Origin of the sequence: Pseudomonas sp. PDM03, from assembly GCF_014852385.1 — a bacterium.
GTDB classification, from domain to species: Bacteria; Pseudomonadota; Gammaproteobacteria; order Pseudomonadales; family Pseudomonadaceae; genus Aquipseudomonas; species Aquipseudomonas migulae.
Map to the genome: position 1 here is coordinate 1 of NZ_JACVBM010000029.1, position 57,671 is coordinate 57,671.

Annotated in this window: 52 protein-coding genes and 1 pseudogene (1 of these 53 running past the window's edge); 32 read left to right on the forward strand and 21 right to left on the reverse strand. The window is 59.0% G+C overall.

The features are described 5' to 3' along the window. Positions 1–463: 463 nt before the first annotated feature. From IB254_RS27220 to IB254_RS27240, 5 genes are read right to left on the reverse strand one after another with little or no spacing between them, the layout of a single operon-like run. Complete coding sequence (locus tag IB254_RS27220) at positions 464–2,800, reverse strand: lipase family protein (RefSeq protein WP_192420506.1); 2,337 nt, start codon at positions 2,798–2,800, stop codon at positions 464–466. Next, entirely contained in the window at positions 2,797–3,588 is a 792-nt protein-coding gene (locus IB254_RS27225; RefSeq protein WP_192420554.1) for a hypothetical protein, read from the reverse strand. The genes IB254_RS27220 and IB254_RS27225 overlap by 4 nt, the downstream gene beginning before the upstream one ends. Positions 3,589–3,629: 41 nt before the next feature. Continuing rightward, entirely contained in the window at positions 3,630–4,421 is a 792-nt protein-coding gene (locus IB254_RS27230; RefSeq protein WP_192420508.1) for a hypothetical protein, read from the reverse strand. Then, entirely contained in the window at positions 4,418–5,266 is an 849-nt protein-coding gene (locus IB254_RS27235; protein ID WP_192420509.1) for a DUF4123 domain-containing protein, read from the reverse strand. Before IB254_RS27235 ends, IB254_RS27230 begins: the two co-directional genes overlap by 4 nt. Beyond that, positions 5,263–7,290, reverse strand: coding sequence for a type VI secretion system tip protein VgrG (locus IB254_RS27240; RefSeq protein ID WP_192420510.1), 2,028 nt, complete (start codon positions 7,288–7,290; stop codon positions 5,263–5,265). The genes IB254_RS27235 and IB254_RS27240 overlap by 4 nt, the downstream gene beginning before the upstream one ends. A 674-nt stretch (positions 7,291–7,964) precedes the next feature. On the opposite strand from IB254_RS27240, the gene tssA reads away from it, so the two are divergent. The 27 genes from tssA (at position 7,965) to IB254_RS27375 (ending at position 38,239) form a co-directional block, all read left to right on the forward strand. Then, complete coding sequence (gene tssA / locus IB254_RS27245; RefSeq protein WP_008038109.1) at positions 7,965–9,521, forward strand: type VI secretion system protein TssA; 1,557 nt, start codon at positions 7,965–7,967, stop codon at positions 9,519–9,521. A gap of 32 nt (positions 9,522–9,553) precedes the next feature. Beyond that, a complete protein-coding gene (tssB, locus tag IB254_RS27250; protein WP_008030679.1) occupies positions 9,554–10,057 on the forward strand; it encodes a type VI secretion system contractile sheath small subunit in 504 nt (167 codons plus the stop codon). A 25-nt stretch (positions 10,058–10,082) separates the two neighbouring features. After that, positions 10,083–11,558 (forward strand): type VI secretion system contractile sheath large subunit, encoded by a 1,476-nt coding sequence (gene tssC / locus IB254_RS27255; RefSeq protein WP_008030678.1) that lies wholly within the window; start codon positions 10,083–10,085, stop codon positions 11,556–11,558. A gap of 13 nt (positions 11,559–11,571) precedes the next feature. Continuing rightward, a complete protein-coding gene (gene tssE, locus IB254_RS27260; RefSeq protein ID WP_008038101.1) occupies positions 11,572–11,979 on the forward strand; it encodes a type VI secretion system baseplate subunit TssE in 408 nt (135 codons plus the stop codon). 10 nt (positions 11,980–11,989) lie between these two features. After that, positions 11,990–12,502 (forward strand): PAAR domain-containing protein, encoded by a 513-nt coding sequence (locus IB254_RS27265; protein ID WP_008030675.1) that lies wholly within the window; start codon positions 11,990–11,992, stop codon positions 12,500–12,502. Then, positions 12,499–13,302 (forward strand): hypothetical protein, encoded by an 804-nt coding sequence (locus IB254_RS27270; RefSeq protein WP_192420511.1) that lies wholly within the window; start codon positions 12,499–12,501, stop codon positions 13,300–13,302. Before IB254_RS27265 ends, IB254_RS27270 begins: the two co-directional genes overlap by 4 nt. Further along, the gene (locus tag IB254_RS27275; protein ID WP_192420512.1) at positions 13,299–13,505 is read left to right on the forward strand and encodes a hypothetical protein; all 207 of its coding nucleotides are present in this window, start codon (positions 13,299–13,301) and stop codon (positions 13,503–13,505) included. Before IB254_RS27270 ends, IB254_RS27275 begins: the two co-directional genes overlap by 4 nt. An 86-nt stretch (positions 13,506–13,591) precedes the next feature. Then, on the forward strand, positions 13,592–13,957 hold the full coding sequence (locus IB254_RS27280; protein ID WP_225602523.1) for a hypothetical protein: 366 nt from the start codon (positions 13,592–13,594) through the stop codon (positions 13,955–13,957). 1 nt (position 13,958) lies between these two features. Next, positions 13,959–14,387 carry a hypothetical protein gene (locus tag IB254_RS27285; RefSeq protein ID WP_225602524.1) on the forward strand — a complete coding sequence of 143 codons (429 nt, stop codon included), beginning with the start codon at positions 13,959–13,961 and terminating at the stop codon, positions 14,385–14,387. Between the two features lie 276 nt (positions 14,388–14,663). Continuing rightward, positions 14,664–15,131: a hypothetical protein gene (locus IB254_RS27290; protein WP_192420513.1), complete on the forward strand. Its 468-nt coding sequence runs from the start codon at positions 14,664–14,666 to the stop codon at positions 15,129–15,131. 24 nt (positions 15,132–15,155) lie between these two features. Further along, complete coding sequence (gene tssF / locus IB254_RS27295; RefSeq protein ID WP_008030663.1) at positions 15,156–16,943, forward strand: type VI secretion system baseplate subunit TssF; 1,788 nt, start codon at positions 15,156–15,158, stop codon at positions 16,941–16,943. Further along, the gene (tssG, locus tag IB254_RS27300; RefSeq protein ID WP_008030662.1) at positions 16,907–17,914 is read left to right on the forward strand and encodes a type VI secretion system baseplate subunit TssG; all 1,008 of its coding nucleotides are present in this window, start codon (positions 16,907–16,909) and stop codon (positions 17,912–17,914) included. Before tssF ends, tssG begins: the two co-directional genes overlap by 37 nt. A 13-nt stretch (positions 17,915–17,927) precedes the next feature. Next, a complete protein-coding gene (gene tssH, locus IB254_RS27305; RefSeq protein ID WP_192420514.1) occupies positions 17,928–20,570 on the forward strand; it encodes a type VI secretion system ATPase TssH in 2,643 nt (880 codons plus the stop codon). 10 nt (positions 20,571–20,580) lie between these two features. Then, positions 20,581–22,098, forward strand: coding sequence for a sigma-54 interaction domain-containing protein (locus IB254_RS27310; protein ID WP_192420516.1), 1,518 nt, complete (start codon positions 20,581–20,583; stop codon positions 22,096–22,098). Positions 22,099–22,191: 93 nt separating this feature from the next. After that, positions 22,192–22,332 carry a type VI secretion protein gene (locus tag IB254_RS27315; RefSeq protein WP_192420518.1) on the forward strand — a complete coding sequence of 47 codons (141 nt, stop codon included), beginning with the start codon at positions 22,192–22,194 and terminating at the stop codon, positions 22,330–22,332. Positions 22,333–22,349: 17 nt separating this feature from the next. Continuing rightward, the gene (gene tagH / locus IB254_RS27320; protein WP_192420520.1) at positions 22,350–23,546 is read left to right on the forward strand and encodes a type VI secretion system-associated FHA domain protein TagH; all 1,197 of its coding nucleotides are present in this window, start codon (positions 22,350–22,352) and stop codon (positions 23,544–23,546) included. 5 nt (positions 23,547–23,551) lie between these two features. Next, positions 23,552–24,052 (forward strand): type VI secretion system lipoprotein TssJ, encoded by a 501-nt coding sequence (tssJ, locus tag IB254_RS27325; protein WP_008030657.1) that lies wholly within the window; start codon positions 23,552–23,554, stop codon positions 24,050–24,052. A 2-nt stretch (positions 24,053–24,054) separates the two neighbouring features. Further along, positions 24,055–25,386, forward strand: a complete 1,332-nt coding sequence (tssK, locus tag IB254_RS27330; protein ID WP_008030656.1) for a type VI secretion system baseplate subunit TssK — start codon at positions 24,055–24,057, stop codon at positions 25,384–25,386. Positions 25,387–25,391: 5 nt separating this feature from the next. Continuing rightward, entirely contained in the window at positions 25,392–26,267 is an 876-nt protein-coding gene (icmH, locus tag IB254_RS27335; RefSeq protein WP_008030654.1) for a type IVB secretion system protein IcmH/DotU, read from the forward strand. Between the two features lie 13 nt (positions 26,268–26,280). Then, a complete protein-coding gene (tssM, locus tag IB254_RS27340; protein WP_192420522.1) occupies positions 26,281–29,820 on the forward strand; it encodes a type VI secretion system membrane subunit TssM in 3,540 nt (1,179 codons plus the stop codon). Then, positions 29,820–30,548, forward strand: coding sequence for a PP2C family protein-serine/threonine phosphatase (locus IB254_RS27345; RefSeq protein WP_192420524.1), 729 nt, complete (start codon positions 29,820–29,822; stop codon positions 30,546–30,548). Before tssM ends, IB254_RS27345 begins: the two co-directional genes overlap by 1 nt. After that, the gene (locus tag IB254_RS27350) at positions 30,545–31,546 is read left to right on the forward strand and encodes a serine/threonine-protein kinase (RefSeq protein ID WP_192420526.1); all 1,002 of its coding nucleotides are present in this window, start codon (positions 30,545–30,547) and stop codon (positions 31,544–31,546) included. Before IB254_RS27345 ends, IB254_RS27350 begins: the two co-directional genes overlap by 4 nt. Before the next feature lie 28 nt (positions 31,547–31,574). Further along, the gene (gene tssI, locus IB254_RS27355) at positions 31,575–33,641 is read left to right on the forward strand and encodes a type VI secretion system tip protein TssI/VgrG (RefSeq protein WP_192420528.1); all 2,067 of its coding nucleotides are present in this window, start codon (positions 31,575–31,577) and stop codon (positions 33,639–33,641) included. Positions 33,642–33,652: 11 nt separating this feature from the next. After that, on the forward strand, positions 33,653–34,459 hold the full coding sequence (locus IB254_RS27360) for a DUF4123 domain-containing protein (RefSeq protein WP_192420530.1): 807 nt from the start codon (positions 33,653–33,655) through the stop codon (positions 34,457–34,459). Positions 34,460–34,488: 29 nt separating this feature from the next. Further along, a complete protein-coding gene (locus tag IB254_RS27365; protein WP_192420560.1) occupies positions 34,489–35,010 on the forward strand; it encodes a DUF3304 domain-containing protein in 522 nt (173 codons plus the stop codon). 98 nt (positions 35,011–35,108) lie between these two features. Then, positions 35,109–35,624, forward strand: coding sequence for a DUF3304 domain-containing protein (locus IB254_RS27370; RefSeq protein WP_411737509.1), 516 nt, complete (start codon positions 35,109–35,111; stop codon positions 35,622–35,624). Beyond that, positions 35,609–38,239, forward strand: coding sequence for a T6SS phospholipase effector Tle1-like catalytic domain-containing protein (locus IB254_RS27375; protein WP_225602527.1), 2,631 nt, complete (start codon positions 35,609–35,611; stop codon positions 38,237–38,239). The genes IB254_RS27370 and IB254_RS27375 overlap by 16 nt, the downstream gene beginning before the upstream one ends. A 190-nt stretch (positions 38,240–38,429) precedes the next feature. Here the strand turns inward: IB254_RS27375 and IB254_RS27380 are convergent, their stop codons facing one another. Then, positions 38,430–38,813: a DUF6124 family protein gene (locus IB254_RS27380; RefSeq protein WP_192420532.1), complete on the reverse strand. Its 384-nt coding sequence runs from the start codon at positions 38,811–38,813 to the stop codon at positions 38,430–38,432. Positions 38,814–39,300: 487 nt separating this feature from the next. On the opposite strand from IB254_RS27380, the gene IB254_RS27385 reads away from it, so the two are divergent. Further along, the gene (locus IB254_RS27385) at positions 39,301–39,690 is read left to right on the forward strand and encodes a hypothetical protein (protein WP_008038063.1); all 390 of its coding nucleotides are present in this window, start codon (positions 39,301–39,303) and stop codon (positions 39,688–39,690) included. Between the two features lie 96 nt (positions 39,691–39,786). Here the strand turns inward: IB254_RS27385 and IB254_RS27390 are convergent, their stop codons facing one another. The 6 genes from IB254_RS27390 to exbB form a co-directional block, all read right to left on the reverse strand. Further along, positions 39,787–41,187: an aminoacyl-tRNA deacylase and HDOD domain-containing protein gene (locus IB254_RS27390; RefSeq protein WP_008030618.1), complete on the reverse strand. Its 1,401-nt coding sequence runs from the start codon at positions 41,185–41,187 to the stop codon at positions 39,787–39,789. A 78-nt stretch (positions 41,188–41,265) separates the two neighbouring features. Beyond that, positions 41,266–43,341: an ATP-dependent DNA helicase RecG gene (gene recG / locus IB254_RS27395; RefSeq protein ID WP_192420534.1), complete on the reverse strand. Its 2,076-nt coding sequence runs from the start codon at positions 43,339–43,341 to the stop codon at positions 41,266–41,268. 9 nt (positions 43,342–43,350) lie between these two features. Continuing rightward, positions 43,351–44,280, reverse strand: a complete 930-nt coding sequence (locus IB254_RS27400) for a hydrogen peroxide-inducible genes activator (protein WP_008030615.1) — start codon at positions 44,278–44,280, stop codon at positions 43,351–43,353. Between the two features lie 269 nt (positions 44,281–44,549). Further along, positions 44,550–45,296: an energy transducer TonB gene (locus tag IB254_RS27405; RefSeq protein WP_008038061.1), complete on the reverse strand. Its 747-nt coding sequence runs from the start codon at positions 45,294–45,296 to the stop codon at positions 44,550–44,552. After that, positions 45,293–45,721, reverse strand: a complete 429-nt coding sequence (gene exbD, locus IB254_RS27410; protein WP_008030611.1) for a TonB system transport protein ExbD — start codon at positions 45,719–45,721, stop codon at positions 45,293–45,295. The genes IB254_RS27405 and exbD overlap by 4 nt, the downstream gene beginning before the upstream one ends. A gap of 6 nt (positions 45,722–45,727) precedes the next feature. Further along, on the reverse strand, positions 45,728–46,696 hold the full coding sequence (exbB, locus tag IB254_RS27415) for a tonB-system energizer ExbB (RefSeq protein ID WP_192420536.1): 969 nt from the start codon (positions 46,694–46,696) through the stop codon (positions 45,728–45,730). 188 nt (positions 46,697–46,884) lie between these two features. Here exbB and IB254_RS27420 point away from each other — a divergent pair, with 188 nt between their 5' ends. Further along, positions 46,885–47,742: an SDR family oxidoreductase gene (locus tag IB254_RS27420; RefSeq protein WP_192420538.1), complete on the forward strand. Its 858-nt coding sequence runs from the start codon at positions 46,885–46,887 to the stop codon at positions 47,740–47,742. 136 nt (positions 47,743–47,878) lie between these two features. Here the strand turns inward: IB254_RS27420 and IB254_RS27425 are convergent, their stop codons facing one another. The 6 genes from IB254_RS27425 to IB254_RS27450 form a co-directional block, all read right to left on the reverse strand. Continuing rightward, positions 47,879–48,619 (reverse strand): hypothetical protein, encoded by a 741-nt coding sequence (locus tag IB254_RS27425; protein WP_192420540.1) that lies wholly within the window; start codon positions 48,617–48,619, stop codon positions 47,879–47,881. A 70-nt stretch (positions 48,620–48,689) separates the two neighbouring features. Continuing rightward, entirely contained in the window at positions 48,690–49,070 is a 381-nt protein-coding gene (locus tag IB254_RS27430; protein WP_003229509.1) for a RidA family protein, read from the reverse strand. Between the two features lie 25 nt (positions 49,071–49,095). Beyond that, the gene (spoT, locus tag IB254_RS27435) at positions 49,096–51,201 is read right to left on the reverse strand and encodes a bifunctional GTP diphosphokinase/guanosine-3',5'-bis pyrophosphate 3'-pyrophosphohydrolase (protein ID WP_008038056.1); all 2,106 of its coding nucleotides are present in this window, start codon (positions 51,199–51,201) and stop codon (positions 49,096–49,098) included. 57 nt (positions 51,202–51,258) lie between these two features. Next, a complete protein-coding gene (gene rpoZ, locus IB254_RS27440) occupies positions 51,259–51,522 on the reverse strand; it encodes a DNA-directed RNA polymerase subunit omega (protein ID WP_008030604.1) in 264 nt (87 codons plus the stop codon). A 167-nt stretch (positions 51,523–51,689) separates the two neighbouring features. After that, a complete protein-coding gene (gmk, locus tag IB254_RS27445) occupies positions 51,690–52,310 on the reverse strand; it encodes a guanylate kinase (protein ID WP_192420542.1) in 621 nt (206 codons plus the stop codon). A gap of 12 nt (positions 52,311–52,322) precedes the next feature. After that, positions 52,323–53,186: a YicC/YloC family endoribonuclease gene (locus tag IB254_RS27450; RefSeq protein ID WP_192420544.1), complete on the reverse strand. Its 864-nt coding sequence runs from the start codon at positions 53,184–53,186 to the stop codon at positions 52,323–52,325. A gap of 281 nt (positions 53,187–53,467) precedes the next feature. Here IB254_RS27450 and rph point away from each other — a divergent pair, with 281 nt between their 5' ends. After that, positions 53,468–54,190 (forward strand): ribonuclease PH, encoded by a 723-nt coding sequence (gene rph, locus IB254_RS27455; protein WP_008030600.1) that lies wholly within the window; start codon positions 53,468–53,470, stop codon positions 54,188–54,190. Positions 54,191–54,219: 29 nt separating this feature from the next. Then, entirely contained in the window at positions 54,220–54,588 is a 369-nt protein-coding gene (locus IB254_RS27460; RefSeq protein WP_008038052.1) for a DUF4870 domain-containing protein, read from the forward strand. 171 nt (positions 54,589–54,759) lie between these two features. Here IB254_RS27460 and IB254_RS27465 read toward each other — a convergent pair whose 3' ends face one another. Then, positions 54,760–55,539, reverse strand: a complete 780-nt coding sequence (locus IB254_RS27465; RefSeq protein WP_008030595.1) for an exodeoxyribonuclease III — start codon at positions 55,537–55,539, stop codon at positions 54,760–54,762. An 82-nt stretch (positions 55,540–55,621) separates the two neighbouring features. On the opposite strand from IB254_RS27465, the gene pyrE reads away from it, so the two are divergent. Beyond that, positions 55,622–56,266 (forward strand): orotate phosphoribosyltransferase, encoded by a 645-nt coding sequence (pyrE, locus tag IB254_RS27470; RefSeq protein WP_008038033.1) that lies wholly within the window; start codon positions 55,622–55,624, stop codon positions 56,264–56,266. A gap of 212 nt (positions 56,267–56,478) precedes the next feature. Here pyrE and argB read toward each other — a convergent pair whose 3' ends face one another. Beyond that, the gene (gene argB, locus IB254_RS27475) at positions 56,479–57,384 is read right to left on the reverse strand and encodes an acetylglutamate kinase (protein WP_192420546.1); all 906 of its coding nucleotides are present in this window, start codon (positions 57,382–57,384) and stop codon (positions 56,479–56,481) included. Positions 57,385–57,401: 17 nt separating this feature from the next. Beyond that, positions 57,402–57,671 (reverse strand): annotated as a pseudogene (locus tag IB254_RS27480) (phosphomannomutase/phosphoglucomutase); its annotated part runs 1,134 nt beyond the window's last position; the annotation flags it as partial.

Below are 57,671 nucleotides of genomic sequence, written 5' to 3' on the forward strand. Positions count from 1 at the left end.
ATCCAGGCCGAGCAAGTCCAGGATGTCCATGAGAGGTCTCCTCAAGTAAGTGAGAACCCCGGTAAGTTTAGATTTAGCGGGGTTCCCGTACTGGGCTGACCATCTCATTAGGGTGGCAGCTGTACGCAGGTTAGTCGGACCGGGGAATTGAAGAAGCCGGCGCACCCGAAGGTGCCCTACGCACAGCCACCATCAAATACAGGTTGGAAAAACCTGCCTGACGGACGCTTGTGCATCTTCAATTACCAGCGAGCGACTAAACCCGATCACTGATGAGCAGTGACACGAATCAAGTTACCGACCAGCTCCAAGGCGCACAAGCCGGCGGATTCTGGCGTAGCCGTAGGCAACGACGCAAGGTGTTGTAGCTCTCAGGAAGTAACTTACAAGGCTTTTAAACAAGCTCGGTCAAGTGGTGTTTAAGTGGCAGCGACACTGCCACTTTTTTTCATTCGGGCAAGCGCTACACAATCGAATCAATATCCAAATGGAAGGGTTTGCCCACCGCATGCCCGCCCGTAATTGCCGCAATAGCCGCGCCATTGTCTTCCGGGGGTGACGGAATCATCGCCAGTGGATCGTGGGCAGTATTTTTCGGATGGGCTCTCCAACGTAGCAGGATTTCTTGCACCCACTCGGGCTGGTCGGCATGGCTGCCATAAACATCGGCCACGGTAACTGTGTGCTTGTGCGGCGCTTCCAGGCGAGCTTGGGTCATCCGGAGATTTTCGACTTCTTTTTCAAGATCCCTGATGTCTTGGGCATCTCGCTGAGGATTGGCATAAGCGCGAGACTGCCTTTCGATTTTCGTGCTCAATGCTTTCAGTTGCCCTCTGACGTTTTCCAGATTGGCGTTGACCCGTTCGAATTCCGTCAACGTCACCCGCGAACGTCTTTTTTCCTGCGCTTCCTGCCAGCGGCGCAGGGTGGCCCAGCAGCCGGGAATGTAGCTGCCAACCATCGAGTGAAGGCCGCCGTCTATTATCTGCCGCAGAAATGAACCACGCTTGGGCAAGCCATTGGTCTGTCGCAGCGCCTCGGCGTAGCCATGGTCGTTGATCGTACTGCAACCCGGTTCCCAGAGAATGGAGGATTTACGTCCATCGTCGAAGTCCACCGGCATGAAGTGACGCAAATTGCCGTGATGCGCATAGGGGTCACCCGTGAAGTTGATGATCCCGCCGATGAAGAAAGCCAAACCACCCACCGGGTGGAGAGCAAGTACCGCTCCATGGGTGGCATATACCGGAACGCGGTTGGACGGCGTGTTCATCCAGGTGGAAGGAACGCTCGGTACGGGGTCGTTGTGGAAGACGACGCGGTGGTGGTGCAGCGATTGTGCAGCTTCGATAAAGGTTGAGTCGGCGGCACGGGGGGCGCCGTAGGTGTAAAGCACGATTTCCGGTTGATACCGTTTATTGCGTCGCAGCATCTCAGCAAGTAACAGCGCTACCGCACCGCCAAGGCTGTGCCCGCAAATCACCAGCTTTTGCCCGTTGTAGAATTTTCCCATGTAGTCCACGACAAATGTGTAGGCCACTTTGGCAGCTCTATAAAACCCGTTGTGTACCTTTCCATCCCCTTGTTCGAAAGGCACCTGGTTAGCATCCGCATCAAGCCAGGCGTCGGCTAAAATCTCACTTGTTCCCCTCACACTTACCAATATCAACTCGTCGTGATGGCTGATAAAGACCTGCGTGTCCGAGCTTTCTGCTTGTTTGCGATCATCGAGGAAGTTCACGTTCGCCGGGTGTTCCTGCTCATTGCCCAACTCCGGATCGTTGACTTCTGGGTACAGCAGCGGGTCGAACGGCACTACTTCCAGACGTTTGGAGTAAGGCACCTCTTCAAACAAGGGGTAAAACTTCGCAGTCTGTGAGCCATCGACTTGCCATAGCTCATCAAATTGCGGCAAGGCATGGCCGAACCAGTTGCCACTGCTGGGCCGAAGTGGAAATCTCACGCTATCCGTTTCGACGGGCTGGGTATTCGGGTCTTGACCAAAGTCGGTGTAACTCAACGTCGACATCAGTGCCAGTTGATAGAGATTGAGTGCGCAAAACTCGTTGCCAGTCGACAGCATCGGCCGCAGCGCCCTCATCGGGCGCACTTCCAGCACATGATGTTTGTTCGGCAGTAAGGCGATCCCTTTTGGTTTGGGCGGTGGCGGGGTGAACCCCAATTCAAACAGACCCATGTCCGCAGGGGTCATGACAGCGCCCATCCCGCTATCCGGGCCATCTTTATTCTGAGGTGTGAATGCTCTGGTTGTTGCGGGCTGACGAAACAGCGTGTGCAACACCGTGTTTGGTGGGGTGCCGCGCGAGGTCAACGGCGGCAAATGAGCTACGTGCTTGACCAGTTCGCTCACTTCAACTTGATAATAGGCATCAGGATCAGCAAGTTCTTTTGCTGGATTTGCCAGAGTGCGTACGCCCGATTTGTCGAAAAAGCGGGTTTTCTCGGCGCGTACTTGTAGTTCGGTGATGGGAAGCGGGTAATGCTTCCTGCGAACTAATTCGCTGTAACCGTCATTAAGTCCTCGATACTCCTCGCTCAGTTTGAGCAGTACCGGGCCACAGAAGTGGTTCTCCACTTTGGCGGAGCCGTTGGTATCTAGTTTTCCGGTGTAAACGGTGTCTTCGTAATCGGTAACTTCGTAAGTCAAACCGGCGTAGGGCTTGCCATCACCAAATTCGTCTACTAGCTGAAAACTTGTCGAGTGGCCACGCAACGGGCAAGCGTGGATGTTGCCTTTCATAAATGGAATATCGCTCGTAGCCAAAGATTCGACACTCATGGGTTTTCCTCCTTGTTTTCCGTGCAGCCTGGGTAAATGGTGCAGATCCGTTCATCCACCATCCTGAAGGTGCTGAAATCCTTGTGATTGCCGTAACAAAACGCATGCTGGTCTTCGAAACCTTTCCCCATACAGCGCTTCCAGCCGTCAGGCACCTTCACCCATGTGTCGCCCTTATAGGGCTCCTCTTCATGGTTTAAGGAAATCTTCAGCTTTACGGTTTTCCCAGGCAACTGATCTAGCGTGTAAGTCGTAAGTGGACGAATTCTCGTGACGTTTCCTTGTGCATCAGTGTTTTTGCAGTAAAGGATTTTTATGAGGTAGCGTTCGGGGCCGACTGTGCGGAAAAACCATTGGCATTCGCCGGAGAACTCACCTACGCCGGCAGCATTGAACGTGCCTTTGTATCGACCCAACTGCTCTGAACGCACGTCAATTGCGGCGTAGTCAGAGCTTCTGTCACTGAGTACCGGGCCAAAGATGCCCGTAATCTTTATCTTCATATGACTAAACGCCAACGGGCACCCGCTCACGGTTCGGTAAAGCGGGATCTCGGAAGTCGCTTCGTATTCCATGTAGACCTTGTTAAATCCAAGCTGAGTACCTTTCCCACCCGGCACGGTGCACGTCTGCCCTTTGGCGGGCTTATAGGTGGCGGTCAGCTCGTACTTGAAGTCAGGCGGAAAATCGGGGACGAAGGTAAAGCTGTCCGACTTGCCGAGCGCAGAACAACCCAATGTCAGGGATAGGCAACTGCTGAGGATCAGACTTTGGATAATCCGTTTCAAGCATGAGGGAGCCCTCCGCAAATATTGCGTTTTTGGGTGCGTCATGGGGTTTCATCCTTGTTTTCCGTGCAGCCTGGGTAAATGGTGCAAATCCGTTCATCCACCATCCTGAAGGTGCTGAAATCCTTGTGATTGCCGTAGCAAAACGCATGCTGGTCTTCGAAACCCTTCCCCATACAGCGCTTCCAGCCGTCAGGCACCTTCACCCATGTGTCGCCCATATAAGGCTCCTCCTCATGGGCCAATGTGATTTTTAGTTTCACTGTTTTTCCTGGCAACTGATCGAGCGTGTAAGCCGTGAAGGGACGACTTTTCGCGACGTTCCCTTGCGCATCAATCTTTTTGCAGTAAAGGATTTTTATGAGGTAACGCTTGGGGCCGACTGTGCGGAAAAACCATTGGCATTCACCTGAGAACTCACTTTCACCGGCAGCGTTGAACGTGCCTTTGTTCCGATCCGACAACTCTGAGCGCACGGCAATAGCGCCATCGTCATAACTGCGGTTGCCCCGTCCAGGGCCAAAGATGCCCATGACCTCGACCTCCACACGGTTCAACGCCAGCGGACAGCCGCTAACGGTTCTGTAAAGCGGGATCTCTGAAGTCGCTTCGTATTCCATGTAGACCTTGTTGAATCCAAGCTGAGTACCTTTCCCGCCTGGCACGGTGCACGTTTGCCCTTTGGCGGGCACGTAGCTGGCCGTAAGCTCGTACTTGAAGTCAGGCGGAAAATCGGGGACGAAGGTGAAGCTGTCCGACTTGCCGAACACGGAACAACCCACGCTCAAGGCAAGGCAACTCCCGAGGGCCAAGCTTTGAAAGATCCGCTTCATACCGGCGCATCTCCCTGCCAATAGAGCACTTGCTGATACACCCGCTCAAAATGCGCCGCCGAGTCCTCTTCCGGCTTCGGTTGCCATGTCCTGGGCGGCAAGTACCCCGGTGCCTTCAAGCACTGAGTCAACAAAAAATGCACCTGCTCGGGTTGCTGCCAATTCCATAAATGGGCCAGTTGAATCAGGCCCCATAACCAGTCATCCACGTTCCGCTCTGCGGCGAGCCGAGCCAGGGCCTCGGTGTGCTCACGGACCAAATAGCGGCGCGTGTTATCGAACTGCACATTCGCGTAGACAATCTCCGGCGTCGGGGTTTTCAGCCACGCCGGCTCAAGGGGCAGCGGATGTTTGCCGGGGTCAGGGTTGTCCGTGACCGTCCATTGCTCGGCGTGCCAGTAACAGACGCTGGCAATCGGCCCCAGATAATCGGCGTACTGCTCGGGTTGCAGATAGCTGAGGGCGCGCCCCAGTACGCGATTATCGTGGAAGCGATACAGCGCCAGATTCGGGCGCTCACCGACCACCAGCCGGTCGCGCCAGTGAGCGACCAAAGCATCAAGGTCCGTGAGAGCGGCGCTTGCCAGCCAGCCCCAATGACACTCTGGCGTATCGAGCAGCGCCTGAATGACCGGATGTTTGACGGTCCCCACCTGAAAAAGAACAGGGCCTGCTTGCGCCATTGAATTCGCCGCCGTGCCTATATACAGATTGCGGTACCGCTCGGCGCCCAGTTCCTTGGTTAACGCGTTGCGCTCGTCGAGATGACCGTCTGAGTCGAGCACCAGATAGAGTTCCCGTGCGGACCGGGATTGATCGAACAGCCATTGTTCAAGGGTATTCATGCGACTTCTCCGATGCTGCATTGGCCAGCAAGACAGGCCTCGCAAAGCGGGCAGTAGTCCGCCGCCTGCTGTCGGGCGCTGGCGACGATGGACATTGGGTTGGCGATAGCGGCATTCGCAGTGCGAGCCGGAGCTTGTAGCGCCTGTAACGGCTGAATACCCGCCAGTGGCGCACCGCCCTCGACGATGGGTACGCTGCTGAAAATCCCGCCCGCGTTGATGACAATGTGGTGACCTCCCGCCGTGAGCGTCAGGCTCATGCCCGCATCGATCACTACGTTGGTGGCAGTGACATGAGCCTGTTGACCAGCCTGAATCACCAGCGAACCCGCGGACGTGGTGCTGCTGTTGCCGCTGATAGTGATCAACTCGTCACCGCCGATCACCGTGCTGCGCGCGCCTTGGGTGGTGTGTAATTCCTTGCCCCTGATCAGGCTGGTGCTGTTGTTGTCCACCTGTTCGAAGCGGTCGTTGTTGATCAGGCTGTGGCTGTCGTTGAGGATCAGTTGCTCGATATCGCGTTGTGCGCGCAGGTAGATTTTTTCCTGCCCGGTGCGGTCTTCAATCGCCAGTTCGTTGTAGCCGCCACTACGTGGCGAGCTTTGGCTGCGCAGCACCGTTCTGGTTTTGTGCTCGGGCAGTGCATGCGCGACGGACATGACCTTGTTGGCCACGCAACCGGTGATCAACGGTTGATCCGGATCGCCTTCCTGAAAAGTCACGACCACTTCCATCCCGACGCGCGGGATCGTCACCGCGCCAAATCCCTCACCCGCCCAGCTGGACGCAACCCGTAGCCAGCAGCTGCTTTTTTCACTGTTGAGTTCCGCTCGATCCCAAGGCAGCTCGACGCGAACCCGGCCGTGTTCGTCGCAAAAAATTTCCTCTCCGGGCGGACCTGTGACACGAGCGGTCTGGCAGACCAACACAGGTTTTCGGGGAGGCAGAGGAGGGCGGTAGAGCACGTCTGACGGAATAGCGTTGAAGCTGTTGCGGTAGCCTTGAGTGAAACCGTCCGCGGGTGGAGAGTCGCTGACGAATGCCTCTTCCAGAGATTGCGGTTGTTTCCCTTCGTGATGAAGGCTTACCAGCAACCACATGCCGTTGCAGGTTGTGCGCGAGTGTTCAGTCAGATCGAACAAGTAACCGCTACGCAGTGTCGGCTGATTGCTTGCTCCCACGACCAACTGATAGTCGCTGCGGTGTCGCTCCAGTGCTTGGCGGACGAGCTGTTTGCCATGTTTCTCAGACTTCATCGGCAGCGGATAGCGGTAGTCTTCAAGCTCGGGGGTGAATTCTGCGGTGAAGCGACTTTCCAGCAACAGGCTCGGGCGTTCCAGGTCATAGTCGCGGCGTGTGACCGTGCTGGTGCGGGTGCTGAAACCCATGGCAAACCGGTGGACGACCGGATGCTCGGCGACCATGCCGGCGCCTTGCCGATAGGGGGTTGCGCCGAGGGTCGGTAAAAAGACCTGGTCGTCGGTGAACACCAGCAAATGACTTTCAGGCGAATGCTGGTGATGCCAGGCAAGACCGTCTTCAGCGCACAGACGCTGGACGAATTCGAAGTCACTTTCCCCATATTGGGTGCAAAACTCGCGCTTGACGCTGGTGCTGACATGGAAGGTAAACACATCCGTCTGCATGCCATGTTTTTGGAGAACCTGAGTGATGATTTGTGGCACGGTCAGATTCTGGAAAATCCGTTGGTTGTGGCTGAACTTTAAGTAGTAGAGGCTGGGGACCAGTGTCAGCTGATAGCGGGTCAGGCGCTTTCCGGATTCGCCCGCAACCACATTTTCGATATGGCCATGAATGCCTTCGCCGTTGAGGCCGAATTGGAGAAATGCGGGTTGGTTGAGCAAGCTTTCCAGATCGAAATCCGGATGCTCGCTGACCAGGTCAACCTGAATCGAATACAAGGCGCTGATGGTTTCCGTGCCTTCGAAGGCCAGCACTTTGAAGTCGTTGCGAATCGTCGGGATAAGGAGGGTGAAGTGGGCAACGTTGGCCGATGCAAGCATGCGCTTATCCTTTTGCTACGTAGTCGCTCGTCCTTAAGCTGAAAGAAAAATCGGCGAAACCGAGCCATACGTGCCCGGATTAAGTCGCCAAAATGCCGGGCACGCTAACAAGGCATGCAAAGTATTGATGTAGGAAGGATCTTGAAGAGTGGTGTGATATTTCCCAGATACCCGAAGTTCCATTTTGGAACTTTGTTTTAAATTCAAAGTGGCCATCATAGTGATGGCACTTTTCTTATCGGCAGTTGTCACTCGTCGCTTTATTCATCGATGCCGTAACATTTCGGAATGCTCCTACATTTATATTTTTTAGTTTTTGGCATGCTGCGCGCCTGCCAAAGGGAGCAATCGGCAATGAATATGCGATTAATTCAGGTGAAAGAAGCGGAGGCCTCTACCTCAACGGTTTCAGGGCGTTGGGTCGAGCGCTGAATTATTAAACTGACATCAGGGATCCCCTTGCTACATATAGGGAGATCTCCTACGAGAGATAAACGCGCTTCGTCTTATTGTTTAATCGGGTGCTTGCTAGTGGCCATCATCGTGAGTACGATGCGCCCACTTTGAAAGAGCACGATCTCAATTGGATGAGACATTTCGCAGCTCTTTGATTCTGTCTCACGCCGTTGGAACTCCAATGAGCGTATGACCGTAATCCAAACTAAAGGCCATGGATGTCCTACTCAAGCAAACTTTCTGCTCATTACCTCGATCTCGCAAAAGCCTCTGTTTCCAAAGAGAATTTCGCGGGCGAGGATGTTCGCTTTTCGAGCGAATATGAGTCACTGGAAAGCGAGCTGGCCAAAGCCTCGTCCATGCACGAAAGCGGTCAGATCGACTGGCTGAAAATCCGTGAAAACAGCGAAAACCTGCTGCGCACCCAGTCCAAGGATTTGCGCGTCGGCGCCTGGCTGACCTGGGCCCTGTACCAGCGCGAATCCTTCCAAGGCCTGCTCGCCGGCCTCGGTTTGCTGCACTACCTGTGCGAAAGCCACTGGGCCGAAGTCCACCCGAACAAGGCGCGTACGCGCTCCGCTGCAATCAGTTGGCTGGTGCCGCGTCTTGAGCAGGTGCTGACCGAAAACGTCGCGATCAAAGAGCAGTTGCCGATGTTTCGCCGTCTGGTGGAACACCTCGAAGGCCTCGACGCCGCGTGCACCGAGCACCTGGGTGACGACGCGCCGTTGCTGCTGCCAATCTCCCGCCGCCTGAAAAACATGGTGCAACGCGCCGCCGACAACCAGCCGGAACCAGGTGTGGTCGGTGCGGCCGTGGCTCAGGTCAAACAAGTCGCGACGCAACTGTTGACGCCCGGCGCGCCGATCGACAACGAAAAAGAAGCCCACAAAGCCCTGCGCGCGCAGCAAGAAAGCGCCCGGCCGCTGTGCGCCTGGTGGCTCAAGCAGAAAGCCACCGACCTGCGTGCCCTGCGCCTCAATCGCACGCTGTTGTGGTTGCCCATCGACGCTGTCCCCGAACGTAATGCCGAGCAGATCACCGTGCTGCGCGGTTTGCCGGCGGACAAGCTCAAGGCCTATCAGGACCGTTACGATCAAGGCAAATACGCCGACCTGTTGGTGGAACTGGAGGCGAGCCTGGCGAAGGCGCCGTTCTGGTTCGATGGCCAGCGAATGGTCTGGGAATGCCTCCAGGCACTCAACGCAGAAATGGCGATGCGCGAAGTGGAAATCCACTTCGCGCTTTTGGTTCAGCGCCTGCCCGGTATCGTCGAATTGCGCTTCCATGACGGCGCGCCGTTCGCCGATCCGGCTACTCGCGCCTGGATCAGCGCCAACGTCATGCCGCACCTGCAAAGCGCCAGTGCGCCGCGCAAAGTCGAAGTCGCCGACACCCAGCCCGCCTGGGAACTGGCCCTCGAAGAGGTCCTGCCGATTCTGCGCAAGGACGGCCTCAAGGCTGCCGTGCAAATCCTCAAGCAGGGCCTGCAAAGCGCCAACGGCGGGCGCGTTCGGTTCTTCTGGCAGTTCGCCCTCGCGCGACTGTGCTTCATGGCCAAAAAGTACGAACTGGCCAAGACCCAACTCGAAACCCTCGACCAAACATTACAGGACTCAGGCCTGCACGCCTGGGAGCCCGATCTTGCGCTGGAAGTGCTGCATTTACTGCATAGCTGCTGCGAGTTGTTGCCGCAGAACCATGCCGTACGTGAACGCAAGGAAGAGATTTATCGCAGGCTGTGCCACCTCGATCTCGAAGTGGTACTCGAATAGGCCCCAGGGCCACAACCGCAAGGAGAAAAGCCATGGCCAAAGAAGGCTCGGTAGCCCCCAAGGAACGCATCAACGTCACGTTCAAACCTGCCACCGGTGGTGCCCAGGAAGAGATCGAACTGCCGTTGAAACTACTGGCAATCGGTGACTACACCCACCGCAAGGACGAACGCAAAGTCGAAGATCGCAAGCCGATCAGCATCGACAAGATGACCTTCGACGAGGTGCTGGCCAAGCAAGAGCTGCAGCTGACACTGAGCGTACCGAACCGTCTTCAGGAAGAAAGCGACACTGAAGAACTGGCCGTGAAACTGCGCGTCAACTCGATGAAGGACTTCAACCCGGCCAGCCTGGTCGAGCAAGTGCCTGAGCTGAAAAAACTGATGGAACTGCGCGACGCGCTGGTGGCCCTCAAAGGCCCGCTGGGTAACGCGCCTGCGTTCCGCAAAGCCATCGAAGGCGTTCTCGCCGACGACGAATCCCGCGGTCGCGTACTGGGTGAGCTGGGCCTGAACGCCGCCGCCCAGGACGTCTGAGTCTCCATCAGCCAAGGAAGCCAACATGAGCACGAGTGCAGCGCAGCAAAAGAGTAACGAGAACGGCGAATACAGCATTCTCGACAGCATCATCGCCGAAACCCGCCTGACCCCGGACGACGAAGCCTACGACATCGCCAAGCGCGGTGTGTCGGCCTTCATCGAAGAGCTGCTCAAGCCGCAGAACAACGGCGAGCCGGTCAAGAAAGCCATGGTTGACCGCATGATCGCCGAGATCGATGCCAAGCTCAGCCGTCAGATGGACGAGATCCTCCACCACCCGGATTTCCAGTCCCTGGAATCGTCGTGGCGTGGCCTGCAGTTGCTGGTCGACCGCACCAACTTCCGCGAAAACATCAAGATCGAAATCCTCAACGTCTCCAAAGAAGACCTGTTGGACGACTTCGAAGATTCGCCGGAAGTGATGCAGGCTGGCCTGTACAAGCACATCTACACCGCTGAATACGGCCAGTTCGGTGGTCAGCCGGTAGGCGCGATCATCGCTAACTACTTCATGTCCCCAAGCTCGCCGGACGTGAAACTGATGCAGTACGTGTCCAGCGTTGCGTGCATGTCCCACGCGCCGTTCATTGCCGCCGCCGGCCCGAAATTCTTCGGCCTGGAAAGCTTCACCGGCCTGCCGGACCTGAAGGATCTGAAAGATCACTTCGAAGGTCCGCAATTCGCCAAATGGCAGAGCTTCCGCCAGTCGGAAGACTCCCGTTACATTGGCCTGACCGTGCCGCGTTTCCTGCTGCGCAACCCGTACGATCCGGAAGAAAACCCGGTCAAATCGTTCGTGTACAAAGAAACCGTCGCCAACAGCCACGAGCACTACCTGTGGGGCAACACCGCCTACGCGTTCGGCACCAAGCTGACCGACAGCTTCGCCAAATTCCGCTGGTGCCCGAACATCATCGGCCCACAGAGCGGTGGCGCGGTTGAAGACCTGCCGTTGCACCACTTCGAAAGCATGGGCGAAATCGAAACCAAGATCCCTACCGAGGTATTGGTCAGCGACCGTCGTGAATACGAACTGGCCGAGGAAGGCTTCATCTCCCTGACCATGCGCAAAGGCTCCGACAACGCGGCGTTCTTCTCCGCAAGCTCGGTGCAGAAGCCGAAGTTCTTCGGCATCAGCGCAGAAGGCAAGGCGGCAGAGCTGAACTACAAGCTCGGCACTCAACTGCCGTACATGATGATCGTCAACCGCCTGGCTCACTACTTGAAAGTGCTGCAGCGCGAGCAACTCGGTTCGTGGAAAGAACGCACCGACCTCGAGCTGGAACTGAACAAGTGGATCCGCCAGTACGTGGCCGACCAGGAAAACCCGAGCGCCGAAGTCCGTGGTCGTCGTCCGCTGCGTGCTGCCCAGATCATCGTCAGCGATGTCGAAGGCGAGCCTGGCTGGTACCGCGTCAGCCTGAACGTGCGTCCGCACTTCAAGTACATGGGTGCCGATTTCACCCTGTCGCTGGTTGGCAAGCTGGACAAAGAGTAAGCGGAGCTAACTCATGACTGGATACGGCAGCCTTTTCGAACGCCTGGGTGGCGACGCGGACAAACGCGTCGGCTGGAGCCGCGAGGTCTCCGCCATGGCGTCCGTGGCTGCCCATCTGGCCAAGATGCTCAGCACCCGTGCGGGCAGCGTGCAAACGCTGTCCGATTACGGGCTACCCGATCTCAATGACATGCGCCTGAGCCTGCACGACTCCCTGAGTCAGGCCCGCCTGGCCATCGAAAGCTTCATCGAAGCCTACGAACCGCGCCTGAGCAACGTGCGTGTCATCTCCCTGCCGCGTGACAACGATCAGCTTCGCCTGTCCTTCAGCATCGAAGGCCTGCTGGAAGTTGATGGTTTCAAGCGCCAGGTCAGTTTCGCCGCGCGCCTGGATGGCAGCGGTCAAGTCAAGGTCACTTAAGGAGATTCGTATGTCCGGCAAACCAGCAGCACGCGTATCCGACCCCACCGCTTGCCCGCTCCCCGGCCACGGCACCAACCCGATCGCCGCCGGTTCCGGCGACGTCTTCTTCGACGGCCTCGCGGCCGCCCGCCAAGGCGATGCCTCGGCGTGTGGTGGTGCGATGTCGGGAGGGTTGGCGACGACGGTTTTGATTAACGGGAAACCGGCTGCGACAGTGGATTCCGTTGGGACTCATGGCAACAAGGTTACGGCCGGGTCCGGGACGGTGATTATCGGGAATTCTCATTCGCCGGTGCCGTTTGTGGCGCCGTTGCCGTTAATGCTGTTTACCCACACTCAGCATGTAGTGATGGAAGATCAGGATGGAAATCCTCTGCAGGATATTCCCTATCAGATCACTACGGCTAAAGGTCAGGTCATCTCTGGCCAGAGCGATGCGATGGGAAGAACCCAGTTAGTCGGTGGTAAGGAAGGTGAAGCCTTCGACTTTCACGCTGCGATTGGTGGGGCAATGGTATGAGTGCAGAAGTTCTATCTACATTAATGGCGCGCTCAATTGCACTTACTCCAAAGGAAGACAAAGCACCAAAAAAAGTTACTTACAAGGTGTTCTGGAAAACAACTGCTTTCTGGACTGATGCGGATATTGCTGACTATCACAAAGAAGCACCAGAGATAGCAGAACGGCTTATCGTAGAAAAATACTGGACTAAAGAGGGGGCGGTTAGCGGAAATAAATTCACCTGTGAAGATTTCGCACTCAGATTGCTTTGTGAATTTTCCTCTAGTCGCGGGTTGCCGATTAAGCTAAAAACCGGAGTAAGAACCTATAGAAATATGGAGAACTACTCTGCCGCTGAGCATGATCGCTACCTATCGCACATGTATGGTTTCTGCGAAATGGTCATGTTGACTTACGGCGCCCCAGATATGCAGCGAGTTGGCGAAAATACGTTATCGGTCGAGACAGCCGAGGCCTTGCTACCTGGAGATATCCTCGCTCAAGCATTGGACCGGCCCAAGGACATCGCCCACCACGTTCAAATTACCGTGAGTGTCAACGAGTCGAAAATCGAAATTAGGCAGGGCAACACAAGCGGAGTAAGCGTCCGTCCTTTCACTACGATTCAAAAATGGCTTGGATCAAACATGGCTGATCCGCAAAACTCGGGCTACGCGGGAATGCCGATAGAGAAAGGATATTACACAAAGCATGCGGTGGGTTGGACTTACCGTAATGAAAGTACAGGGGCAATGGCTGAAGATTTCCTGAAGAAATTCCTGTTTTATAGGTGGAATTTTATGGAGTTCAACAAATGACTTTTCGAGACTATTTGGCAAGCGTTGCTGATAGCGATTTTTTTGGTGTGTTGGCGATTTTATGTTCGTTAGTGGCGCTGGTGGGGTTGTTTAGACAAGTCAGAGAAAGGCGCCTCCATAAAATTATGATGTATGTGTGTGTGCTGATAGTGCCGGTGATTCATATCATTGGTACTTATTACTTAAATCAGCCGCCGGCCTGAATGAGCCAGTTTTGTGAGTGGGGGCCGCGCAAAAAGGGGTCTGCCCCCATTGTCAATTTTGCTGATGACAAATTGGAAATAGACGAATGAAGATTCTGAAAAGACTAGCCATCTCACTCGCTATTATCTTTGTTCTGCTCGTAGTGGCGGTGTTTGCTCTGCTGGAGCGTGATGACGGAAAGGGGCCTGTATTGAAAGATCATCCAAATGCTTTTTGGAGCGGGGCGGAAGACGGTGGCTCCTTCTTTGAAATTACAAAGTCGAGCCCCCCAAGCTACTACGTCGAAATACGCCATGAAAGCGGTGATATCTGGTCCAAAGGCTGGGTGACACATGTGAAGACGGACGGGAGCCAGCTTTCTAACGAAGATTTTATGGGTTACGACGGAGGTGATGAAGTTTACTTGCAGGACGAAACTGCATTGAAGTTGAACCCGGCGTTGGTGAAGTAACATGACAGCATGCGCATTCCTTAACTTAACGGAAAAGGGGGCTGTCCTCAATGTTTGCTTGGTTTCAGGTGAGCAGCGCCGGCTCGAATTGGCAAAGACCCTCTATTCGCGGAGGCTTGCGTTGATGAGTAGTGCAACAAAAGTCAAAGCTATGATCATCATGGCAGTCGCATTGATCGTACCGTTTGCATTGCTCGAAATTTATGCGGTTGTCCGGTTTGGATTTGCTGAACCTTATAGTTATTTGCTTTCCGTTCCATTGGGAGTGATTTCGTTCTTACTATTGCAGTTCGCTATTGGTTATGGGGTGGTTAAGGGGTGGGCGGTCTGCAGAATGCCTGGTAACTACTATTTGTTGGTGCTTTGGATAGTCAGCTTGTTGGCGCTATTTGTGCTTCCTGTGTGTTATTCAGGTGGGCCAATGTCGTGATTAGGTATTTTTATTTTTTTATCTCTGCGAATTTGCTTTTTATGTCATTCACTGACCCAAAAACCAGATGGTTAGTGAGTGGTGTTGATGTTTACGGAAGTTTGTTTGTTTTTTGTGCGGTGCTTTATATTCCGCTGATGGCATGTGTTTTTTATTATTTTGTAAAGACAGTGGTAGTTGTTTTTAAGTCGAAGCGCTTACAAGCTGGATTTCATTCCTTGGTCGCTACCGCTGTAGGTGTTGTTGCGCTTTATAGCTTCAATCACTGGGTGTTCAATGAAATTTACTAATAATCCAGCGCAGAACATCCAGAAAAGTGGAAGTTGCGCTTGTCCGAATTTTTTCAGGGTTGTGCTCTGGGTACCGCTATTGGTGTTGTTGCTTCTCATATTGATTGAGCAGAGCAACGAAAGCGCGTCGGTTTTGAACTGGCATCAGATGATGTTGATCTACGTCCTCGCATTCGGCATCCCGGCCTATACCGCTTTTGCCCTGTGGGCAACGCGTGCGCTGAGCGGAAAAACCGAACAGCAGATCATCAAAAAAATCTGGTGTGCACCGTTGATGTTCATCCCGTTTTACTTCGTCCCCTGGGTGATTTATGGGCTGGTAAACGCATTGCTGGGTGATATGGCTGGCTTCGCAATGACGTTGGGCTGGCTGGCGTTTTTACCGTACTTGCTCATCGTCGGCTACGTGGTTTCCGGCCTGACCGTCGCGCTCTACAGGACAGTTTTTTCATGAGATCCACCACCAGGAAGGTACCCCGTGTCCTTTAACCACTACTACCAAAGCGAACTCACCGCACTTCGCCAGTTAGGTCGTCGATTCGCCGAGCGTAGCCCGGCGTTGGCGCCTTTCCTTGGCCAGGCCGGCCGAGATCCAGACGTGGAGCGGTTGCTGGAGGGTTTTGCATTCCTGACCGGTCGCCTGCGTCAGAAGCTCGACGACGAACTGCCGGAGCTCAGTCATTCCCTGATGCACCTGCTGTGGCCCAACTACATGCGGCCGTTGCCGGCGTTCAGCATTTTGCAGTTCGATCCGTTGAAGCGTTCGGGTCCTGCGTTGAGGGTCGAGCGCGACACGCCAATCGAGAGCGTGCCGATCGATGACGTGCGTTGCCGCTTCCGCACCTGCTACCCAACCGAGGTGTTGCCGCTGGATCTGGCCGCGCTGAATTACTCGGTGAAGGGCGACGGTTCGCTGTTGAGCCTGCGTCTGGAGATGAGCGCCGACGGTCACCTCGGTGAGCTGGAGTTGAGCCGCCTGCGTCTGCACTTCGCCGGTGAGCGCTACATCAGCCAGATGCTTTACCTGAGCCTGCTGCGCAATCTGGAAGGCATTGAGCTGATCCCGCTGGACGGCGCCGGCAAGCCCATCAACGGCGTCAACGGCACGCCGATGGCGTTCAAGATGCCCGGCGATCGGGTGCAGCCGGTGGGTTTTGCCGAAGAAGAAGCGTTGATCCCGTATCCGCTGAACACCTTCCGCGGCTATCGCTACTTGCAGGAATACTTCGCCTTCCAGGACAAATTCCTCTTCGTTGATATCAACGGTCTGGACCTGCTCAAAGCCCTGCCGGAAGACACGCTCAAGCAGATGCGCGGCCTCGAATTGCGCTTCGACATTCGCAAGAGCGGCATCATGCGCATGCGTCCGACCCTGGACAACGTGAAGCTCTACTGCACGCCCATCGTCAACCTGTTCAAGCACGACGCCTTGCCGATCCGCCTCGACGGCAAGCAGGACGAATACCTGCTGCTGCCCGCTGAATTCGATCTGCAAAATTGCGGCGTGTTCTCGGTGGAAACCGTGACTGGCTGGAAGCCCGGCGGCCTCGGTTATCAGGAGTACGTGCCGTTCGAATCGTTCGAGCACGACCCGAGTTTCGACGTGCCCAACAGCCGTCCGCATTACAGCATTCGCCAGCGTTCCTCCTTGCTGCACGACGGCCTCGACACCTACCTGAGCTTCGGCATCCGCCACACCGAAGCCCATGAAACCCTGTCGATCGAGCTGATGTGCACCAACCAGAACCTGCCGCGCAAGCTCAAGCTCGGAGACATCTGCATGGCCTGCGAAGAGACGCCGGAGTTTTTGAGCTTCCGCAACATCACCCCGGCCACGTCGAGTTTCGCGCCGCCGCTGAACCGCGACTTCCTCTGGAAGTTGATCAGCAACATGTCGCTTAACTATTTGTCCCTGGCCGACGTCAATGCGTTGAAGGTGATTCTCGAAACCTACGACTTGCCGCGCTACTACGACCAACACGCGGAAAAGGTCAGCAAGCGCCTGCTCGGCGGGCTCAAGTCGATCAAGCACCACCACGTCGACCGGTTGCACCGAGGGTTGCCGGTACGCGGGTTGCGCACCGAGCTGACCATCGACCCGGAAGGGTATATCGGCGAGGGCGACCTGTTCGTTTTCGCTTCGGTTCTCAACGAGTTTTTCGCGCTTTACGCCAGTCTCAATTCGTACCACGAGCTGCGGGTAAAAAGCACACAGGGAGAGGTGTACCAATGGACACCACGTATGGGCCTGCAGCCGCTTCTTTAAGCGGACTGACCCGAGGAATACGCGAGTACTCGCTGTTTCAGGCCGTGCTGCTGGTGATTGACCGGCTGCGCGAGGCCCACCCGCACCTGAGCGAAGACGACCTGTACGACCAGCTGGAATTCCAGGCCAACCCGAGCCTGGGTTTCCCTGGCAGCGACGTTGATCGCGTGGAGTTTTTCCAAGAGCACGGGCACATGCGTGCGCGCCTGCGGTTCAACCTGATCGGCCTGGTCGGTTCCGGTTCGCCGCTGCCGGCGTTCTACGGCGAACAGGCGTTGGGCGACAGCGAAGACGGCAACCCGACCCGCAACTTCCTCGACCTGTTTCACCATCGCCTGCAACGGCTGATGCTGCCGATCTGGCGCAAGTACCGCTACCGCGCAAGCTTCCAGAGCGGTGCGCTCGACCCGTTCTCGGCGCAGCTGTTTGCCTTGATCGGCCTTGGCGGCGAAGAGATCCGCAAGGCCCAGGAACTGAACTGGAAACGCCTGCTGCCGTACCTCGGTTTGCTCAGCTTGCGGGCGCACTCGGCGGCGCTGATCGAAGCGGTACTGCGTTACTACTTCAAGCACGCCGAACTGACCATCGAGCAATGCATCGAGCGCCGGGTGGAGATTCTCGACGAGCAGCGCAACCGTCTGGGCCGCGCCAACAGCCTGCTCGGCGAAGACCTGGTGCTGGGCGAACACGTGCGCGACCGCAGCGGCAAATTCCGCATTCACATCCGCGAACTCGACTGGCAACGCTTTCACGAATTCCTGCCGATCGGTTTCGGCTACCAGCCGCTGTGCGCGCTGGTGCGGTTCACCCTGCGTGACCCGCTCGACTACGACATTCGCCTGGTGTTGCGCCAGGAAGAAATCCGCGAACTGCGCATCGGTGAGCAGAACGCCTGTCGCCTGGGATGGACCAGTTGGCTGGGCCGCGAAAAAGCGGACGGCGTGGTGACCCTGGGCAGCAAAATTCATTAAGGACAGATGACCAATGATCAACGTAGACCTGCAACAACTTATCCAGGCGCTGGACGCCGAAACCCGTCGTGATCTGGAAAGTTCTGCCGAACGCTGCGTCGCCCGTGGCGGCAGCAAGATCCTCGTCGAAGACTTGCTGCTGGGCCTGCTGGAGCGCCCGCAAGGCCTGCTCGCACGCGCGCTGCAAGACGCCGAAGTGGATGCCGGCGAGCTGAGCGCCGCGCTGCAATCGCGGGTCGAGCACAGCGCCTCGCGCAACCCGGTGTTCGCCCCGGAACTGGTGCAGTGGCTGCAAGACGCGTTGCTGGTGGCCAACCTTGAACTGGGCCAGAGCCAGGTCGAGCAAGCCGCGTTGATCCTCGCGCTGCTGCGCAACCCGATGCGCTACGCCGGCAGCCGCTACCAGTCGTTGCTGGCCAAGCTGAACATCGAGCGCCTGAAAGAATTTGCCCTGTCGCAGAAAGAGCAACCAGCCACCGGTAAGCCTGCCGTGCCGGGCGAATCGCTGCTGCAGCGCTTCACCCACAACCTGACCCAACAGGCCCGCGACGGTAAACTCGACCCGGTGCTGTGCCGCGATGGCGCGATTCGGCAGATGGTCGACATCCTCGCCCGTCGCCGCAAAAACAACCCGATTGTGGTCGGCGAAGCTGGTGTTGGTAAAACCGCGATTGTCGAAGGTTTGGCTTCACGCATTGCCGCCGGTGAAGTGCCGCAAGTGTTGAAAGGCGTCGAGCTGCTGTCGCTGGACATGGGCCTGTTGCAGGCCGGCGCCAGCGTCAAAGGTGAGTTCGAGCGTCGTCTCAAAGGCGTGATCGATGAGGTCAAAGCCTCGCCGAAACCGATCATCCTGTTCATCGACGAAGCCCACACGCTGATCGGCGCGGGCGGCAATGCCGGCGGTTCCGATGCGGCCAACCTGCTCAAACCAGCCTTGGCCCGTGGCGAGTTGCGCACCATCGCAGCCACCACCTGGGCGGAGTACAAGAAGTACTTCGAAAAAGACCCGGCCCTGGCCCGTCGTTTCCAGCCGGTGCAACTGCACGAACCGACCGTCAGCGAAGCGGTGACCATCCTCCGTGGTTTGGCGCAGGTCTACGAGAAGAGCCACGGCATCTACCTGCGCGATGACGCGGTGGTGGCGGCGGCTGAGTTGTCCGCCCGTTACCTCGCCGGTCGTCAGCTGCCGGACAAAGCCGTCGATGTGCTCGACACTGCCTGCGCCCGTGTTCGCATCAGCCTCGCCGCCGCACCTGAAAGCCTTGAACGTCTGCGTGGTGAACTGGCTGAAGGAGGTCGTCAGCGTCAGGCGCTGCGTCGTGATGCTGAAGCCGGTTTGTTGATTGATCACGAAGCGCTCGACGCGCTGAAAGATCGTCTGGCTGCCGCCGAAGACGAAATGGTCGCCCTCGAAACGCTGTGGACCGAACAGAAAGAACTGGCCGAGCGCCTGTTGGATCTGCGTCAGCAACTGGCCAAGGCTCGCGAAGCGGCTGCCGTCGAACCGACCGTCACGGTTGAAGAAGACGCCGAAGGCACGGTGATCGAAACCCTCGATACGGTGAATGACGTCGCGTCCCTCGAAACCGCGCTCAACGAAACTCACAAAGCCCTGACCGATGCTCAGGTCAAAGAACGCCTGGTGAGCTTCGAAGTCTGCCCGCGTCTGGTCGCCGAAGTCATCAGCGCCTGGACCGGCGTGCCGCTGGCGCAACTGGCCCGCGAGCACAACGCCAAGGTCGCCAGTTTCGCCACCGACCTGCGCACCCGCATCCGTGGTCAGGAACAAGCCGTTCACGCACTGGACCGCTCGATGCGCGCCACCGCTGCCGGCCTGAACAAACCCGATGCACCGGTTGGCGTGTTCCTGCTGGTCGGCCCGAGCGGCGTCGGCAAGACCGAAACCGCGCTGGCCCTCGCCGATTTGCTGTACGGCGGTGATCGTTTCATCACCACCATCAACATGTCCGAGTTCCAGGAGAAACACACCGTGTCGCGCCTGATCGGTGCACCACCGGGCTACGTCGGTTACGGCGAGGGCGGCATGCTCACCGAAGCCGTGCGTCAGAAGCCGTACTCCGTTGTGCTGCTCGATGAAGTCGAAAAGGCTGACCCGGACGTGCTCAACCTGTTCTACCAAATCTTCGACAAAGGCGTGGCCAACGACGGCGAAGGTCGCGAGATCGACTTCCGCAACACGCTGATCCTCATGACCTCGAACCTGGGCAGCGACCGCATCAGCGACCTCTGCGAAAACGGCGCGCGGCCGACCGCCGAAGTGCTCGAAGAAACCATTCGCCCGGTGCTCAGCAAACACTTCAAACCGGCGCTGCTGGCGCGGATGCGCGTGGTGCCTTACTACCCGGTCGGCGGCCCGGTGCTGCGCGAGCTGATCGAAATCAAACTCGGTCGTCTGGGCGAACGCCTGAACCGTCGTCAGCTGGATTTCACCTACTCGCAAGACCTCGTCGATCACTTGGCCGAACGCTGCACCCAAAGCGACAGCGGCGCGCGCTTGATCGACCATTTGCTGGACCTGCACGTGCTGCCGCTGGTGGCCGACCGCTTGCTCGACGCGATGGCCACGGGTGAAAGCCTCAAGCGCGTCCACGCGACGCTAGACGGCGGCGCCAGCGTGACCTGCGAGTTCGCCTGAGGTGGGTGTGATGTTCACTCAAGTGCCGCAGCCGCTGGTGTATGCCGAAGCGTTGCTGGCGCAGTTCGCCAGCCTGTCGCGCGCGGCGGACGGCGCTGCGCTGCTGGGTGACTTCGTGCGCGGGGTGGCGGAACTCAGCGGCTGCGAGTTGACGCAGCTGTACCTGCTGGACGCAACCCACACGTGCCTGGGGATGAACGCCGAGTGCCTCAACGGCATTCTGCAACCGCGCGAATCGGCGAGCCTGCCGGCGGATTACAACGGTGAACAACTGCTGCAATTTGCCCTGTGCCAGAACCGCGTGGTGAGCCTCGGCGAACTGAGCGGCAGCCTGCACGAAACCAGCTTCCTGCCGCCGCAGGCCACACCGTGGCAGTCGCTGCTGTGCGTGCCGCTGGTCAATCAGCAGAAGGCGGTCGAAGGTTTGCTGCTGTGCGCCAGCCGCCGACACATGGACCTGCAAGGCTTTGCCGATTCCCTCGGGCAACTGGGGTCGTTTGTGCTCGGCCAACTGCATCTGCTGCAACGCCTGCGTCAGCCGGTCGGTGATGCACGGCCATTGAAAGCCAGCGTCCCGAGTGCCAGTGGTTACGGTTTGATCGGCAAGAGCAAGGCCATGCGCGAAACCTATTCGCTGATCAGCAAAGTCCTGCACAGCCCGTACACCGTGCTGCTGCGCGGCGAGACCGGCACCGGCAAGGAAGTGGTCGCACGCGCCATTCACGACTGCGGCCCGCGCCGTTCCCAGGCGTTCATCGTGCAGAACTGCGCAGCGTTCCCCGAGAACCTGCTGGAAAGCGAGCTGTTCGGCTACCGCAAAGGCGCCTTCACCGGCGCGGATCGCGACCGCGCCGGGCTGTTCGACGCGGCCAATGGCGGCACCTTGTTGCTCGATGAAATCGGCGACATGCCGCTGTCGCTGCAAGCCAAGTTGCTGCGCGTGTTGCAGGAAGGCGAGATCCGCCCGCTGGGTTCCAACGACACCCACAAGATCGACGTGCGCATCATCGCCGCGACGCACCGGGATTTGTCGGTGTTGGTGAGTGAAGGCAAATTCCGCGAGGACTTGTACTACCGCCTCGCGCAATTCCCGATCGAGTTGCCGGCCCTGCGTCAACGCGAAGGCGACATCCTCGACCTGGCCCGGCACTTCGCCGACAAGGCTTGCTCGTTCTTGCAGCGCGATGCGGTGCGTTGGTCCGATGCGGCGCTGGATCACCTGTCCGGTTATGCCTTCCCCGGCAACGTGCGCGAACTCAAAGGCCTGGTCGAGCGCGCGGTGTTGCTGTGCGAGGGCGGCGAGTTGCTGGCCGAGCATTTCTCCCTGCGCATGGAAGCCGTGCCGGAAGACAACAGCCTGAACCTGCGTGAACGCCTTGAGCAGGTTGAGCGCAGCCTGCTGCTCGATTGCCTGCGCAAAAACGACGGCAACCAGACCCTCGCCGCCCGCGAACTCGGCCTGCCGCGTCGCACGCTGCTGTACCGCCTCGGGCGCCTGAACATCAATCTCGGTGACTTCGATGGCTAGGCAAATGACCGTCGATTTCACCTCATTCGCTTCTGATAGCGCCGCCCGAACGGGCCGGCGCTTTGTGCTTTGTCTACCCCTGGAGACCCTCTGATGTCTGTTCGTCACTGGCAAGCCGTCCTGCTGACCCTCGTCGTTCTATGCGGCCTTGGCGGCTGCAGCGGCAATTACAAATTCAACGACAACACCTATCGCCCATTGGGTGATCCGCAGGCGGTCAAACGCGGCAAGTGACCGCAAGGAGTATCACCATGGAATTGGTTTTCGAAATGCTGAACACCAAGCAGTTCGTGCCCACGGAGCTGTGCCAGAAGACCTTCAAGCAGGCCGGCGGCGTGATTGGCCGGGGCGAGGATTGCGACTGGATCATCCCGGACCGCAAGCGTCATCTGTCCAATCACCATGTGGACATCAGCTTTCGCGAAGGGACGTTCTTCCTGACCGACACCAGCAGCAACGGTGTCCAGGATGGCGGGAGCGGCGCACGCCTGCGCAAGGGCGAACCGATGCGCATCGAGCATGGCAGCACCTACGTGCTGGGTGATTTCGAGATCCGTGCGCGGCTGGTGCGCGACCCGGCGACCTTCGACGTCGAAGTCGGTCGCCCACAAGCGGCGGGCAGCATCATCCCGGATGACGCGTTCCTTGATCTCGATCCGCTGAACGCCCTTGATCAGCAAGAGCGCGTGTACTCGGAAATCGAAGAGTTGATCACCCCGAGCACGTCCATCGAGGACACCCGTCAGCGCGCCGACTACGCGCGCATCGACATGGAAAGCCTGATGGTGCCGGAGTTGATCAACGCCCCCGCCGAACCTGCGCCAAGCCCTGTCGCAAAAGCGCCTGAGCGCCAGAGCGAAGGTTTCTGGGAGCACTTCGGTGCGGCGCTGGGCGTGGACCTCAAAGGCCTCGACCACGACGCCCGCGAAGCCCTGGCGCTGAACGCGGCACGTCTGCTCAAGCAAAGCGTCGGCGGTTTGCAGCAGAGCCTGCGCACCCGCAGCGAACTGAAAAACGAACTGCGTCTGGCCCAGACCACCGTGCAAGGCACGAACAAGAACCCGCTGAAATTCGCCGTCGATGCCGGTGAAGCGCTGGGCATTCTGTTGCAGCCGAACAAGCCGGGCCAATTGCCGGCCGAGCAGTCGATCTCCCGTGCATTCCGTGATTTGCAGGCGCATCAGGTGGCCTTGCTGACCGCCAGCCGCGCCGCCGTTCGCGGAACCCTGGAACACTTCTCGCCGCAGCAACTGACCCTGCGTTTCGAGCGCGACAACAAGCCGTTGCTGGCCACCTCCGGCAGCCGCTGGAGAGCGTACGGTCGTTATCACCAGGCCCTGCGTCAGGACGATGACTGGAGCGAACGCCTGCTGGCCCGCGACTTCGCTCAAGCCTACGAAGAACAGATCCGTCTGATTTCCACCCTTCACACCGACCACCAAGGATGATGCGCATGTCTCGCTGCTCGACCGCTTTTTTCAAGATGCTGACTGCGTTCGCGGTGCTGGTGCTGCTGGCCGGTTGTTCGTCGCTGTCGCCGTATTCCAAAGTGACCAAGGTCAACCTGAAGCTCACCGGCAGCGATCAGCTGAACCCGGACCTCAACGGGCGCCCGTCGCCGGTTGTCGTGCGTCTGTTCGAGCTCAAGCACCCGGTGACATTCGAGAACGCCGACTTCTTCAGCCTGTACGAGCGCGCCAAGGAATCCCTGGCCCCGGACCTGGTGGCTAGCGAAGAACTCGAACTGCGCCCGGGCGAAACCATTGAGCTGAAACTCAGTGTGGAGGAGGGCAGCCGTTACGTCGGGATCCTCGCGGCCTACCGCGACCTGCCGGAAACCAAATGGCGTTACACGGTGCAAGTCACTCCGCTGGAAGTCACCGAGGCTGACCTGACCCTCGACCAGGCCGGTATTCGCAACAGCAACGAAAAGCTCGCCAAGGCGGATGACTGATCATGAATTCCCATAAAGTCATTTGGCAGGAAGGCATGCTGCTGCGTCCGCAGCACTTCCAGCACAACGATCGCTACTACGACCACCAGATGAAAACCCGCACCCAGTTGCTGGGCAGTTACACCTGGGGTTTCCTCAATCTCGACATCGATTTGCAGTTCCTCAACATGGGCAAACTGGTGATCAGCCAGGCCTCGGGGATTCTGCCGGACGGCAGCCTGTTCGAACTCGGCGGCAACACCGAGCCGCTGGCGCTGGACGTGCCGCCGAACACCGGCAATACGCCGATTTACCTGGCGCTGCCGCTGGTCACTGGTAACCACATCGAGTCGCGCCGCCCGGAGCAATCCGACGTGCTGGCGCGCTACACCGCGTACGAAGCGGAAGTGGCCGACTCCAACGCCGGCGACGATTCTGCCAGCCAGGTCAGCTGCGGTCGCCCGGACTTCAAACTGTTGCTCGGCGAGCAGCAGAGCGATCAGGCCTACGTGAAGCTGAAGATCTGCGACGTGCTCGACACCACGCCCGATGGCGTGATCAGCCTCGATCCGGATTTCGTGCCGACCTACATTCAGGCGCATTCCTCCAGCTACTTGCTGTCGTGCCTGAAAGAAGTGATCAGCATGCTCGGTCACCGGGGCGACACCATCGCCGAGCGCATTCGCTCCAACGGCAAGGTCGGTGGCGCGGAAGTCGGCGACTTCATGATGCTGCAACTGATCAACCGCACCGAGCTGCTGCTGCGTCACTACCTCGGTCTGGAACAGGTTCACCCGGAAGAGTTGTACCGCACGCTGCTGACCATGCTCGGTGATCTGGCGACCTTCTCCAGCGACAGCAAACGCCCGCGTCTGGACAGCCGTTACCAGCACAGCGATCAGGGCGCGAGCTTCCGCAAACTGATGGAAGCGATTCGTCAGGTGCTGTCGATGGTGCTCGAACAGCACGCCATCGAACTGGTCCTGCAAGCGCGTCAGTACGGGATCATCGTCTCGCCGTTGCACGACCACAAACTGCTGGGCTCGGCGTCGTTCGTGCTCGCGGCCAGCGCCAACTGCGATTCCGAAGAACTGCGCCACCGCTTGCCGGCGCACCTCAAGGTCGGCCCGGTGGAGCGCATCCGCCAACTGGTCAACCTGCACCTGCCGGGCATCAAGGTCAAACCGTTGCCGGTGGCCCCACGGCAGATCGCGTTCCACTCCAACAAAACCTATTTCATTCTCGAACTCAGTTCCGAAGACCTGGCACAACTGGAGCGCTCCGGCGGCTTCGCGTTCCACGTGTCCGGCGAATTCGCCGAGCTTGAATTGAAATTCTGGGCCATCAGGAACTGACCGACATGATCAAGGACATGGAACACCATCAGGACGATAAAACCGTCTTGCTCGACCGCCAGGGCCACGGCCCGGCGCAAAGTCCGCTGACCGACTTCGCCGCACCGCCGCGTTTCGAACAACTCGAAGAGCGGATGATCTACGCCGCCCGCCTGCGCCCGGCGGAGACCTTCAACATCAGCCTCAATTCGCTGGTGGCCGCCGGTTCCGACCTGTTGTCGGAAGTGGTTCGCCTCAAGCACAGCGACAGCCGCGAAGACATGTACGCGCTCAACGAGCGCCTGACCGCCGGGCTGAAACTGTTTGAAGTGCGTGCGCTGCACAACGGCGCCGAAAGCAGCCAGGTGATGGCTGCGCGTTACGTGCTCTGCACCGTGGTCGATGAAGCCGTCGTGACCACGCCGTGGGGCAACGAAAGCGAGTGGTCGCAGATGAGCTTGCTCAGCAGCTTCCACAACGAAACCTTCGGTGGCGAGAAGTTCTTCCAGCTGCTGGATCGCCTGTCGAAAAACCCGGTCAAGCACCTGCCGATGCTGGAGCTGATGTACCTGTGCCTGTCCCTCGGTTTCGAAGGCAAGTACCGCGTGCAAGCGCGCGGCATGCTCGAACTCGAAGGCATCCGCGACGCCTTGTATCGGCAGATTCGTCAGCTGCGCGGCGACGTGCCGCGTGAACTGTCGCCGCATTGGGAAGGCTTGAACGACCAGCGTCGCAGCCTGGTGCGCATCGTGCCGGCGTGGATGGTGGTGCTGTTCACCGTGGTCTGCCTGGTGGTGATGTATTCGGGGTTCGCCTGGGTCTTGGGCGAGCAGCGCGACACCGTTCTGCAACCTTATCAGCCGCTGGATTCCGCCGCGGCCCAGCCGCTGTCGCAGCCGTAAACAGGGACGTGTGATGAAAAAGTTTTTCAAGAAAGTCGGCGCGTTCGTGCGCCAGACCTGGGTCTGGACCTTGCTGCTGGTGCTGTTCGTCGCACTGCTGGTCTGGTTTGTCGGGCCGCTGTTGGCCGTCGATGACTACAAGTTCTGGGAAGGTTCGACCTCCCGCCTGCTGACCATCAGTGTGCTGTTTCTGATCTGGGGCCTGACCATGGTCTTCGTCAGCTGGCGTGCCGGTGTGCGCAAGAAAGCGGTCGAAGAGACTGAGGATGGTCAGGATCGTATCCGTCGTGAAGAGAAGATCGACGAAGAGCAGAAGGAGTTGAAAGAGCGTTTCAAGGACGCCCTGAAAACCCTGAAGACCTCGAGCCTCTATCGCGGCCGCAGCGAACGCTGGCGCAGCGATTTGCCGTGGTACTTGCTGATCGGCCCGCAGGGCAGCGGCAAGACCAGCCTGCTGGACTTCTCGGGCCTTGAGTTTCCGATCAACAAGATCGATCGCAAACTGACCCGCGACACCCTCGGCACCCGTCATTGCGACTGGTATTTCGCCGACCACGGTGTGCTGATCGACACCGCCGGTCGTTACCTGACCCAGGCGGATGCCGAAGTCGATGGCAGCGCCTGGAGCACTTTGCTCGACCTGCTGCGCAAGCGTCGTCGCAACCGTCCGTTGAACGGCGTGCTGGTGACCATTCCCGTGGAATTGCTGCTGGGCGCTAACGAGCAGGACCTGGAGACGCTGGCGCGTCAGGTGCGTGCGCGCCTGCAAGACGTGCATCAGAAACTGCACGTCGATGTGCCGATCTATCTGGTCCTCAGCAAGGCTGACCAGTTGCTCGGTTTCGACGAGTTCTTCGACCAGCTGACCCGCGAAGAAAGCGATCAGGTGCTCGGCACCAGCTTCCGCAAAGAGCAGAGCGGCACCGACGTCACCGTGCTGCGCGCCGAGTTCGAAGAGCTGCTGCGTCGCCTGAACAGCCAAGTGATCATGCGCATGCACCAGGAGCGCGACACCCAGCGCCGTGGCCGCATCCTCGATTTCCCGCATCAACTGGGGCAGATCGGCGAGCGCCTGTGCCTGTTCGTCGACATGGCGTTCACCGGCAACCGTTATCAGCGTGTCAGCCAGTTGCGCGGTTTCTACCTGACCAGCGCACCGCACCTGACCCAGGAAATGGACCAGACCACCGCCGGCATCGGCGCCAATCTGGGGATCAATTCCGGCGTATTGCCGACCCTGCGCAGTGGCCGTTCGCGGTTCATTCACCATTTGCTCAGCCGGGTGATTTTCCCTGAGGCCGATCTGGCCGGTCTGGACAAACGTGAACGCAGCCGCATCCATTGGGGCCAGCGTGCGTTGTACGTCGGTGCATTGGCGGCGTTGGGCCTGTTCGGCCTGCTGTGGGCAAGCGGTTTCTCGGCCAACTATGAGCGCCTGGAAAACCTGCGCAACCTGGCGCAAACCTGGACGCAACAGCGCTCGGCCCTGACCGCCCGTGATGATTCGATGGCGGTACTGAAGACCCTCGACACCAGCTACGCAGCGACCCAGGTGTTCCCGAAAAAGGGTGACGTGGGTTACCACGAGCGTGGCGGTCTGTATCAGGGTGAAGACGTCAACCCGGTGGTCAAGGCGGCTTACGAGCGCGAGCTCGAAAAGCAATTGCTGCCGAAGGTCGCGACCCTGCTGGAAGGGCAGATCCGCGCCAACATGAAGGACCGCGAACGCCTGCTCAACAGCCTGCGTGCGTACCTGATGCTGAACATGAAAGATCGTCGCGATGCGGTGTGGCTCAAGGACTGGGTCGCTACTGACTGGTCCCTGCGTTACGCCGGCAACACGGCGGTGCAGAACGGCCTGAACACGCACTTCGAGCGTTTGCTCAAGCTTCCGTTTATCTACCCGCTGAACGATCAACTGGTGGCTCAGGCGCGTCAGGTATTGCGCAGCGAGTCGCTGGCCAACGTGGTTTACCGGATGCTGCGCGAGCAGGCCCGAGACCTGCCGGAATACCGTTTGAGCCAACACCTGGGCCCGCAAGGTGCGCTGTTTGTCGGCACCGATTACGTGATCCCGGGCTTCTACACCCAGCAGGGTTATCAGCAGTATTTCTCGGTGCAGGGCAGTGCGCTGGTCACCGATATCCTGCGTGACAACTGGGTGCTGGGCGAAGGTTCGGGCATCAGCGGCATGGACTTGCGTCGCCTGATGGTCGAACTGGAGCAGCTGTATTTCCGCGACTACGCCAACTTCTGGAGCGAAGCCGTGGGCCAGGTTGCACTGCCTCCGATCAGCGATTTCAGTGAGGGCGCCGAGCAACTGGCGGGCCTGACCTCGGCCAACTCGCCGGTGCTGCAACTGCTGGTGGAAGTGCGCGAGAACACCCGATTCCCGGCAGAAGCCGAGGCGGTCGATCAAGCGGCTGATGCCGCCGCAGCACTGGGCGAGCAGAAAGGCAAGTTGGGCAAGCTGGGCAAACTGGCGTCTGCCGCCGCGGACAAAGCCTCGGACATGGCCGCGATCAAAAACCTGCCGGACACCGCGAAGAAATCCCTGCAACGCCGCTTCGAACCGCTGCACCGTTTGCTGGATGACAACAACGGCCCGGCCGCTGATTTGACCCCGGCGCTGACGGCGCTCAACGACCTGCAAATGCAACTGTCGAGCCTTGCGCGCGCCAGTGCGCCGGAGCAGGCCGCGTTCGAAATGGCCAAGACCCGCATGAGCGGCCAGCGTGATGCGCTGAGCAACCTGCGCAATGCCTCGAACCGCCTGCCGCGCCCGGTCAGCGTGTGGTTCAACGTGCTGGCCGAAGACACCTGGCGTCTGGTGCTTAATGATTCCTACCAGTACCTGAACCAGCGTTATCAAAGCGAGCTGTACAGCTTCTACGGCAAGGCGATCAACAAGCGCTACCCGTTCAGCGCCCACAGCACCAGCGACGTGGCGATCAGCGACTTCCGCGAGTTCTTCAAGGCGCAGGGCATTGCCGATCGCTTCTTTGATACCTACATGCGTCCGTTCGTGAGTGGCGATCCGGGCAACTACCGTCTGCGCAGCATTGACGGTCACAGCATGCCGATCTCCAAGGTCTACCTCGACCAGATGGCCGCAGCCCAAGTGATCCGCCAGAGCTTCTTCTCGATCAACCCGGCGGAACCGCAAGTGCAGTTCAAACTGGAGCCGTACACCCTCGACCCGGCGGTCAGCCGTTCCGAGTTCAAGTTCGGCGACAAGACCATCGAATACCGTCACGGCCCGATTGTGCCGGTGTCGTTCAAATGGCCGACCGACGCTGAAGACGGGCGCACCAGCCTGGTGATGGACAAGATGGCGGGCCGCCCGATCGGCATCGAGAAGAACTCCGGCCCGTGGTCGCTGTTCCGTCTGTTCGACCTGATGCAAACCGAGTACCTCAGCGGTCGTGATGTGCTGGTGCTGAAGGCGGACGTCGGTGGCCTGCGCGCCAACTACTTGCTGACCAGCCAGCGCACGCCGAACCCGTTCGACATGGGCGTGCTGCGCACCTTCCGTATGCCGGTGCAGCTCTGATGCTGGTTGCCAGTTCCTGGCGCAGCGCTGCGCGCACCGATGCCGGCAAGGTTCGGGCGCGCAACGAAGATGCTTTCCTCGACTGCCCGCAGCAGGGGCTGTGGGTGGTCGCGGACGGCATGGGCGGTCATCAGGGCGGCGACGTTGCCAGCCAGTTGATCGTCGCCAGCCTGGCGGAATTGCCGGTGCAGGATGACTTCGACGAACGACTCAAAGGTATTCGCCAGTGCCTGCACTGGCTGAACCGCCGCTTGGGTCAGGAGTTGACCGTCACCGCCGGGCGCCACGACAGCATCATGGGCAGCACCGTCGTGGCGCTGCTGGTGGAAGGCAATCGCGCGGCCTGCATCTGGGCCGGCGACAGCCGTTGTTACCTGTGGCGCGGCCAGCGTTTGTATCAGCTGTCCAAGGACCATTCGCTGCAACAGCAACTCATCGACGAGCAACAGATGAGCGTCGAAGACGCCAGTGCCCATCCCGCCGCGCATGCCTTGACCCGTGCGGTCGGGGCCGCCGAGCAGCTGACGCTGGACGTGCTCGAACTCGAGGTTTACCCCGGCGATGCGTTTCTGTTGTGCAGCGATGGTTTGTACAACGGGCTGAGCAGCGATGCCTTGGGTAGCGCCCTGAGCCTGACCGCGCCGCATGTCGCGCTTGAGCGTCTGTTCGACGGCGCGCTGCGTGGCTCGGCCCGGGACAACCTGACTGCCGTGGTGATCCGCCAATGACCCAACTCATGCCGCCGCTCGACGACCTGCTGATGAGCGAAGAGCAAGCCAATAACCTGACTTACTTTGCGTTTGCCAAGTCGCATCAAGCTGAGCCCGCGTTGGCGCCGACCAAGGCCAGCGTCGGTGAACTGCCAGACGTGCTGGCAGGGCGTTACCGCATCGAGCGCCTGCTCGGTGCCGGCGGCATGGGCGCGGTTTACCGTGCACGGGACTTGCTGAGCGAGCAATTCGGCGATCCCGACCCTTATATCGCGCTGAAAATCCTCAGCGAAGAATTTGCCGAATCGCCGGACGCCAGCGCCTTGCTCTACAGCGAGTTCGCCCTGACCCGACGCCTGCGCCATAACAATGTGTTGCGACCGCACACCTTTGAAGTGGACACCGATTGCCAGCGCGCCTTCATCACCATGGAACTCATGCGTGGGCTGACCCTGGACAAACTGCTCTGCGAACGGCCACTTGGCCTGCCGTGGAAAGAACTGCGTGACATCGCGCTGCCGTTGCTCGACGCACTGGCCTACGCCCACGCACGCGGCGTGCTGCACGGCGACATGAAGCCGAGCAACGTGATGCTCAGCGAAGAAGGCGTGCGCCTGTTCGACTTCGGTCTGGGCCAAGCCGAGGAGGGCATCCTCCCAGGCCTGCCACACCTGAGCCGCGACCGCTTCAACGCCTGGACCCCAGGCTACGCCGCACCGGAACTGCTCGAAGGCCAGCCGCTGTCCGCCAGCGCCGACGTCTACGGCGTGGCCTGCGTGCTTTACGAATTGGCGGGCGGCAAACACCCGTTCCGCCGCTTGCCCTCGACCCAGGCCCGTGACGAACACCTGGAGCGCGAGCTGCACGCCCCGAAAAATCTACCGAAACACTGCTGGCCAGCCCTGCGAACGGCGCTGGCATTCGATGCGGCCGATCGAACGATCACCGCCGCACAACTGCGTGACGCCATGGGCGCCACTTTGTCTTTGCTGCAACGTCTGCGATTTCGGGCGTAACGGATGACTACCGAACAGGGAGCAAGCAATGTTCAACCCAGCTAACGAAACGCACTTCAGCCTGACTGTCGAAGACTATGTGGGCGACCTGCAAGTGCTGTCGTTCACCGGCACCGAAGGCATCAGCCAGCCGTATCGCTTCGACCTCGAACTGGTCAGCGAAAACCCCGATCTGGACCTGGAAAAACTCCTGCACAAACAGGCATTCCTCGCGTTCGATCCGCAGGGTAGCGGCATTCACGGCCAGATCTACCGCGTCGCCCAAGGTGATGCCGGCAAGCGCCTGACCCGCTACAAAGTCTCCCTGGTGCCGCACCTGCAATACCTGCATCACCGCACCAACCAGCGCATCTACCAGCAGATGTCCGCGCCGAAAATCATCGCGCTGATCCTCGAAGAACACGGCATCAAGGGCAACGCCTACAACTTCCAGCTCAGCCAGCCATGCCCGGACCGCGACTACTGCGTGCAGTACGACGAAACCGACCTGCACTTCGTCCAGCGCCTGTGCGAAGAGGAAGGCATTCACTACCACTTCCAGCACAGCGAAAAAGCTCACTTGCTGGTATTCGGTGATGATCAGACCGTATTCCCGAAACTCGGCCAGCCAACGGCGTACGTGCAAGGCAGCGGCATGGTCGCCGACGAACCGGTGATCAAAGGCTTCAAACTGCGCCTGGAAACCCGCACCAGTCGCACCACGCGCCGCGACTACGACTTCGAAAAACCACGCCTGCAACTCGAAGCTGCCTACAAGCCCGATGTTCAGAGTGACGAACCAGACCTCGAAGACTACGACTACCCCGGCCGCTTCCTCGACCGCGCGCGCGGCAAATTCCTCAGCCAGCGCATCCTCGAACGCCACCGCGCCGACTACCAGCAAGCCGAAGGCCACGGCGACCAGACCCGCTTGATCAGCGGCCACTTCCTGGAAATGTCCGACCACCCACGCACCGAGTGGAACGACCTCTGGCTGCTCACCGAAATCGTCCACGAAGGCAAACAACCGCAAGTCCTCGAAGAGTCCGTGACCAGCGACACCACCGACAACAAAGACGACTTCCACCAGGGCTACCGCAACCGCTTCCTCGCCACCCCATGGGCCGTGTTCTACCGCCCGGCGCTGCAACACCCGAAACCCCGCGTACTCGGCAGCCAGACCGCCAAAGTCACCGGCCCCGCCGGCGAAGAAATCCACTGCGACCAATACGGCCGCATCAAAGTGCAATTCCACTGGGACCGCGAAGGCCAGGCCGACGACAAAACCAGCTGCTGGATGCGCGTCTCCTCAAGCTGGGCCGGCGACCGCTACGGCGCCATCGTCATCCCGCGCATCGGCATGGAAGTCCTCGTCACCTTCCTCGAAGGCGACCCCGACCAACCACTGGTGACTGGCTGCCTGTACCACAAGGAAAACCAGGTTCCCTACGAACTGCCGGCGAACAAGACGCGCAGCGTGTTCAAAACCCTCAGCTCACCGGGCGGCGGCGGGTACAACGAACTGCGCATTGAAGACAAGAAAGGCGCGGAGCAAATCTTCATCCATGCCCAGCGGGATTGGGATGAAAACATCGAGCACGACCAGAAGATTCGCGTCGGCAATGAGCGGCACGACACGGTGGTGAAGAACACCTACACCGAGCTGAAGGCTGAAGAGCACCGCACCACGATTGCTGATCGCAAGGTTGAAACGCGGGTGGATGATCACCTGACGGTTGGGCAGAACCAGCATGTGAAGTTGGGGACTGCGCAGCTGACTAGCGTTGGGAAAGAGATTCACCTGAAGGCTGGGGCGAAGATTGTTATCGAGGCCGATTCGGAGCTGACCATCTTGGGTGGTGGCAGTTTTATCAAGCTGGATGGCGGTGGGGTGACGGTTGTTGGGCCGATTGTGAAGATCAATGCCGGTGGATCGGCGGGCTCGGGGACCGGGATCGGGATTAAACCGCCGATACTGCCAGGCGCAGCGGACAAGGACATCGCCGGCGCTGTGCCGCCTCAGGCACTCGGCAACGCACCGATGGCGCCGCCCCCGGTTTGCAAGGAATGCCTGGCCCGGGCCAAACGTAACGCCCAGGCCTTGGCCGCACGATAAAGGACGACTTCATGTACACAAGCAACGTGCACTGGCTGGATGAGTTATGGGTCAACGCCCTGCAACTGAAACAGTCGCACCTCGACCTGTTGATCGACGCCACCAGCCTCGACTACCCGCTGCTGCAAGAACTGGCGGAGCAGCCCGACGGGCCAAAACTGGCCAAGCTGTTTGAAAACACCCCGGAAGTCGCCATCGCCGATTTCGGCCCGCTGCTGCTGCGCGTCGACACGGCCCAGCGCGCCTGGCTGAAAACCTTCATCAGCGCCGTCGACTGCAACAAACACGTCGTCGCCCTGTTCAGCCCTTGGGCGTTCGATGCGCTGGCCGAACACCTGCGCGGCTACACCCAGGCAAAATGGAACCAGGGCCGCTCCGAAGGCGTGCTGCGCTACTACGACCCGCGCATGCTGCTGCCCGTCGCCGAAACCCTGACCCCGGTACAAAGCAACGCCTTCCACGCCGCCGTCATCTCCTGGCACTGGCTCGACCGCGACCAACACCCACAAAGCCTGCCCGGCAACTACGTCCGCCACGCCCCCACACCGGCCAACGGCCCCGTCATGTTCGACCACCCACAAGTCGCCAACCTGCTCGCCTGGACCGAAGCCGACGCCTACCGCGTCGACCGCTGCGCCGTGCCGCAGAACTACGGCTTGAGCCGTAATGAGGGGCTTATTCGTCATTTGTATCGCAGCCAGATTGCAGCGAATCAGAAGGGGTTGAAGGAACCGGAAGAGCGGGAACCGTTTATTGAACAGTGGCTGGTGGAGAACTCGCCGTTTGTGATTGATGAACCGCCGAAGGCGTTGATTTGATGAGTGGGGTTGCTTGTGGGCTGGGGGAGATGAGGTCTTCTTGGCGGGTTCGTGGGTGGGTGTTAGGGGGGGTGGTGATGTTGAGTGGTTGCAGCAGTGCTCCATCGAAAATGCTGGCGGCACCGGTGACGGGTTACAACCATACTTCTTCTGCCATCAATCGCTTTACTGTGAATGGTGCAAGTGGTGCAAACGTAGGGCCTCATCAGGGCGGGGGTAGTGAAGTTTGTTGTGGGGTTGTGCCAAGAGTATGGACCCCAGGTTTGAGAGCTATTGTTGAATGGGAGAAAGACCCTAATGCAAGACCTTCTGCCAAATGGCCACCAATTGGTACGGACGCTTACCGTGCAGAATATAAAAAGCATGCGGCGCAATATACCCAGCATTCAGTAACTGTCGATATTCCAAAATACGATACGGCGGGTTCTTTGAAGGTGCATTTTCTTCCATGTGATCAAGTTCGCGTGTCAGCTGACAACATTAAGCGCGGAGATCCAGCCTATCCGTATAATTTTTCAATGAATATGGAGGAGCCGAAGGTATGTCAATAATGAATGATGTAGTTAAAGAAATACGCTTGTTTGCGACTGTTATGCAAGACGTTTTTGTGCGGAAACTTTGCTTGGGGCTAAGAAGAATCAGTTCCAATATGGTGGCGCGATCATTAGTTCTTGTATTCAGCATGTTCGGCGTAAGCGCTTGCAATGCTGGCCCTGAAATGGTGTCTGCACCGATTACTGGTTATAACCACACCTCCGCGGAAATTATACGGTTTAGTATTAATGGTGCGGGTGGTCCCCGGATTCCACCAAATGCTGGTGGAGGAGCTGAAGTTTGCTGTGGCGCACTCCCTCTTCAGTGGAATCCGGGAGTTAGAGCAATCATTGAGTGGGACAAAGACCCAAATCCATACGGCCCCATTAAGCGTGACCAATACGGACAAATTCTAAAAGAGGCATTGGTTCGTCACTCCGCTGGTTATTCTCACCATACAGCAACGGTTGAAATTCCGAAGTATGCCGAGCAACTTTGTGCCTTGCAAGTTCACTTCCTACCCTGCGATCAAGTAAAAGTATCCACGACTTGTTTTACTCCAGAAAACCCAAATTATCCAGACAAGGCGTACTTTAAAGTTAAGGAGCCGGCCACATGTTCGAATCATTAATGGGGCCGGGCGCCCCTTCGCCGGATAGTGCGTTAGTTGCTCCGAGTTTTCCTCTTGCGCGTCGACTGCCAAATGATCCAGGTCAGCTAACCAAGAATATACAATTGCAAAAAAAAGACGAGCGTGCATTTGGTAGTCAGCAACGTAAGCTCATTCAAGCTAAGGGGGGAGCGGATAGTGGTACGCCCTGCTGTAAAACGCTGCATATCACATTAGCTTTCGATGGTACCAATAACAACGATCAGGCGGACGGAGCGTCAACACCTAATTCACGGAGTAACATTGCGCGTCTTTTTCATGCCAGTTTGGGAGCACTGCCCGATATGGTACGAGAAGGGTTTGTGAAATATTACTGTCCTGGGGTTGGTACGGTATTTCCGGATGTTGAAGAGTTTGTCCCTGATAACAGTGGATTAGTTGGTGCGAGTGGTGGCGAAAATCGTATTAATTGGGCACTTACGAGATTGCTTGATGCGTTAAAGCAAAGTGTGGGAGATGGGAGGCTGCCGATCGATATAACCAAACGAATGCTAAAAGACATGGCGACGAATGGTTACGCAAATACCTTCGGCTTAGGTTTATTCGAAAGCGGAGAAAAGAAACGCGAAACAACGTTGCGAAAACCAATTCAGGATCTTCAGGATAAACTGAAAAAGCGAGATGACTCTGGAGAGAAACCGCATATTTTAGCTATGCGACTTTATGTTTACGGGTTTTCCCGAGGGGCTGCTGAAGCCCGAACTTTTGTCAATTGGTTACAGACGCTCGTTCGTTGCGAAAATGAAAACGGTGCCGTTGAGTACCGATTTGCGGGACTACCAATATCGATCAACTTTCTAGGTGTTTTTGACACCGTCGCCGCAGTTGGACTTGCCGACAGTGTTCCATTTGCAGCAGGGCATATGGACTGGGCTGATGGCACTATGCGCCTTCCCGACGAAGCAGAATCCCTTTCTCAGAGCACAGCGCTACCTGATGATTGTACTTATCTAAAACGCTGCGTTCATTTGGTTTCTGGCCATGAGCAGCGAGCAAGCTTTCCATTGGATTCAATACGCCGCCGCCCAAAATCAGCAGACGGCAGTCGTGATAAAAGTAAAGCTTCAAGTTATCGACAAGGAACAGTTGAGTACATATATCCTGGGGTTCATTCGGACGTAGGTGGTGGGTACTCTCCAAATGACCAAGGGAAGGCAACCGCTGGGTCAGACCATGTCTTATCCCAAATTGCTTTGCAGCACATGTACGCCGAAGCGTTCATGGCGGGCGCTCCACTGCTAGTTCCAGGGCCCGCGGTGCAAGAAGGGGTTCATGACCAATGGAGAATGATGGCAACAGAACTTGAGGGTGAGTTTTTAATCTCCGAAACGCTCATCAAACGCTTCAACGCATGGCAAGCACAAGGCCAAAGTGGTCCGCTAGAGGACATGATGAAACGTGAGCACGCTCTGATCACTGGATGGCGAATTGATCGGTATGCTGGCGGTGTAGAAAAACAATCATTTTTTAAAAATGCCGCTCCGGATATGCCACAGGCCAAGATTGATGCTTGGGAGGACCTGGAAAAGCGCCACAACGCTGAAACTACTGCGGCTGCACAGGGCAAGCCAGCGCCAACATACACAGAGGAACAGGAAAAAGAGCACCAGCTGAATATTCAAATTGTCGGCAAGGACAAGTATGAAAATGCGCGCTGGGAAAAAGTGTTCGAACCACCGCTAGACCACCGGCAGTTGCTCGGCGCCGCAGCGGAATTCCGTCATGACTATCGAAGAGAGTGGGGCTTGGTCGGTGACGGTCATACGAGTGTGGCTGTGATCGATATGTTGCTTGGCGGTACGGTGTATCTGATCAACGAAGAAGACGAAGCCGAGGAGTATGCGTACCTTTACAAAGAAGGGACGGCTCGTTACGAAAAAATGTTCAGTTCACCGAACAAACCGAGAACAGGTCAGGAAGACCTCGTAGCGCTCTTTGATGATCAGGTTCACGACTCTCGTGCTTGGTTTATGAACACTTCCGGGATTGTGCCCCGCGAACCGTTTACGGACTACTTCCGAATTCGTCTGGTGCATTTCGATAATGAGTCGAACAAGCAATTGTCTCTGCTAGCCACAGCGGGTCGAGTGATTGGACTCGGTATTGCTGTTGCCAGTGTCGGTCTGAGCATCAAGAAAAAAGACCCTCGCATGCTGTTGGGGCTCTTTTTGCCGTCGTTAGCACTTCCAGTGCTCAGCGGCAAAGTAGGTGTGGGTATTTCGGAGTTGCCGCAAATCAGTGCCTTCGATCCGCTGACCGGGATTGCACTGCCAATGCTGGATAGCCTCGACTCGTTACGAACGTTCACTAAAGAGCCGGGTGACCTGGTTGCCAAAGTCGCAGCCTTGCCACCGCTGAAACCATTGACCGAAGCAACCGCGAACACCCCGGCGCTGCAGAAAATCCTGGTAGCCCATCAGGCGCTTGAAGCAGTCGAAGCTGCTCGCAAGAAAGACGTGGGTGCATTGGCCGGTATGCTGGCGAATTCGGCGAACGAAGAGGACAAGCCCGGTGGCTGGCTTGACTTGGTGGCTGATCAGGCCAGTAACTTGAAGTCGTCTGAAAAGAACGTGTAGCTGTACAAAGATAAGGGCGGCTCTGGTGAGCCGCCCTTTTAGTTTGGTTCCCAATTACCCTGGCAAAGCCTATTTTGAAGTGAAGTAACCAAAGGTCTGCCCGGGTTCCTGAGCCAGAAAAGAACACGGCCCCGATTGTTGGCAACATCAATAGGGGCCGTTTTTGTTTGCTTGGTTAGCCAGTTCAGCTTCACGCCTTGGCGCGATGCTCTTCCGGGGTCGACGAATCAATGTGGTCCAGCGCTCGCTCCACCAACAGATGCACACCGTCCGCCATTCTGCTGAGGGCCAGGGCGACTGAGCGGCGGGAGCCTTCTACACCGTCGGCCAGGTCGGCGGCAATGGCGCTGATGGACAGTAGGTCTTCTGAGGCGTTGGCCAGGAGGGTTTCGGTGTGGAGGTCGGGAGCGACGATGAAGAGCGCACCCTTGCGGCTTTTCGATTGTTTATCCGGTGCGGTGCCGAAGTGATGGTCGAGGGCACGCTCGGCGGCTTCGTGGAGTTTTTTGGAATCCAAGGATTCGTAGGGGGAGGTGGCTTCGTGTTCTGGAGGGTTGGGTGTTGGCTTGATCATGGATGCAGCTCCTGGAATTAAGAGACCGACACCGTTTCGCTTTGCACTTCGAAAGAGGTGGCAGCTGTGCGTTGGTGTGCAAGACCGATCCAGGAACCGGCAGACCCGAAGGTCTCCGACGCACAGCCGCCATAACGACCCGCGAGCATAGGAAAACACTCGACGAATAGCCATAAGCAATTGCGCACCTGGGTTCGGACTTGCACGTCCGTATCGCCGATTTTGCGGCGACGAACAAAGACTATCGGCGAAGCCTATGCCTGCCTAGTTCATGAACAGCACCACGTATCGAAGGAAATTTCCGATAGCGTCGAGCGTAGAAAGATCAAAAGAGCACGGCTTTTAAACAGCCACATTTCGTCAATGACTTGGTAGTCATCGGCGTCAAAAACCACGGCATCTTCTTCTAACACTGCGCAATAGTGGCGTTCTCTCTCGAAGCCGCTACACTGCGCCGGCCGTTCATTTTCCTTTTGAGGCTGTGCGCATGAAATTTCGTTTTCTTCTGTGGATGCTGGGTTTGTTGATGGGTAAGGCCAGTCGGACTAATCCTGCGTTTCAGCAGCAGTTGGGTGACAAGGAATTGGTGTTTCAGCTGCAGACCCTGGACGGGAAAGTGGCGCGGCATTTCTTTGTGAAGGATCAGCGCATTACCAGTAAGTCGGGCGTGTATGCCGAGCCGGCGTTTGCGATTGCGTTTAAAGATGCGGCGTATGGCTTTGCCACGATGCAGGCGAAGAACAAGCAGTTGGCGTTTATGACGGGGATTCAGGACAAGTCGATTCAGATCAAGGGCAACCCGGCGTTGGTGATCTGGTTTCAGGGGTTGACCAAGTATTTGAAGCCGCGGAAGGCGAAGGCTGCCGCTAAGGTTTGAGGTGGTCAGTTGGACCGGGGTGGATTCATCGCGAGCAGGCTCGCTCCCACAGGGATCACCTAAATCCTGTGGGAGCGAGCCTGCTCGCGATTGCTTTTAGGCTTGGGTGAATTGCGAGGCGAGTTCGCGCAGCAGGACTTCGGCTTCGAGGACTTTGCTGACGACGTCGTTGGCTTTGTCGCGGGTCAGGCCGACGCGTTCGAGCAGGGCGTCGGGGATGTCTTCATCCGGGCCGGAGCCGATGCCGCGACTACGCAGCAAGCGCACGGACAGGCACACGAGGTTCGGGTACTCGGCGTATGCACCGTCGTAGCTCGGGTCGTGCTGGAAGCGCAGCGCGGTGGCCAGTTCGTCGGGCATGTCCCAGTAGCGCATCAGCCATGAGCCGATCTGTTCGCGGCTGATGCCGAGCAGGTGTTGCTCGACGTAGCTGTGGCACAGGTGCGGGTTGACTTCCAGGTGGCGGCAGATCAGCGAGAAGTGCGGCGGGAACACGTGGGCCAGCAGCAAGTAGCCGAAGTTGTGCAGCAGGCCGGCGAGGTAGGTCAGGCCGGCTTCCGGGCGCTGGGCGCGCGGCATGGCGCGGGTCAGGCCTTCGATGACGGCGGCGGTGTAGATTGATTGCTGCCAGTACGGCGTGGTGTGTTGCGGGTGGTCTTTGGGCAGGCTGAGGGTTTTGCCCAGGGCCAGGCCCAGCGCCAGGTTGATCACCAAATCGAAGCCCAGCACGCGGACGATGGCGTCTTCAACGGAGCGAATCTTGCCCGGCGAGGCGTAGTACGGCGACGCCGCCCAGCTCACGACTTGTGCGGCCAAGGCCGGGTCGGTTTCGACCACGCCGGTGATGTCGTCGATGGTGGCGTTGGGGTCGACGCGCAGTTTGATGATTTTCTGCGCGGTCTCGGCCAGTGGCGGAATTTCGATGGTGGCTTCCAGGCGCTGCTGGATGCGTCGCGCGGTGAACGCCTGGACGGCCTGGGTGATTTCCTCGCGGTCATCGTCGGGGCGGTCGAGGTTCGGGCGGATGCTGCTCACGTTCTCGCCGAAGTTGGCGGCGCTGGCCTTGGTCAGCATGGTCTTGAAGGCTTCGCTGGTGATTTCCAGCAGCACGCCCGGCTCGCCCGAGTTGATCAGCAACTTCGGTTCGCGCAGCAGGCTTTCTTCGTACAGGCAGGGCGAGCTGGTCAGCGCCGGCAGGCCGGGCAGCAGGCTCAGGTTGTGTTTGCCGAGCATCTTTTCCAGGCGCTCGGTCGACACGGCGGCGAGGCGGCGGCCGGTCAGTTCGGCGAGGCGGTTGAGGTCGAGCAATTGGCTTTGCGGAAACAGCACCATCAGCGCGCCCACGGCGTCGTCGAGCAGCACCGCTTGCACTTTGCGCGAGGCGTTCAGGCCGTGGTGGTCGAGGACTTCTTCGTAGGCGATGCCCAGTTTGGCGAGCAGCAGCCGAATAACAGACGGAGCGTGCGGGGTTTCGGGGACGAGGGCAGCTTCAGTCATGGTCTGTATCCGTATTCAAACAATTGCAGGAGTATAACCAGCTTGTTTAGGGGCAGGGTCCAGAAACTGCGACGGTGCTCACACTTGGCCGTATTGCTGCCCGTGGCGCAGCCAGCGGTCGAGCAGCGGGCTGACGTGATCCGGCCAACGCTCCAGCAATGCCTGGGCGGCGTCGCGCACGGCGGGCAGCAGATCGGCGTCGCGCATCAGGTCCGCGACCTTGAATTGCAGCAGACCGGTCTGGCGCGTGCCGAGCATTTCGCCGGGGCCGCGCAGTTCCAGGTCTTTCTCGGCGATGACAAACCCGTCGTTGGTTTCGCGCATGATGCCCAGGCGCTGGCGGCCGATCTGTGACAACGGCGGATGGTAGAGCAGCACGCAATGGCTGGCGGCGCTGCCCCGACCGACACGGCCGCGCAATTGGTGCAACTGCGCGAGGCCGAGGCGTTCTGGGTTTTCGATGATCATCAGGCTGGCGTTCGGCACGTCGACGCCGACTTCGATCACGGTGGTGGCGACCAGCAGTTGCAGGTTGCCGGCCTTGAATTCGGCCATCACGGCGGCTTTTTCCACGGGCTTCATGCGGCCGTGAATCAACCCGACCTTCAACTCGCCGAGGGCGGCGGTGAGGTCCTCAAAGGTGGTTTCCGCCGCTTGGCAGGTCAGCTCTTCCGACTCTTCGATCAGCGTGCACACCCAATAGGCCTGACGCCCTTCGGCGCAGGCGCCGCGCACCCGTTCGATGACTTCGACGCGCCGGGTGTCGGTGACCAACACGGTGTTGACCGGGGTTCGGCCGGGCGGCAGTTCGTCGAGGATCGAGGTGTCGAGGTCGGCGTAGGCGCTCATCGCCAGCGTTCGCGGGATCGGCGTGGCGGTCATGATCAGTTGATGCGGACACATGCGCCCGCCGACACCTTTCTGGCGCAGCGCCAGGCGCTGTTGCACGCCGAAACGGTGCTGTTCGTCGATGATCACCAGCGCGAGGTTCTTGAACTGCACTTCGTCCTGGAACAGCGCGTGAGTGCCGACCACCATCGGCGTGCCGCTGGCGATCTGTTCCAGCGCGGCCGCGCGGTTCTTGCCTTTGAGCTTGCCGGCCAGCCACGCGACTTCAATGCCCAGCGGTTCGAGCCAGCGCTTGAAGGTGATGAAATGCTGCTCGGCGAGGATCTCGGTCGGCGCCATCAACGCCACTTGATAACCCGCTTCCAGCGCTTGCAGCGCGGCAAGGGCGGCGACCACGGTTTTGCCCGCGCCGACGTCGCCCTGAATCAAGCGCAGCATTGGTTCGTGCTGGCTGAGGTCATAGGCAATTTCGTTGCCGACGCGTTGTTGGGCACCGGTCGGATTGAAGCCGAGATTGGCCAGGTATTGGGCCGGCAATCGAGTGGCTTTCGGCATCGCCGGCGCGCGCAGGGAACGCATGCTTTCGCGCAGACGCTGCTGCGAGAGTTGATGAGTCAGCAGTTCTTCAAAGGCCAGACGGTGCTGCGCCCAATGATGGCCGAGGGCGAGTTCGTCGACGTCGGCATCGGCCGGCGGGTGATGCAGGTAACGAATCGCATCGGCCAGCGGCGCCAGTTGATAGTCCCGCGCCAGTTCGTTCGGCAACCAATCCGGCAGGCTGGTCGGGCCGAGCATCGTCAGGGTTTGCATGCAGAGCTGGCGTAAACGCTGCTGGGTCAAACCTTCGGTGAGCGGGTACACCGGCGTCAGGGTTTCATCCACGGGCGGCGGCTCGTCGCCGGTGAGGGCGCGGTATTCCGGGTGGTAGATCTCCAACCCCGATGCACCGGGCCGCGCTTCGCCGTAGCAGCGAATCCGCGTGCCACGTTTGAGGCCTTCTTTCTGGGCGTTGCTGAAATGGTAGAAGCGCAGGCTGAGCCCGCCGGTGCCGTCCTGCAAGCGCACGACCAGGCTGCGGCGCCGGCCCATGACCACATCGGCACCGCTGACGGTGCCTTCGATTACGGCATCTTGCCCCGGTCGCAGGTGGCCGATCGGGACTACGCGAGTGCGGTCCTGATAACGCAGCGGCAGGTGAAACAGCACGTCCTGGAGATTCTCCAGGCCGACCTTGGCCAGTTTCTCGGCCATGGCCTCGCCGACACCCTTGAGTGCCGTGACCGACACTTGCGACAACTCGGTCATGACAGCAACTTAAGCCGCAGCCACCGGCGCGGGCGGCTTGGCCACCGAGCACAGGCGAATGGAGTCAGCGAGGATCTCAATGGCTTTCGGACGCGGGAAGCTCGCGCGCCAGGCAATGGCCACGGTGCGGAACGGCACCGGGGCGGTCAGTGGGCGCACTTCGATCACGCCGGGGGCGTAGTGATGGCTGTCCACGGCCGACAGCGGCAGGATCGAAATCCCGAGCCCCGAGGCGACCATGTGGCGAATGGTTTCCAGCGAGCTGGATTCCACCGTGGTGTGCTTGGCGCCGTCGTTGCCTTTGGTCAGCGTCGGGCAGGCTTCCAGCACTTGATCGCGGAAGCAGTGGCCTTCGCCGAGCAGCAGCAGGCTCTTGTCGTTGAGCAGGGCGGCGTCGATGGATTCTTTTTGCGTCCACGGGTGCTGGGCCGGCATCAGGACGTAGAACGGCTCGTCATAGAGCTGCAGGGTCAGGACGTCGGCTTCGTTGAACGGCAGGGCGATGATGATCGCGTCGAGCTCGCCGTTGCGCAGTTTGTCGCGCAGCACGTGGGTGAAATTTTCTTCGATGTACAACGGCATCTGCGGGGCGACCCGGTGCAGTTGCGGAATCAGGTGCGGAAACAGGTACGGGCCGACGGTGTAGATGGCGCCGACTTTCAGCGGGGCGGTCAGCTGGTTCTTGCCGGCCTGGGCCAGTTCGCGGATGCCTTGGGCCTGTTCCAGGACTTTTTGGGCCTGGGCCACGATGCCTTCGCCGACCGGGGTCAGGCGCACGGCGCTCTTGCTGCGCTCGAAAATCAGCACACCGAGTTCGTCTTCAAGCTTTTTCACGCCCACCGACAGGGTCGGCTGGCTGACGTGGCAACGCTCGGCCGCGTGGCCAAAGTGCTGCTCTTGGGCGAGGGTAACGATGTAGCGTAATTCTGTAAGAGTCATAGCGAGCGTCCATGAAGTTGCGGGCCAAGCATACCGGCTGCAATCGATAGACGCACGTTATCAGAGAGAGTGTGTCGAGTGACACCGGGTAATGCCGGTTTGCCGCTGGCGGATATGCAAAAGGCACCTTTCGGGTGCCTTTTGCATATCTTGTTACCGCCACAGAATCTGTAGGAGCGAAGCTTGCTCGCGAAAGCGGTATGTCAGTCGAATCATTCGTGAATGACATACCGTTTTCGCGAGCAAGCTTCGCTCCTACAGGGTTCTCTTTAGCGGCGGCGTTCCAGCGAGTAAACAAACGGTGCAACAATTTCGATGGAGCCGTTGTTCAGCATGTCGGCCGGCGGTTTGGGCAGCGGTTGGGCACGCTTGATCATTTCCAGGGTGGCCCGGTCCAGATCGGCGTTGCCCGAACGGCCCACCAGTTCGAACGACAACACGTTACCTTCGCCGTCCACCACGAAGCGCAGACGGTTCAAACCTTCCTTGCCCCGCGCCTGTGCACTGGCCGGGTACTTTTTGTACTTGGCCAGGTGCGCCAGCAGGGTGCCTTGCCAACTGGCCTTGGCCGCTTGCTGCGCAGGTGATGGGCCTGGTGCCGGTTGAGCGGATTTCTCCGTCGGCGCCTGGGTCGGTTGCGCTTCGCTCGGTTTTTCCTCGGACGGTTTTTCCTTCGGCGGCTCCGGCTTTTTCTCCACAGGCTTGGGCGGTTGAGGCTTGGGCTTGGGTTTGACCGGCTTCGGTACGGTGATTTCTGCCTTAGGCACTTCGGCCAGTTTCGGGATCGGCAGCTCTTCCACCGGAGCAGGTGGTTGTGGCGGCGTTATCACCTTCGGTGGTGCCGGAGGAGGTGGTGCCGGAACCGGCGCCAACTCGACCATCATCGCCTGCGGCGGCAGCTCGATAGGTGGGCGCGACGTCCAGTTCAGCGCCAGCGCAATGGCCAGCGCATGGACGCCCAGCACCACGGCCAGGCTACCGCCGTAACGCGTCAGCTTATGGCGCGTCGTGATCATTTCTTCACTGCCGTCTCGAGTCCGACCAGACCGACCTTCAGGTAGCCGGCAGCGCGCAGGTTGTCCATCACGCTCATCAGGTCGCCGTAGTCCACGCCTTTATCGGCCTGGAAGAAGATCGTCGTGTCTTTCTTGCCCTGGGTCTTGGCGTCGAGCGTGGCGCCGAGTGCTTCGGCTTTCACTTCGTCTTCGCCGAGGAACAGGCGCTGGTCAGCCTTGACGCTGAGGAACACCGGTTTCTCTGGCCGCGGCGCCGGTTTGGCGCTGGAGGCAGGCAGGTCGACCTTGATGTCCACGGTGGCCAACGGAGCGGCCACCATGAAGATGATCAACAGCACCAGCATCACGTCGATGAACGGCGTGACGTTGATTTCGTGGTTCTCGGCCAGATCGTCGTCTGCGCCTTCTTTCAAATGCAGGCCCATGGCCGATTACCCCACTTTCACCATGTGCGGTTGCGAGCTGCGCTCAGGCTGGTGGTCGAGGTCGCGGCTGACCAGCAACAGGACTTCTGCCGAGGCGTCGGACACTTGCGCCTTGTAGCCGGCGATGGAGCGGGCGAACACGTTGTAGATCACAACGGCTGGAATCGCGGCCACCAGGCCCAGTGCGGTGGCCAGCAAGGCTTCGGCGATGCCGGGAGCTACGACGGCGAGGTTGGTGGTCTGGGTTTTGGCGATGCCGATGAAGCTGTTCATGATGCCCCACACGGTGCCGAACAGGCCCACGAACGGCGCGGTGGAACCGATGGTGGCGAGGACGCCGGTGCCGCTGCTCATGTTGCGACCGCAGGCTGCGACCAGACGCTCGAGACGGAAGGCGACACGTTCCTTGATGCCTTCTTTCTCGCGGCTGTTGGTCGACAGGTGCATCTCTTCCAGCGCATCGTGCACCAACAGGTTGGCGAGGGTGCCGGGCTTGGCTGCCGTTACACTGGCTTCCTTGAGGGTGGCCGCTTTCTTCAGGTGGACGATTTCAGTGCGCAGACGACGCTTGGCGCCCATCAGCTCAAAGCCCTTGGCGATCCAGATGGTCCAGGTGATGATCGATGCGATGGCGAGGCCGATCATCACGATTTTCACGATGATGTCGGCGTTCTGGTACATGCCCCACGGCGACAGGTCATGGGCCATGCCCAGGCTGTTGTCGGCTTCGAGGACTTGCGGCGCGTCTTCACCAGCGGCGTCTACGGCCTGGGCCGGATCGGTGGCAACCGGTGCTGCGTGTTCGGCAGAGTGGTCGGCGGGAGCGGGCGCAGTGGCGGCGGCTGGGGTGGCCGGGGCTTGTGCGTCAGCGAAGGCGGCGGTTGGCGCCAGCATCAGGCTGAGCAACAGGGCGGCCACCGCGCTCCAGGCGCGAGGTCGATTGGTTGGCGAAGCGGGGAATTGATTGCGTGTCATGCTGGCCGGACCTGAGAGAAAAAGACGGTAAATGTTCTTCCAGGCCTCGAAGGCCGAGAACAAAAGTGGCGGGCATTATTGCAAGTAATTCTTGTTAACAGAAGTAATAGAGTATCTTTTTTTCCTTCGTTGCTAGCCGCTCGTCCATTGCCGGCGCTAGTCTGTGGCTTTCCGATAGGAGTTTTTTGATGTCCGCGCCCTCTGTTTTGATCGCCGGCTGCGGTGATGTCGGCAGTCGTCTGGCTACACAATTGTTGGCTGCGGGGTGGGAAGTTCATGGCCTGCGCCGTGACGTTTCGCGCCTGCCCGAAGGGGTGATTGGTGTTGCCGGTGACTTGTTCAACAAGGATTGCCCGCAAACCTGGCCGGTCGGTGCGGTGGACTACCTGGTGTATTGCGCGGCAGCCACCGTTCACGATGAAGCCGGTTACCGCGCCGCTTATGTCGAGGGCTTGCAGCATGTGATCGAATGGCTGGACGACTACGGACAGGTGCCCAATCGCCTGCTGTTCGTTTCCAGTAGCAGCGTTTACGGCCAGCAGGACGGCGAGTGGGTCGACGAAACATCGCCGACCATCGCTGCCGGCTATTCAGGTCGACTGATGCTGGAGGCGGAACAAGTGGCGCTCAACAGTGGGATCCCTGCAAGCATTGTGCGTTTGACCGGCATCTACGGCCCGGGCCGCGAATGGCTGCTGACGCAGGTTCGTCGCGGATATCGCGTGGCGATTGATCCGCCGTTGTACGGCAATCGGATTCACGTGGATGACGCGGCTGGCTTGTTGGCGTTTCTGCTTGAGGCGGATCGGCGCGGTGTGGCGTTGGATGACGTTTATATCGGCGTCGACGACGCGCCTGCACCGCTGGCCGAAGTGGTGGATTGGCTGCGTGAATATCTGGGCGTGACTGAATGGGCTGACGATGCGAGTGTGCGGCGCACGGGCAGCAAGCAGTGCAGCAATGCGCGGGTGAAGGCCTTGGGTTGGGTGCCGAAGTACCCGAGCTATCGCGAAGGGTACGCCGCCATTCTTGAAGGCCGCTGCTGATTTCCAGGCCCCACATACAACTGTAGGAGCCGGCTTGCTGGCGATAGCGGTGTTTCAGGCAACATTAATGTTGAATGTTACGACGCTATCGCCAGCAAGCCGGCTCCTACAGTTGGTTTTGCGTGGGGCTTGCGGGTTACTGCTTCTCGAGCAACCACTTGCGATCACCCGGCGTGAACTGCGGCATTTCGTCTGCCTGCGCGGTGTTCACAGCCTGGAGGATCTCCAGTTCCTTGCCCTTGCGCGCAAAGATCCAGGTGTTGCCCTGGCCCTTGAGCTGCAACCACATGTTGTCGTTGCCGCCGCTCATCGATGCGCAATCGCCCGCCAGGCACAGCGCGTAGCGATCCGCACCCGGCAAACCGGTTACCTGGCCGTCGGCCTGGAACTGCACGGAGCTGCCTTCGCCAGGACCGCTGACGACTTTCCAGTTGCCGCCCATATAGGCGGAATACAGTGCGCGTTCGAAGCTGGCACCCATCGGTGCGCCATCCGGCACCGGGATCAGCGCGCGGTCGAAGACCTGTGCGGGTTCGTTGTCGCTGGCGACTTGGGCCAGTTGCTTGCCGTCACGCTTCAGCTCACTGGCGGAACTGCCGTAGAAGTCGACTTTCCAGGCGCCGGACGCTTCGCCCAGCAGCTTGCCTTCGACGTTCTCAAAACCGTTGGTGTAGCGGGCCTGACCGGCCTTGGTATTGACGTCCCATTCCAGGTTCGGACCATAAGCCTGGAGCGCTTCGCGCAGGGGGCCGCCTTTGGACGCAGCATCGATCGCCACCTGATTGATCCAGGTGCCGCTGATGTCGCGGTCGGCAGGGTTGCTGGCACATCCGCCCAAGAACAGGGCGACCAGCGAGACAGCAAGCGCAGTGCGCATGGTGGAATCCTTTCAAAACGCTTTTTATACATACGGCATTGGCGCAGCCTTTCGGGCTGCGCCGAACGCATTACTCGATGACCAGAATGGCATCCATTTCAACCTGCGAACCCTTTGGCAGGGCGGCTACGCCGATGGCGGCGCGGGCTGGGTATGGCTGGTCAAAGTACTTGCCCATGATCTCGTTGACCTTGGCGAAGTGGCTCAGGTCGGTGAGGAAGATGTTCAGTTTGACGATGTCCTTGAACGAACCGCCAGCGGCTTCAGCCACGGCTTTCAGGTTCTCGAACACCTGGACGGTCTGGGCTTCGAAGCCTTCAACCAGTTCCATGGTTTTTGGGTCCAGAGGAATCTGACCCGACATGTAAACGGTGTTGCCAGCCTTGATCGCCTGGGAGTAAGTGCCGATGGCGGCCGGGGCCTTATCGCTGGTGATAACAGTCTTGGTCATGAATGACTCCTTGTAATAGGTTGGCTTAGGCGCGCATGCGGGTGATGCGGATCACCCCGGTCAGTGCGCGCAGTTTCTTGATCACGCGAGCCAGATGCACGCGGTCGTGCACGCTGACCACCAGTTGGACCACGCTGATGCGACCATCGCGTTCGTCCATGCTGATTTTTTCGATATTGCCGTCGGCCGCGTTAACGCTGCTGGCCAGCAGTGCGATCAAGCCGCGCTGGTGTTCCAGCTCGACGCGCAGCTCGACGTTGAATTCGCCGGTGACATCCTTGGCCCACGAGAGCTGGATGCATTTTTCCGGGTTGTGGCGGATTTCGCTGATGTTGCGGCAGTTGTCCAGGTGCACAACCATGCCTTTGCCCGCCGACAGGTGACCGACAATCGGGTCGCCCGGGATCGGCGTGCAGCACTTGGCGTAGCTGAGCACCAGACCTTCGGTGCCGCGAATCGCCAGCGGGCCTTCCGCGCTTGGCAACTGTTCGCCTTCGCCCAGCAGGCGGCGGGCGACCACGTAAGCCATGCGATTGCCCAGGCCGATGTCTTCGAGCAGGTCTTCGATCAGTTCGAGGCGGTACTCGGTGAGCATCGCTTTGACGCGCTCGGCCGGAACTTTGTCCAGGGCGCTGTCGAAACCGTTGAGGACCTTGTTCAGCAGGCGTTCGCCGAGGCTGATGGATTCGGAGCGACGTTGCAGTTTCAGCGCATGGCGGATATGGGTTCGCGCCTTGCCGGTGACCACGAAGTTGAGCCACGCCGGGTTCGGCCGTGCGCCGGGAGCGCTGACGATCTCGACCGTGGAGCCGCTTTGCAGCGGTTCGGACAACGGTGCGAGACGACGATTGATCCGACAGGCAATGCAGCTGTTGCCCACGTCGGTGTGCACCGCATACGCGAAGTCGACCGCCGTGGAGCCTTTGGGCAGCTCCATGATCCGGCCTTTGGGCGTGAACACGTAGACCTCGTCCGGGAACAGGTCGATCTTCACGCTTTCGATGAATTCCAGCGAGTTGCCGGCGCGTTGCTGCATTTCCAGCACGCCTTTGACCCACTGGCGGGCGCGGGCGTGAGTGCCTTTGGGCTGCTCGTCACCGCTGGATTTGTACAGCCAATGGGCGGCGATGCCGTTGTTGGCCATCTCTTCCATTTCACGGGTGCGGATCTGGATCTCGATCGGAACACCGTGCATGCCGAACAACGTGGTGTGCAACGACTGGTAGCCGTTGGCCTTGGGGATCGCGATGTAATCCTTGAAGCGCCCCGGCAGCGGTTTGTACAAATTGTGTACAGCACCCAGCACGCGGTAGCAGGTATCGACCTTGTCGACGATGATCCGGAACGCATAGACGTCCATGATCTCGTTGAAGGCCCGACGTTTGCCGCGCATTTTCTTGTAGATGCCGTAGAGGTGTTTCTGGCGACCGCTGACTTCGCCCTGAATCCCATCGATGGCCAGGCAGTGGCCGAGGGATTCTTCGATCTTGTTGACGATTTCCTTGCGGTTGCCCCGGGCGCGTTTGACCGCCTGGTTGATCCGCGCGGAACGCATCGGGTGCATGGCCTTGAAGCCGAGGTCTTCGAATTCTATGCGGATGGCGTGCATGCCCAGCCGGTTGGCAATGGGCGCATAGATTTCCAGGGTTTCCTTGGCGATCCGCCGGCGTTTTTCACCGGACAGGACTTCCAGCGTGCGCATGTTGTGCAGGCGGTCGGCGAGTTTGACCAGGATCACGCGAATGTCGCGCGCCATGGCCATGGCCATTTTCTGGAAGTTTTCGGCTTGTGCTTCGGCCTTGGTCTCGAAGTTCATCTGGGTCAGCTTGCTGACGCCATCGACCAGTTCGGCCACGGTTTCGCCGAACTGCGCTTGCAGCGCTTCCTTGGCAATACCGGTGTCTTCGATCACGTCATGCAGCATCGCAGCCATCAAGCTCTGATGGTCCATGTGCATGTCGGCAAGAATATTCGCCACCGCAAGAGGATGCGTGACATACGCCTCGCCACTGCGGCGGCGTTGGCCGTCGTGGGCTTGTTCGGCGTAGAAGTACGCTCGGCGGACCAGGTTGACCTGGTCCTTGCCGAGGTAGGTCGATAAGCGATCGGCGAGGGCGTCTATGCTCGGCATGATGACTCCTGCCGTTCGCTGTGACCCCGCGCCGTGCTACGTCGACCAGGCATAGGCTTAGACGGCCTCGTTGGACTCGTCCTCGAACGCTGCGAACAGCGGTTCATCCTGGACGATTTCTTGCTCGGCGATGAACTCGTAGCTCATCAGGCCTTCAGCGATTTCACGCAGCGCTACAACGGTAGGCTTGTCGTTTTCCCACTGAACCAGCGGCTCTTTGCCACCGGTGGCCAGTTGACGGGCACGCTTGGTAGAGAGCATGACCAGCTCAAAGCGGTTTTCCACGTGTTCTAGGCAGTCTTCAACGGTTACGCGGGCCATGGTATTCCTCGGAGCGAATGCAATATGCGCGCTGCCCGGTTGGGCGAGCGGACTCAACAGTTTAAAAAATCACCAGCGATTAGGGAAGCGCTGATTTTTTGACCAAGCCCTTCAACGCGCTGCAAGTGCCAATGTAAAGCCCTTGCAGCGGTTTTGGGAAGAGCTGTTTAGCCGAGCAATTCAGCCAAAAGTTTGCCGTTACGCTGCTGCTGACGCTTCTGATGCAGCTGATTGGCACGGAAAATTGCCTGCAAATCGCGCAGGGCATGGGCGAAATCGTCGTTGATGATCAGGTAGTCGTAGTCAACGTAGTGGCTCATCTCGCTGACGGCTTCACGCATGCGGCCGTCAATGATCTCGTCGCTGTCCTGGCCGCGATTGGTCAGACGCTGGTGCAAGGCCTGCAGTGACGGCGGCAGAATGAAGATCGAGCGGGCCTGGGGCATCAACTTGCGCACTTGCTCGGCGCCTTGCCAGTCGATTTCCAGAATCAGGTCGTGGCCTTCGTCCAGCGTCTGCTGGAGGTGGCTTTGCGAAGTGCCGTAGAGGTTGCCAAATACTTCGGCGCGCTCGAGGAAATCGCCGTGCTCGATCATCTTCACGAACTCGCCGCGTTCGACGAAGTGATAGTTCACGCCGTCCACTTCACCGGGGCGCATGGCGCGGGTTGTGTGGGAGACCGAGACGCGGATCTCCGCATCAGCGTCGGTCAGGGCCTTGACCAGGCTGCTCTTGCCCGCGCCCGAAGGGGCGGAAATGATGTACAGGGTGCCGGTGCTGTGGGTCATGTCGGGTTTGCCTTACTCAATATTCTGCACTTGTTCGCGCATCTGCTCGATCAACACCTTGAGGTTGACCGCCGCCTGAGTGCTGCGCGGGTCGAAGGCTTTGGAGCCCAGTGTGTTGGCTTCGCGGTTGAGCTCCTGCATCAGGAAGTCGAGGCGCCGACCGGCAGCGCCGCCGGACTTGAGTACCCGGCGAACTTCGATGATATGAGTGCTCAGGCGATCCAGTTCTTCGGCGACGTCGCTCTTCTGAGCGAGCATGACCATTTCCTGCTCCAGACGCTGCGGGTCCATTTCGGCCTTCATGTCGGCGAAGCGGTCGAGGACTTTCTGGCGCTGGGTGGCGAGCATCTGCGGGACCAGTTCACGCAGGGTCACCACATCTTCTTCAATGGACGTCAGGCGATCGTTGATCAACCGTGCCAGCTCTGCGCCTTCGCGCTCGCGGCCAGCCTTGAGTTCCTTCAGGCCTTCGTTGAACAGCGCCAGCGCTTCGGCATTCAGGGCTTGCGGGTCGGTGGCATCGCCCACCAGCACGCCGGGCCAGGCCAGCACTTCCAGCGGGTTCAGCGCGGCCGGGTTCTTGATCAGGCCGGCGATGGTCTCGGCGGCGGCGACCAATTGCGCGGCGCGTTCGCGATCCATTTGCAGGGGTTTATCGGTGTTCTCTTCGGTGAAGCGCAGGGTGCATTCGAGTTTGCCTCGGGAGATGCCTTGGCGCAGCGCTTCGCGGACCGCGCCTTCGAGATCGCGAAACGACTCCGGCAGACGCAAGTGCGGTTCCAGGTAGCGGCTGTTGACCGAGCGCAGTTCCCAGCTCAGGGTGCCTTGGACGCCGGCTTTCTCGACGCGGGCGAAGGCGGTCATGCTGTGCACCATGGAGGTACCTCGCAATGCAGGTCGATGCGTTACCAAAGGTTTCGCGGACCCGCTATCTGTGAATTAAAGCCGACAGGCAGCAAAGGCGCAGGATTGTAGCGCAGTGGGGCGGATGCGCCCAAACACACGGTGTGACAAAGGGCTGCAGGCCGTCGGTAAAGCGCTGTTCTAAGCTCAAGCCAGAGCCTTCAATCGTCGGGCGGATTTTTTAGAAGTGCCCAGTACTAGCGCGCGGCTCTATAATGCTCGGCAGTTTTCCGTCCCCCGTACAGGTATTCCCTATGAAACGTCCAAGTGGTCGCGCTGCCGATCAGCTCCGCTCGATCCGCATTACCCGCAACTACACCAAACACGCCGAGGGATCCGTACTGGTCGAGTTCGGTGATACCAAAGTCATCTGCACCGTCAGCGTCGAAAACGGCGTGCCGCGTTTCCTCAAAGGTCAGGGCCAAGGCTGGTTGACCGCCGAATACGGCATGCTGCCGCGCGCCACCGGCGAGCGTAACCAGCGTGAAGCGAGCCGCGGGAAGCAAGGCGGCCGCACCCTGGAAATCCAGCGTCTGATCGGTCGTTCGCTGCGCGCCTCGCTGGACATGTCCAAGCTGGGCGACGTCACCCTGTACGTCGACTGCGACGTGATCCAGGCTGACGGCGGCACCCGCACCGCGTCCATCACCGGTGCGATGGTTGCGCTGGTCGATGCCTTGAAAGTGATCAAGAAGCGCGGCGGCCTGAAAGGCGGCGACCCGCTCAAGCAAATGATCGCTGCCGTTTCGGTGGGTATGTACCAGGGCGAGCCTGTGCTCGACCTCGACTACCTGGAAGACTCGGCTGCCGAGACCGACCTGAACGTGGTGATGACCAGCACTGGCGGCTTCATCGAAGTTCAGGGCACTGCCGAAGGCGCGCCGTTCCAGCCTGAAGAGTTGACCGCTATGCTTGAACTGGCGAAGAAAGGCATGACCGAAATCTTCGAACTGCAAAAGGCTGCACTGGCTGACTGACCGGAACCATCCCAGACAAGGAGGACAACATGAGTGACGAGCAAGAGCTGCTTCCCGTCCCGAGCAAAGAAGTTCGGCAATGGGCGATGTTTTGTCACCTGTCCGCCTTGTTGGGGATCTGGATTCCGTTCGGCACGCTGATCGGCCCGCTGATTCTCTGGCAGATGAAACGCGAGATGGACCCGTTTGTCGATGCGCAGGGCAAGGAGGCGCTGAACTTTCAGATCACCGTCGCCATCGCTTCCGCCATCTGCTTCCTGCTGATGGTGTTGATCATCGGGTTCTTCCTGTTTGGGTTGCTGGCGATCGGTGCGTTGGTGTTGACGATCATTGCTGGCGTGAAGGCCAATGAAGGGGTGCCGTATCGGTATCCGTTCACTTGGCGGTTGATCAAATAACGATCAACGCGATTTTTGGTGTAGGAGCCGGCTTGCTGGCGATGGCGTGTCAGTTAACGCTTATGTAGCTGACACGCCATCGCCAGCAAGCCGGCTCCTACAGAAAGTCAGATCAGCGCCCACAAAAAAGCCGACAGTGAAGTCGGCTTTTTTGTGTCTGTGTAACGACGTCTAGATGGTCAGCGTCCAGTCGTAGTCCACGATCAGCGGTGCATGCTGCGAAAACCGTGGCTGACGTGGCAAGCGAGCGCTACGTACAAAGCGGCGCAGGCCCGGCGTCAGTATCTGGTAATCGAAGCGCCAGCCCAGGTTGAGCATCTCAGCCTGCTCATTGTCCGGCCACCAGCTGTACTGATCACCTTCACGGCTGACTTCGCGCAGGGCATCGACATAACCCATGTTGCCGACAATCTCGTCCATCCAGGCACGCTCAGGTGCCAGGAAGCCCGGGGATTGCTGGCTGTCGCGCCAGTTCTTGATATCCAGCTTCTGTTGCGCCACGTACAGCGAGCCACAGTAAATGTACTCGCGACGTTTGCGTCGCTGTTTATCCAGATAACGGGCGAAGTCGTCCATTAGCTTGAACTTCTGGTTCAAGTCTTCATCGCCGTTCTGCCCCGAAGGGAGCAGCAAGGTCGCGATGCTGACCTTGTCGAAATCGGCTTGCAGGTAGCGCCCGTAGCGGTCGGCCGTCTCGAAACCGAGACCGCTGATGACTGCCTTCGGCTGCAACCGCGAATACAAAGCCACGCCACCCTGGGCGGGAACTTCGGCTTCGCAGGCATAAAGGAAGTAGCCATCCAGTTGGAAGGCTGGATCGTCCAGTTCAAAGGCGGAGGCGCGGGTGTCCTGCAGGCAGATGACGTCGGCATTCTGTGCTTGCAGCCAACTGAGCAAACCTCGCTCCACTGCAGCCTGAATACCATTGACGTTCACACTGATGATCCGCATAAATGGCCCCAAAAATCGCGTGCGTGTATGATACACGGCGTCAACCTAATTAGCTAAATCCGTGGTATTTGGGGTTTTTTTCATGCAAGCGTATCAGCGCGATTTCATTCGTTTTGCCATCGATCGCGGCGTTTTGCGCTTCGGTGAGTTCACCCTGAAGTCCGGGCGTACCAGTCCATACTTCTTCAATGCCGGCCTGTTCAACTCGGGTTCGGCCCTGGCGCAGCTGGGTCGTTTCTACGCGGCGGCCATCGTCGAGAGCGGCATTCCCTTCGACGTATTGTTTGGTCCGGCCTACAAAGGCATCCCTTTGGCGGCGACCACCGCAGTGGCCCTGGCTGAACATCACGACCGTGATTTGCCATGGTGCTTCAACCGCAAAGAGGCCAAGGCCCACGGCGAAGGCGGCAGCCTGGTCGGCGCGCCATTGACCGGCGATGTGCTGATCATCGACGACGTGATCACCGCTGGCACCGCGATCCGCGAAGTGATGCAGATCATCGCTTCCCAGGACGGCGCCAAGGCCGCGGGCGTGCTGATCGCGCTGAACCGTCAGGAGCGTGGCAATGGTGAATTGTCGGCGATCCAGGAGGTTGAGCGTGATTTCGGCATTCCGGTGATCAGCATTGTTTCGCTGAATCAGGTGCTGGAATTCCTGGCCGACGATCCGCAGCTCAAGCAACACCTGCCAGCCGTAGAAGCCTACCGCGCCCAATTCGGCGTTTAACCCTGTAGGAGCCGGCTTGCTGGCGATCAATGCAACGCGGTGTGTCAGGCACGCCACCATCGCTGGCAAGCCAGCTCCTACAGGGATCTCACCGATTTTGTAGGAGCCGGCTTGCCGGCGATGGCGGCGCCGCGATTTATCAGGCGCACGTCCGCACAAAAAAAGACCCCGCTCAGCCAGGCTGAACGGGGTCTTTTTATGTACGCTATCGCTTAAGGACGCTTGCGATTGCTGATCAAAGTACCCACGCCGGTATCGGTGAAGATTTCCAGCAAGATCGCATTCGGCACGCGACCATCGATGATCAGCGAGCTGCCCACGCCACCCTGAACCGCTTCCAGCGCGCAACGGATCTTCGGCAGCATGCCACCGTAGATCGTGCCGTCGGCAATCAGGTCGTCGACCTGTTGAGTGCTCAGGCCGGTCAGGACCTGGCCCGACTTGTCCATCAAGCCGGCGATGTTGGTCAGCAGCATCAACTTCTCGGCTTTCAGCGCTTCGGCCACCTTGCCGGCCACCAGGTCGGCGTTGATGTTGTACGACTCGCCGTTGGCACCGACGCCGATTGGCGCGATCACCGGGATGAAGTCGCCTTTGACCAGCAGGTTCAGCAGATCGGTATTGATGCCGACCACTTCACCGACGTGACCGATGTCGATGATTTCCGGCTGGGTCATCTCCGGCGTCTGACGGGTGACGGTCAGCTTCTTCGCGCGAATCAGCTCGGCGTCTTTACCGGTCAGGCCGATGGCGCTGCCGCCATGACGGTTGATCAGGTTGACGATGTCTTTGTTGACCTGGCCGCCCAGGACCATTTCCACCACGTCCATGGTTGCCGCGTCGGTGACGCGCATGCCATCGACAAAGTGGCTCTCGATCGACAGTCGCTTGAGCAGATCGCCGATTTGCGGGCCGCCGCCGTGAACCACCACCGGGTTAATCCCGACGGCTTTCATCAGCACGATGTCGCGGGCGAAGCCGGTTTTCAGCTCCTCGCTTTCCATCGCGTTGCCGCCGTATTTGATCACCAGCGTCTTGCCGACATAGCGGCGGATGTAAGGCAGCGCTTCGGACAGGACCTTGGCGGTGTTGGCGGCGGCTTCGCGTTCGAGGGTCATTCAGGGCTCCGGGTGAATCAGAACGGTAGTTGGAGATCAGGTGCAACACGCTTCAACTGGACTTTGAAAACGTCCTTGATGCGCTGCAATTCAGCCTCGTCATCGGCCTCGAAGCGCAGCACCAGCACCGGTGTGGTGTTGGACGCGCGCACCAGGCCCCAGCCTTTGGCATAGTCGACTCGCACGCCGTCGATGGTGGTCAGGTCGGCGCCTTCGCCCCACTTCGCGTCGTGCAATGCATCAATGATGCTGAATTTGCTCTCTTCGGTCACATGGATATTGATTTC

Coding starts and splice junctions, on each gene's coding strand:
- tssI (WP_192420528.1), top strand. CDS start 31,575: ATGTTCAACCCAGCTAACGAAACGCACTTCAGCCTGACTGTCGAAGAC.
- pyrE (WP_008038033.1), top strand. CDS start 55,622: ATGCAAGCGTATCAGCGCGATTTCATTCGTTTTGCCATCGATCGCGGC.
- IB254_RS27345 (WP_192420524.1), top strand. CDS start 29,820: ATGCTGGTTGCCAGTTCCTGGCGCAGCGCTGCGCGCACCGATGCCGGC.
- IB254_RS27310 (WP_192420516.1), top strand. CDS start 20,581: ATGTTCACTCAAGTGCCGCAGCCGCTGGTGTATGCCGAAGCGTTGCTG.
- rph (WP_008030600.1), top strand. CDS start 53,468: ATGAAACGTCCAAGTGGTCGCGCTGCCGATCAGCTCCGCTCGATCCGC.
- IB254_RS27280 (WP_225602523.1), top strand. CDS start 13,592: ATGAAGATTCTGAAAAGACTAGCCATCTCACTCGCTATTATCTTTGTT.
- IB254_RS27270 (WP_192420511.1), top strand. CDS start 12,499: ATGAGTGCAGAAGTTCTATCTACATTAATGGCGCGCTCAATTGCACTT.
- IB254_RS27465 (WP_008030595.1), bottom strand. CDS start 55,539: ATGCGGATCATCAGTGTGAACGTCAATGGTATTCAGGCTGCAGTGGAG.
- IB254_RS27420 (WP_192420538.1), top strand. CDS start 46,885: ATGTCCGCGCCCTCTGTTTTGATCGCCGGCTGCGGTGATGTCGGCAGT.
- exbB (WP_192420536.1), bottom strand. CDS start 46,696: ATGACACGCAATCAATTCCCCGCTTCGCCAACCAATCGACCTCGCGCC.
- IB254_RS27350 (WP_192420526.1), top strand. CDS start 30,545: ATGACCCAACTCATGCCGCCGCTCGACGACCTGCTGATGAGCGAAGAG.
- IB254_RS27290 (WP_192420513.1), top strand. CDS start 14,664: ATGAAATTTACTAATAATCCAGCGCAGAACATCCAGAAAAGTGGAAGT.
- IB254_RS27240 (WP_192420510.1), bottom strand. CDS start 7,290: ATGCTTGCATCGGCCAACGTTGCCCACTTCACCCTCCTTATCCCGACG.
- IB254_RS27450 (WP_192420544.1), bottom strand. CDS start 53,186: ATGGTGCACAGCATGACCGCCTTCGCCCGCGTCGAGAAAGCCGGCGTC.
- IB254_RS27460 (WP_008038052.1), top strand. CDS start 54,220: ATGAGTGACGAGCAAGAGCTGCTTCCCGTCCCGAGCAAAGAAGTTCGG.
- IB254_RS27220 (WP_192420506.1), bottom strand. CDS start 2,800: ATGAGTGTCGAATCTTTGGCTACGAGCGATATTCCATTTATGAAAGGC.
- IB254_RS27375 (WP_225602527.1), top strand. CDS start 35,609: ATGTTCGAATCATTAATGGGGCCGGGCGCCCCTTCGCCGGATAGTGCG.
- IB254_RS27370 (WP_411737509.1), top strand. CDS start 35,109: ATGGTGGCGCGATCATTAGTTCTTGTATTCAGCATGTTCGGCGTAAGC.
- tssC (WP_008030678.1), top strand. CDS start 10,083: ATGAGCACGAGTGCAGCGCAGCAAAAGAGTAACGAGAACGGCGAATAC.
- argB (WP_192420546.1), bottom strand. CDS start 57,384: ATGACCCTCGAACGCGAAGCCGCCGCCAACACCGCCAAGGTCCTGTCC.
- IB254_RS27425 (WP_192420540.1), bottom strand. CDS start 48,619: ATGCGCACTGCGCTTGCTGTCTCGCTGGTCGCCCTGTTCTTGGGCGGA.
- recG (WP_192420534.1), bottom strand. CDS start 43,341: ATGACCGAGTTGTCGCAAGTGTCGGTCACGGCACTCAAGGGTGTCGGC.
- IB254_RS27390 (WP_008030618.1), bottom strand. CDS start 41,187: ATGACTGAAGCTGCCCTCGTCCCCGAAACCCCGCACGCTCCGTCTGTT.
- tssG (WP_008030662.1), top strand. CDS start 16,907: ATGGACACCACGTATGGGCCTGCAGCCGCTTCTTTAAGCGGACTGACC.
- IB254_RS27265 (WP_008030675.1), top strand. CDS start 11,990: ATGTCCGGCAAACCAGCAGCACGCGTATCCGACCCCACCGCTTGCCCG.
- IB254_RS27365 (WP_192420560.1), top strand. CDS start 34,489: ATGAGGTCTTCTTGGCGGGTTCGTGGGTGGGTGTTAGGGGGGGTGGTG.
- tssB (WP_008030679.1), top strand. CDS start 9,554: ATGGCCAAAGAAGGCTCGGTAGCCCCCAAGGAACGCATCAACGTCACG.
- tssH (WP_192420514.1), top strand. CDS start 17,928: ATGATCAACGTAGACCTGCAACAACTTATCCAGGCGCTGGACGCCGAA.
- IB254_RS27235 (WP_192420509.1), bottom strand. CDS start 5,266: ATGAATACCCTTGAACAATGGCTGTTCGATCAATCCCGGTCCGCACGG.
- IB254_RS27380 (WP_192420532.1), bottom strand. CDS start 38,813: ATGATCAAGCCAACACCCAACCCTCCAGAACACGAAGCCACCTCCCCC.
- IB254_RS27385 (WP_008038063.1), top strand. CDS start 39,301: ATGAAATTTCGTTTTCTTCTGTGGATGCTGGGTTTGTTGATGGGTAAG.
- IB254_RS27230 (WP_192420508.1), bottom strand. CDS start 4,421: ATGAAGCGGATCTTTCAAAGCTTGGCCCTCGGGAGTTGCCTTGCCTTG.
- tssA (WP_008038109.1), top strand. CDS start 7,965: ATGTCCTACTCAAGCAAACTTTCTGCTCATTACCTCGATCTCGCAAAA.
- IB254_RS27315 (WP_192420518.1), top strand. CDS start 22,192: ATGTCTGTTCGTCACTGGCAAGCCGTCCTGCTGACCCTCGTCGTTCTA.
- exbD (WP_008030611.1), bottom strand. CDS start 45,721: ATGGGCCTGCATTTGAAAGAAGGCGCAGACGACGATCTGGCCGAGAAC.
- IB254_RS27400 (WP_008030615.1), bottom strand. CDS start 44,280: ATGACTCTTACAGAATTACGCTACATCGTTACCCTCGCCCAAGAGCAG.
- tssE (WP_008038101.1), top strand. CDS start 11,572: ATGACTGGATACGGCAGCCTTTTCGAACGCCTGGGTGGCGACGCGGAC.
- tssJ (WP_008030657.1), top strand. CDS start 23,552: ATGTCTCGCTGCTCGACCGCTTTTTTCAAGATGCTGACTGCGTTCGCG.
- rpoZ (WP_008030604.1), bottom strand. CDS start 51,522: ATGGCCCGCGTAACCGTTGAAGACTGCCTAGAACACGTGGAAAACCGC.
- IB254_RS27360 (WP_192420530.1), top strand. CDS start 33,653: ATGTACACAAGCAACGTGCACTGGCTGGATGAGTTATGGGTCAACGCC.
- tssM (WP_192420522.1), top strand. CDS start 26,281: ATGAAAAAGTTTTTCAAGAAAGTCGGCGCGTTCGTGCGCCAGACCTGG.
- gmk (WP_192420542.1), bottom strand. CDS start 52,310: ATGACCCACAGCACCGGCACCCTGTACATCATTTCCGCCCCTTCGGGC.
- IB254_RS27430 (WP_003229509.1), bottom strand. CDS start 49,070: ATGACCAAGACTGTTATCACCAGCGATAAGGCCCCGGCCGCCATCGGC.
- IB254_RS27405 (WP_008038061.1), bottom strand. CDS start 45,296: ATGATCACGACGCGCCATAAGCTGACGCGTTACGGCGGTAGCCTGGCC.
- tssK (WP_008030656.1), top strand. CDS start 24,055: ATGAATTCCCATAAAGTCATTTGGCAGGAAGGCATGCTGCTGCGTCCG.
- icmH (WP_008030654.1), top strand. CDS start 25,392: ATGATCAAGGACATGGAACACCATCAGGACGATAAAACCGTCTTGCTC.
- spoT (WP_008038056.1), bottom strand. CDS start 51,201: ATGCCGAGCATAGACGCCCTCGCCGATCGCTTATCGACCTACCTCGGC.
- IB254_RS27285 (WP_225602524.1), top strand. CDS start 13,959: ATGACAGCATGCGCATTCCTTAACTTAACGGAAAAGGGGGCTGTCCTC.
- tagH (WP_192420520.1), top strand. CDS start 22,350: ATGGAATTGGTTTTCGAAATGCTGAACACCAAGCAGTTCGTGCCCACG.
- IB254_RS27275 (WP_192420512.1), top strand. CDS start 13,299: ATGACTTTTCGAGACTATTTGGCAAGCGTTGCTGATAGCGATTTTTTT.